The 57,671-nt window shown below is 56.6% G+C and carries 41 protein-coding genes, 1 tRNA gene and 1 pseudogene; 23 read left to right on the top strand and 20 right to left on the bottom strand.

Annotated elements, in window-relative coordinates; translation table 11 throughout:
* Positions 1-35: 35 nt before the first annotated feature.
* Positions 36-863 carry a YihY/virulence factor BrkB family protein gene (locus ACR0CG_RS18770; RefSeq protein WP_170510406.1) on the bottom strand — a complete coding sequence of 276 codons (828 nt, stop codon included), beginning with the start codon at positions 861-863 and terminating at the stop codon, positions 36-38.
* 534 nt (positions 864-1,397) lie between these two features.
* Between ACR0CG_RS18770 and ACR0CG_RS18765 the strand changes: the two genes are divergently transcribed.
* From ACR0CG_RS18765 to ACR0CG_RS18755, 3 genes are read left to right on the top strand one after another with little or no spacing between them, the layout of a single operon-like run.
* Positions 1,398-1,652 (top strand): hypothetical protein, encoded by a 255-nt coding sequence (locus ACR0CG_RS18765; protein WP_170486474.1) that lies wholly within the window; start codon positions 1,398-1,400, stop codon positions 1,650-1,652.
* A gap of 10 nt (positions 1,653-1,662) precedes the next feature.
* Positions 1,663-2,124, top strand: coding sequence for a hypothetical protein (locus tag ACR0CG_RS18760; protein ID WP_170510409.1), 462 nt, complete (start codon positions 1,663-1,665; stop codon positions 2,122-2,124).
* A 15-nt stretch (positions 2,125-2,139) separates the two neighbouring features.
* The gene (locus ACR0CG_RS18755) at positions 2,140-3,036 is read left to right on the top strand and encodes a YegS/Rv2252/BmrU family lipid kinase (protein WP_170510412.1); all 897 of its coding nucleotides are present in this window, start codon (positions 2,140-2,142) and stop codon (positions 3,034-3,036) included.
* Between the two features lie 3 nt (positions 3,037-3,039).
* Here the strand turns inward: ACR0CG_RS18755 and cls are convergent, their stop codons facing one another.
* On the bottom strand, positions 3,040-4,446 hold the full coding sequence (cls, locus tag ACR0CG_RS18750; RefSeq protein WP_170510416.1) for a cardiolipin synthase: 1,407 nt from the start codon (positions 4,444-4,446) through the stop codon (positions 3,040-3,042).
* 302 nt (positions 4,447-4,748) lie between these two features.
* On the opposite strand from cls, the gene ACR0CG_RS18745 reads away from it, so the two are divergent.
* On the top strand, positions 4,749-5,867 hold the full coding sequence (locus ACR0CG_RS18745; protein ID WP_170648514.1) for a mechanosensitive ion channel family protein: 1,119 nt from the start codon (positions 4,749-4,751) through the stop codon (positions 5,865-5,867).
* A 352-nt stretch (positions 5,868-6,219) separates the two neighbouring features.
* Here the strand turns inward: ACR0CG_RS18745 and ACR0CG_RS18740 are convergent, their stop codons facing one another.
* Entirely contained in the window at positions 6,220-6,462 is a 243-nt protein-coding gene (locus ACR0CG_RS18740; protein ID WP_170648516.1) for a hypothetical protein, read from the bottom strand.
* A 10-nt stretch (positions 6,463-6,472) separates the two neighbouring features.
* Here ACR0CG_RS18740 and ACR0CG_RS18735 point away from each other — a divergent pair, with 10 nt between their 5' ends.
* From ACR0CG_RS18735 to ACR0CG_RS18715, 5 genes are all read left to right on the top strand, one after another.
* Positions 6,473-7,465 carry a helix-turn-helix domain-containing protein gene (locus ACR0CG_RS18735; RefSeq protein ID WP_170510425.1) on the top strand — a complete coding sequence of 331 codons (993 nt, stop codon included), beginning with the start codon at positions 6,473-6,475 and terminating at the stop codon, positions 7,463-7,465.
* Positions 7,466-7,634: 169 nt separating this feature from the next.
* Positions 7,635-9,143 (top strand): DUF1254 domain-containing protein, encoded by a 1,509-nt coding sequence (locus ACR0CG_RS18730; protein WP_170352520.1) that lies wholly within the window; start codon positions 7,635-7,637, stop codon positions 9,141-9,143.
* Positions 9,144-9,724: 581 nt separating this feature from the next.
* A complete protein-coding gene (locus ACR0CG_RS18725; protein ID WP_170467180.1) occupies positions 9,725-13,012 on the top strand; it encodes a hypothetical protein in 3,288 nt (1,095 codons plus the stop codon).
* Positions 13,013-13,082: 70 nt separating this feature from the next.
* The gene (locus ACR0CG_RS18720; RefSeq protein ID WP_170467182.1) at positions 13,083-13,454 is read left to right on the top strand and encodes a cupin domain-containing protein; all 372 of its coding nucleotides are present in this window, start codon (positions 13,083-13,085) and stop codon (positions 13,452-13,454) included.
* 137 nt (positions 13,455-13,591) lie between these two features.
* A complete protein-coding gene (locus ACR0CG_RS18715) occupies positions 13,592-13,915 on the top strand; it encodes a hypothetical protein (protein ID WP_170467184.1) in 324 nt (107 codons plus the stop codon).
* Here ACR0CG_RS18715 and ACR0CG_RS18710 read toward each other — a convergent pair.
* Together ACR0CG_RS18710 and ACR0CG_RS18705 are read right to left on the bottom strand one after the other, a co-directional pair.
* Complete coding sequence (locus ACR0CG_RS18710; protein ID WP_170467186.1) at positions 13,894-15,165, bottom strand: DUF6538 domain-containing protein; 1,272 nt, start codon at positions 15,163-15,165, stop codon at positions 13,894-13,896. The two genes, ACR0CG_RS18715 and ACR0CG_RS18710, sit on opposite strands and share 22 nt — an antisense overlap.
* Before the next feature lie 140 nt (positions 15,166-15,305).
* Positions 15,306-15,395, bottom strand: a tRNA-Ser gene (locus ACR0CG_RS18705).
* A 399-nt stretch (positions 15,396-15,794) separates the two neighbouring features.
* On the opposite strand from ACR0CG_RS18705, the gene ACR0CG_RS18700 reads away from it, so the two are divergent.
* From ACR0CG_RS18700 to ACR0CG_RS18675, 6 genes are all read left to right on the top strand, one after another.
* The gene (locus ACR0CG_RS18700) at positions 15,795-16,688 is read left to right on the top strand and encodes a FecR family protein (RefSeq protein WP_480526801.1); all 894 of its coding nucleotides are present in this window, start codon (positions 15,795-15,797) and stop codon (positions 16,686-16,688) included.
* Positions 16,689-16,757: 69 nt separating this feature from the next.
* Entirely contained in the window at positions 16,758-18,977 is a 2,220-nt protein-coding gene (locus ACR0CG_RS18695) for a CHASE2 domain-containing protein (protein ID WP_480526799.1), read from the top strand.
* Between the two features lie 162 nt (positions 18,978-19,139).
* Positions 19,140-20,189 carry a patatin-like phospholipase family protein gene (locus tag ACR0CG_RS18690; RefSeq protein WP_480526797.1) on the top strand — a complete coding sequence of 350 codons (1,050 nt, stop codon included), beginning with the start codon at positions 19,140-19,142 and terminating at the stop codon, positions 20,187-20,189.
* Between the two features lie 137 nt (positions 20,190-20,326).
* A complete protein-coding gene (locus tag ACR0CG_RS18685) occupies positions 20,327-21,355 on the top strand; it encodes a catalase (RefSeq protein ID WP_480526795.1) in 1,029 nt (342 codons plus the stop codon).
* Positions 21,345-22,061, top strand: coding sequence for a hypothetical protein (locus ACR0CG_RS18680; RefSeq protein WP_480526793.1), 717 nt, complete (start codon positions 21,345-21,347; stop codon positions 22,059-22,061). The genes ACR0CG_RS18685 and ACR0CG_RS18680 overlap by 11 nt, the downstream gene beginning before the upstream one ends.
* Positions 22,058-23,455 (top strand): Dyp-type peroxidase, encoded by a 1,398-nt coding sequence (locus tag ACR0CG_RS18675; protein WP_480526791.1) that lies wholly within the window; start codon positions 22,058-22,060, stop codon positions 23,453-23,455. Before ACR0CG_RS18680 ends, ACR0CG_RS18675 begins: the two co-directional genes overlap by 4 nt.
* Before the next feature lie 6 nt (positions 23,456-23,461).
* Here ACR0CG_RS18675 and ACR0CG_RS18670 read toward each other — a convergent pair whose 3' ends face one another.
* Together ACR0CG_RS18670 and ACR0CG_RS18665 are read right to left on the bottom strand one after the other, a co-directional pair.
* Positions 23,462-26,647, bottom strand: a complete 3,186-nt coding sequence (locus ACR0CG_RS18670; RefSeq protein ID WP_480526789.1) for an ATP-binding protein — start codon at positions 26,645-26,647, stop codon at positions 23,462-23,464.
* Between the two features lie 152 nt (positions 26,648-26,799).
* Positions 26,800-27,723, bottom strand: a complete 924-nt coding sequence (locus tag ACR0CG_RS18665; RefSeq protein ID WP_480526788.1) for an SMP-30/gluconolactonase/LRE family protein — start codon at positions 27,721-27,723, stop codon at positions 26,800-26,802.
* 498 nt (positions 27,724-28,221) lie between these two features.
* Between ACR0CG_RS18665 and ACR0CG_RS18660 the strand changes: the two genes are divergently transcribed.
* Both ACR0CG_RS18660 and ACR0CG_RS18655 read left to right on the top strand, forming a co-directional pair.
* The gene (locus ACR0CG_RS18660; protein WP_480526786.1) at positions 28,222-28,707 is read left to right on the top strand and encodes a hypothetical protein; all 486 of its coding nucleotides are present in this window, start codon (positions 28,222-28,224) and stop codon (positions 28,705-28,707) included.
* A 158-nt stretch (positions 28,708-28,865) separates the two neighbouring features.
* The gene (locus ACR0CG_RS18655) at positions 28,866-29,288 is read left to right on the top strand and encodes a hypothetical protein (RefSeq protein WP_480526784.1); all 423 of its coding nucleotides are present in this window, start codon (positions 28,866-28,868) and stop codon (positions 29,286-29,288) included.
* A 120-nt stretch (positions 29,289-29,408) separates the two neighbouring features.
* On the opposite strand, the gene ACR0CG_RS18650 is transcribed toward ACR0CG_RS18655, so the two are convergent.
* On the bottom strand, positions 29,409-30,395 hold the full coding sequence (locus ACR0CG_RS18650; protein WP_480526782.1) for a LysR family transcriptional regulator: 987 nt from the start codon (positions 30,393-30,395) through the stop codon (positions 29,409-29,411).
* Between the two features lie 80 nt (positions 30,396-30,475).
* Here ACR0CG_RS18650 and ACR0CG_RS18645 point away from each other — a divergent pair, with 80 nt between their 5' ends.
* Positions 30,476-32,005, top strand: coding sequence for a trimethylamine methyltransferase family protein (locus ACR0CG_RS18645; protein ID WP_480526780.1), 1,530 nt, complete (start codon positions 30,476-30,478; stop codon positions 32,003-32,005).
* Here ACR0CG_RS18645 and ACR0CG_RS18640 read toward each other — a convergent pair.
* Entirely contained in the window at positions 31,996-32,742 is a 747-nt protein-coding gene (locus ACR0CG_RS18640; protein WP_480526779.1) for a sulfotransferase-like domain-containing protein, read from the bottom strand. The two genes, ACR0CG_RS18645 and ACR0CG_RS18640, sit on opposite strands and share 10 nt — an antisense overlap.
* Positions 32,743-32,789: 47 nt before the next feature.
* Here ACR0CG_RS18640 and ACR0CG_RS18635 point away from each other — a divergent pair, with 47 nt between their 5' ends.
* Genes ACR0CG_RS18635 through ACR0CG_RS18625 form a run of 3 tightly spaced genes read left to right on the top strand, consistent with a single transcriptional unit; the run spans position 32,790 to position 38,853 of the window.
* Positions 32,790-35,156, top strand: coding sequence for a GcvT family protein (locus ACR0CG_RS18635; RefSeq protein ID WP_480526777.1), 2,367 nt, complete (start codon positions 32,790-32,792; stop codon positions 35,154-35,156).
* On the top strand, positions 35,153-37,531 hold the full coding sequence (locus ACR0CG_RS18630) for a GcvT family protein (protein ID WP_480526775.1): 2,379 nt from the start codon (positions 35,153-35,155) through the stop codon (positions 37,529-37,531). The genes ACR0CG_RS18635 and ACR0CG_RS18630 overlap by 4 nt, the downstream gene beginning before the upstream one ends.
* Positions 37,528-38,853, top strand: coding sequence for an aspartate aminotransferase family protein (locus tag ACR0CG_RS18625; protein ID WP_170805897.1), 1,326 nt, complete (start codon positions 37,528-37,530; stop codon positions 38,851-38,853). The genes ACR0CG_RS18630 and ACR0CG_RS18625 overlap by 4 nt, the downstream gene beginning before the upstream one ends.
* Positions 38,854-39,079: 226 nt before the next feature.
* On the opposite strand, the gene ACR0CG_RS18620 is transcribed toward ACR0CG_RS18625, so the two are convergent.
* The 5 genes from ACR0CG_RS18620 to ACR0CG_RS18600 all read right to left on the bottom strand — a co-directional run bounded on the left by ACR0CG_RS18620 (position 39,080) and on the right by ACR0CG_RS18600 (position 46,332).
* Complete coding sequence (locus ACR0CG_RS18620) at positions 39,080-40,759, bottom strand: Na/Pi cotransporter family protein (RefSeq protein ID WP_480526773.1); 1,680 nt, start codon at positions 40,757-40,759, stop codon at positions 39,080-39,082.
* Positions 40,760-40,953: 194 nt separating this feature from the next.
* Positions 40,954-42,306 (bottom strand): (R)-1-hydroxy-2-aminoethylphosphonate ammonia-lyase, encoded by a 1,353-nt coding sequence (gene pbfA, locus ACR0CG_RS18615; RefSeq protein ID WP_480526771.1) that lies wholly within the window; start codon positions 42,304-42,306, stop codon positions 40,954-40,956.
* 106 nt (positions 42,307-42,412) lie between these two features.
* Positions 42,413-43,876, bottom strand: coding sequence for a phosphonoacetaldehyde dehydrogenase (gene phnY, locus ACR0CG_RS18610; RefSeq protein WP_480526770.1), 1,464 nt, complete (start codon positions 43,874-43,876; stop codon positions 42,413-42,415).
* 3 nt (positions 43,877-43,879) lie between these two features.
* Positions 43,880-45,124 carry a phosphonoacetate hydrolase gene (gene phnA, locus ACR0CG_RS18605; RefSeq protein ID WP_480526768.1) on the bottom strand — a complete coding sequence of 415 codons (1,245 nt, stop codon included), beginning with the start codon at positions 45,122-45,124 and terminating at the stop codon, positions 43,880-43,882.
* 20 nt (positions 45,125-45,144) lie between these two features.
* Positions 45,145-46,332, bottom strand: coding sequence for a 2-aminoethylphosphonate--pyruvate transaminase (locus ACR0CG_RS18600; protein WP_480526767.1), 1,188 nt, complete (start codon positions 46,330-46,332; stop codon positions 45,145-45,147).
* A 120-nt stretch (positions 46,333-46,452) separates the two neighbouring features.
* On the opposite strand from ACR0CG_RS18600, the gene ACR0CG_RS18595 reads away from it, so the two are divergent.
* Positions 46,453-47,337, top strand: coding sequence for a LysR substrate-binding domain-containing protein (locus ACR0CG_RS18595; protein ID WP_170612114.1), 885 nt, complete (start codon positions 46,453-46,455; stop codon positions 47,335-47,337).
* Between the two features lie 28 nt (positions 47,338-47,365).
* On the opposite strand, the gene ACR0CG_RS18590 is transcribed toward ACR0CG_RS18595, so the two are convergent.
* The 6 genes from ACR0CG_RS18590 to ACR0CG_RS18565 form a co-directional block, all read right to left on the bottom strand.
* A complete protein-coding gene (locus ACR0CG_RS18590; protein WP_170681671.1) occupies positions 47,366-49,387 on the bottom strand; it encodes a putative 2-aminoethylphosphonate ABC transporter permease subunit in 2,022 nt (673 codons plus the stop codon).
* Complete coding sequence (locus ACR0CG_RS18585) at positions 49,384-50,517, bottom strand: putative 2-aminoethylphosphonate ABC transporter ATP-binding protein (RefSeq protein ID WP_321250806.1); 1,134 nt, start codon at positions 50,515-50,517, stop codon at positions 49,384-49,386. Before ACR0CG_RS18585 ends, ACR0CG_RS18590 begins: the two co-directional genes overlap by 4 nt.
* Before the next feature lie 132 nt (positions 50,518-50,649).
* Positions 50,650-51,669, bottom strand: a complete 1,020-nt coding sequence (locus ACR0CG_RS18580; protein ID WP_170825226.1) for a putative 2-aminoethylphosphonate ABC transporter substrate-binding protein — start codon at positions 51,667-51,669, stop codon at positions 50,650-50,652.
* Positions 51,670-52,068: 399 nt separating this feature from the next.
* Positions 52,069-52,908 (bottom strand): EamA family transporter, encoded by an 840-nt coding sequence (locus tag ACR0CG_RS18575; RefSeq protein WP_480526765.1) that lies wholly within the window; start codon positions 52,906-52,908, stop codon positions 52,069-52,071.
* Between the two features lie 267 nt (positions 52,909-53,175).
* Positions 53,176-55,638, bottom strand: coding sequence for a GcvT family protein (locus ACR0CG_RS18570; RefSeq protein WP_480526763.1), 2,463 nt, complete (start codon positions 55,636-55,638; stop codon positions 53,176-53,178).
* A gap of 86 nt (positions 55,639-55,724) precedes the next feature.
* A complete protein-coding gene (locus tag ACR0CG_RS18565; RefSeq protein WP_480526761.1) occupies positions 55,725-56,480 on the bottom strand; it encodes a DeoR/GlpR family DNA-binding transcription regulator in 756 nt (251 codons plus the stop codon).
* Positions 56,481-57,403: 923 nt separating this feature from the next.
* On the opposite strand from ACR0CG_RS18565, the pseudogene ACR0CG_RS18560 reads away from it, so the two are divergent.
* Positions 57,404-57,671, top strand: a pseudogene (locus ACR0CG_RS18560) (transposase); the annotation flags it as partial.

Genomic DNA, 57,671 nt, shown 5'->3' with positions numbered 1-57,671 from the left:
GTGTTGTCCAGGCGGGACTCGAATAGGTCGAAATGTCAGATGGAGCTTTCCGTTTCGGCATTCTGGGCATTAAATTCAGCGCCCAAAATGAACACGGCCGCCATAAAATACAAAAACACGATAGTCGCCATGATGCCGGAAAGCCCCGCATATGTTGCGCTGTAAGTTGATATATCACGAATGTAGATTGAGAACCCCCAGCCACAAATCCCCCACAATACGAGGGTCACAAAGACCCCAGGGAACACGCGTCTCAAAGGTCTGTGAGTTTGCGGAAGCCAAATGTGGCTAGCCGTGACTAGCAAGGTTAGAAACATAACTGCGATTGTTCCTCTGAGGATTTCGCTCGAAAACAACGCCGAATACAGTTCGGGTGCTGACTCTTCTACAAAGCTGAAAGAAGCCGGTAGTGCGACGGTCAGAAGACCCCCAAGGCTAAGAACGAAAGCTGCAAAAAGTACAAATAGGATGCAGATCAGGCGTGTGTACCACATCGGTCTGGTATCTGTTTCGTAGTATGCGCCTGAGACCGCTTTACGAATGGCGTCAATACCGTTCGAAGCAAAGAAAACGGCGAGGACAGCGCCAAAGGTAATTTTGGTCGTATCGCTTGCTTCCAGAACGGCCAAAATCTCGCGCTCAATTGGTTCCGCCAGGTCGTCAGGCCAAGCTCCAAGTACGAAATCTGCCAATTCCTGCGTGCTGATGTCGGCGTGGAGCTGCCCTGCGAGCGAAAGTGCAAAAATACAGAATGGGAACAAAGCCAGCAGCATTGACAGAGCAATATGACTGCTGTGCGCCCACCCATCGTTGCGGTCAAAGCGAACGGCTGTCGAAACCATCAGATGCAGAATGCGTTTCATGGGATCTATTCGGCTTATCCCTGTGCTGGATCACGCTGTCTCGTCGGGCACCCTTAGGTCCGTATCAACGAAAAGATTTCAGATGCTGTGTCTACGTTGATCGTCTGACCGGACAAAGCAAAGCTTTTTTCTGCGTCTTCAACAAGTTCAGAATAGTCCAGAGCAGCGCGATGGAGGAGCCCCAGACAAGGTGGTTTTTACATCTCCGTGTTGCGCCAATTTTCAGAAATTTCGACTGAACATCCTCAACAGGTTTGTGATTGGCAGACCATGGGTCTGGCTCAGGAGCTTTCCAAAGGACAATATGGACCCAGTGGACAGGATACCAACCAAGTTTTCCATTACACGAACCGAATAGCCATCTCACTTGATCCGGGACACTATTTGGCGTTGCATATTCAGCGTGTCCGCGGGGACAGTTTTTGCGCAAGAAGACTTTTTTGCCTTTCTGGGTGGTTCGAACAATTTGGACCTGGCGGGTTGAGGAATGTGTCCTTAGTCAATCGTTAAGTCAGCGTTGGAGGATAAGTCATAATGGCTACTAAAGCCGAGCTTGAGATGGAACTTGCAGCATTGCGTCAGCAACTGGCTGAGCGACCAGAGTTGGTTGCGGCCCCTGAATCGGAAGCCGTGGCAACCGAAGCCAAGGAAGAAGCGGCCGAACCCCCAAACTTGGAAAAGGACATCGCCGATCTCTTGGCCGAGTTCGACGACGTTCCGCACAAAAAGACGATACTGCTTGCGCTTGGAGTGTTTGCTCTGGGTTATTTGATCGGTCGCTCAAGATAGGAGACGGGATATGAACCGAATTTCAAGAAACATCTCAATCGTCCTGCGCTCCGAGCGCCTTATTGCACAGCGTCATCTTGCGGTGCTCCGACGGCAGACCGGCTTGATGGCAGCGGCGGGCATTGCCGCCGGGGTGGGTTTGATCATGCTCAATGTTGCAGCGTTCTTTGCCTTGTCTGACATGATTTCTCGGCCAGCGGCAGCACTGATAGTCGCACTAGTTAACTTGGCGCTTGCCATTCTTTTGGTAGCGCTTGCCAACAACTCGAAGGTTGCCGAGGAGATCGCCCCTGTGGCCGAGGTGCGCGACATGGCGCTGGAGGACATCGAAGCCGAATTGCGCGTTGCAGCAGAAGAAGCCAAGTCTGCCGCGGATGCGCTCAAGAAGATGGCGCGGGACCCACTCGGGACATTCGCTCCGGGGCTGGCGGGATCGGTTGCCAAAGCTGTGATCAAGAACCTCAAGACCTAAGCGGAGATTGGTAACATGGTTCGTAGCGCGCTGCTCATTCTTAACCGGAAATCCGCCGCCCGCCCTGACGTCAGAGCGGCGGTCCGGCCTCTGGAAAAGGAACTCGGCATCGAGGTCACTATCCCATGGTCAGGCAAACAGTTGCGCAAGTTGATCCGCAAGCGATTGGCTAAAGGGGTGACTCACTTTGTTGCAGGAGGGGGAGACGGGACGCTCAACGCTGTGACCAGTGCCCTGTTGCGGTGTGATGCGGGGCCGGACGTAACGATGGGGCTTATCCCCCTTGGCACCGCCAACGACTTTGCCAGATCTTACGGTGATGATGGATTGGATCTCACTACATCGCTAAAGCGGGCGACAACGGGTGAGGCAAGGCCAATTGATGTCGGGCTGGTCAACGGTCGCCCTTTCGTGAACGTCGCCAGTGGCGGCTTTGGGGCGATGATCACCGCGACGACCCCTAAGGAGGTCAAGAAACATCTGGGCGGTTTGGCCTATACTTTGACTGGTCTGGCCCGGCTTTCGGAACTGAAGCCGACACAGGCCCGGATTTCTCTGGATGGGTCAGAGCCGCATTCGGCGTCCATTTCCGCCCTCGTCATAGGCAACAACCGTTACGCCGGAGGCGGGTTTGAGGTCACGCCTGACGCTGACATGTTCGACGGGTTGCTCGATCTGGGGGTTTTGACAACCGATGGGCTGCTTCCGGAAAACCTGCCTTTCGGACGCTTGCCGGACTTGACCGACCCGATTGCAGGACTTGTTCAGCGCAGTCGTTTCAAGCAGGCGGTTCTGGAAACCGAAAAGCCGTTTCATTTGAATCTTGATGGGGAACCGATGGTGGACACAACGTTCGAAATCTCGGTTCTGCCGCGAAGGCTGAAATTCGCGCTGCCTGGCGCCTCTTCCTGACCGTCACAGCACCGGCGAGAACAGCCTTGCAATCGGGGCTCCGACGCGGATGTGCCGGGGCTGCTGTGTCAGCGTTTTGTTCAGAACAAATGACCTCTCAAAGTCCTTTTCCAACATGGAGGCGGTCGCCTTGGCAGCGCGGCTGTCGAAGAAAACGGCCATTGCCTCGAAATTCAGGCGGAAGGAGCGGTTGTCCATATTCGTGGTGCCAATCGCGGCCAGTGTATCATCCACGACCAAAGCCTTCTGATGCATGAAGCCTGATTGGTATCTCCAGACCTGCACACCAGCGTGCCGAATTTCGTCGAAATAGGCGAAGGCCGCAAGCCAGGGGATTTTGTGGTCGATGACCTCAGGAACCAGAATGCGTACATCAACCCCTTGCAGAGCGGCGTGCTTCAAGACTGTGAGCACATCGGCATCGGGTACAAAATAGGGCGAGGCAATCCAGATCCGTTTTTTGGCATTTGCGATGGCCGTGAAGAAGAACAGTGCGCCGGTTTCCATCTCATCCCCAGGGCCGGTTGGCACGATCAGGCCGGACATGTTTTCAGCCATGTGACCTGCCTCCCAGTTCATGTCCGGAATCAGGATTTCTTCGGTTGCCCAGTGCCAGTCTTCCACAAAAACAAGTTGTAATTGCGAAACGACCGGACCACGAAGTTCCACATGCGTATCGCGCCAGTCACCGAACTTCGGGTCTCGCCCCATGTATTCGTCACCAACATTCAACCCACCAGTAAATCCGACCGTTCCGTCCACGACCACAGTCTTGCGGTGATTGCGGAAATTGAGTTGAAACCGGTTTTTCGGCCCCCGCATCTGACTGGGATCCACCACGCGAACGCCGCCCGCACGAAGCTCGTTGAGATAGGTGTTAGGCAATTTGATGCTGCCGACCGGATCGCACATGAACCGAACCGTGACCGAGCGTTTTGCAGCGGCGATCAGGCGGTCCCGCAAAACCCGCCCTAGTTCGTCATCGTGCACAATGTAGAATTGAACCAGAATGTAGTTCTGCGCAGCATCAATGGCCTCAAAGATCGCATCGAATGTCTCGTTCCCGTCAATCAGAATGCGCATGTTGTTGCCACGCACCACAGGGAGTTCCGAAATTCGTTCCAATGCCTCGGAAGGAAACTCGGTGGGAACCTCAGGTGCATGGGCTTCGCGAAAAGTCTTGATGCCCTCGATCACCTCTTCGCTGTTTCGGCGCCCGGTCAGGTATTTACTGAACTTGTGATGACCCAGAAACAGATACAGCGGAACGCCCAGATATGGGGCGGTAACTAGGAAAACAACCCAACCTACGGCGCCTTGAGACGTTCGGGCCGATGAGATCGCCCGCCAGGCGAACCAGATGGCAGTGGCCTCCAGGAGGATCAGCAACAGGATCAGAATTGTAGACACAATTGGGCCCTCTTCAGCTTGCGCCAACTGACCGCAAGGTTTGAGGGTTGGACGTTCGGCGCGGAAAAATCAATTGAGACTGAGTATGCAACAGTGAGAAAATTCTGCCAATTATCGGAGCTTTTGCGAGGACATTTTTTTGGTCGGTGTACCCATTTCGGTTTTACCGAAAGTGTTAATCAGGTTCTCCAGAAAGAACTGGATTATTCGTAAAGAGTTTTGGATGCTATTTTTGAGAACGAAACAAGCGCTGGTTTGGGCTTACTTACTGCCTAGGTCAATGAAGAAAGGTGGTTTCCCAGGTGGAAGACAGTGATATCCCGTCAATGGACACTTTTGTCGAAGTGCGCGACCGGTTTGATCACTGGCTGGACGGCTTGGACCTGAGCGTTGTCGTTGCCTCGGTGGTCTTCCTTGTGGTTGTCGTCCTCTGTCGGAAGTCTTTGTCCCGCTGGATCATGGCGCTGATTTCGGCCTTACTAAAGCGGTTGTCCATCGATATCTCGGACAGTGTTGTGCAGGAATTGACACGAACGACATCGGTTCTCCTTGTGACCTTTGCCGTCTTTGGGGTTATGGAGGTTTTGAACTTTCCCAGAATGCCCGTCGATCTGTTCAGGCGAATTCTGGCTTCGGTGGCCGTGATTGCTGTGTTTTCCGGTTGGTACAACCTGAGTGGACCTTTTGTATCCCTGCTTCAAAGCGACCGCTTTTCGGACGTCCGAATGGAAACCGGGTGGATGGAGCGCGTTGCCCGTTTTGGCATCCTTCTGTTTGGTATCACCTCCCTTCTGGAAGTCTGGCAGGTCGACATCAGTGCCGCGTTGACCGGGGTTGGTGTGTTGGGGGCCGGGCTGGCCATTGCGACGCAGGACCTAATCCGCAACCTTGTCGCAGGTATGAACAACATGAGCGAGAAGCGCTTTGCAGTCGGGGACGCAATCCAGATCGACGGATCTTTTGTCGGCACGGTCGAGGCCATCGACCTGCGTTCCACCCTTATCCGGGGGTTCGATCAGATTCCCCGCTATGTCCCGAATTCCGAGTTGTCCAATGCGGTTGTTCTCAATTTCTCGCATCGCCACCATCGGCGGGTCTTGCTTTCCATACCTTTGGTATTGAGCAGTGCCGAGGCTCAGGTCTTGCAAGTTCGGAATGCGTTGCGGGAGCACCTGACGACCAGTGGAGATTTTGAGTTGTCAGAGGATGCTCCGCAACATGTCTATGTCGAAGGACTATCGGACAGCGCCGTAACGCTGATTTTCTATGCTTGGACAAACAACCCTGATTATGACAATTTCCTTCAGGTGAATGAGCGTCTGTCGCTCAAGATCCTTGAGGCAGTACAGGCGGCAAATACAGAGCTTGCCTATCCGACGCAGACGATAAACCTGCACAGCCACGACGCTCTGACAGGTTAGTTTGGAGTTTACCGAACGATCAGTTTTCGTTTTCTGAATTCTGTTCAAACTGCCGCTGAACTTCTTTGGTTTCAGTTTCTAGTTCGGATCTGGATATCGTCAGCTTGGCTTTTCGAGCAGCTTCATTGTACGCCTCCGGTTACTACGGTTGCATAAGGTTCGGTAATTGGTTTTTCTTTGTAGCCGAGACAGTCCGCTTTCGTTGTGAGTTGCCTAGTTTGGTTTTGAAATGGACCAGTAAGCCAATTTTATTGTCAGGCTACGCCGCGCACGTTGGGACAAGTATTGCTGTTCGATTTCGCTTTGCACCCGATTGGTAGCGTGATCAGAATAGAATTGGCATGACCTCGTTTCACAGGGACATGGAAATGTCGTTCTTAAGGCCATATGCGTATCTCACATAGCCCGCGCCTTCACTGACCAATAGCACACCAGCAACGATGCCGATCAGAAAGACACTGACTTCGGGGTACAGGGCCAGCAAATACATCGATAGAACGACCGACAAGCCACCAGCGAAAATCATCCTTTCGCATGAGAGCGTGTCTTTGCCGAAGGGCGTCAAAGAATAACCCTTTTGGAGTCGAAGCGACATCGGAGTAGCCTTGCGTCAGTTAGGTATCGTTGTTGGGATTCGATGGATGCAAAGCCACGATGATATAGTTGAGCCGTTCAGCCTTAAAACGCAAAGCTTTGAAGAGCTAAGCGACGCAGTCGTCAACTGGGATCAGGAGTATGACCAGTTGTCGGGCGGTCAATTCGAGGGTGGCCTCAAGCTGGCGCAGGTTAATGAGTCCCAGATCCTCAGAATTCGATGGGGACAAAAAATTCGCTACCGTGGAACAGCCCCAGCTGGGGCTTTTGCCTTTGCTTTGCCGTTCGATCAGCAAGGAGATGCAAACTGGATCGGCCAGAAAGCGGGCGTGGACACAGTTCTCATGCAAGCACCAAACAAGGCCGGCGATCTGATTTCCTCCAATTTCTACGACGCGCTGGTGCTCGGAGTTCCTGAAAACGACGTGTTCCGGATTTCATCGGCGCTATCTGGGAAAGGCGAAATCAGTGGCAACTTGCATGGGGCCTCAACCCTTTCGACGGCAGGTGCAGCTTCTTTACGCCATCAGGGACAATCGCTCATTGACCGGGCTATCTCAGATTTTTCCGACGACAGAGCCGCTCTTAAGCGTCTCTCCGATCAGTTTATCAAGTTGTTCCTTTGGGAGCTGGTGAAGTCAAATGGCGGCGGCCTAAAGGAACACCGGGTTTCCAGACCGGCCAGACTGGTGGGGGACGCAACAGATCTGGTTCTATCCGACGTGACCGGAAACATAGGATTGACCACTCTTTGCGCTCATTATGGTGTCAGCCTTAGGACACTTCACTATGCATTCAAAGATGTCACGGGCCTTTCAGCTGCGACCTGGCTGCGACGCATGATGCTCAATAGAGTGCATCGCGAACTGCAAGGCGCGATCTCGAATGGGGCTACAATAGGCAGCGTGGCCGCGACTTACGGCTTTCACCATCAAGGGCATTTCACGAACCAATACAAGCGGCTGTTCGGCTGCCTGCCATCGGAAACACTGCATCGCAATTAGACGGAAGTTTAGTCTCAAAAACCCAGTCTCAAGAGATGTTTGCAGATTTTGGATAAGAATGATGCGTGATTTTGACAGCCAAAGAGGCCACCATTGTCGAGTAGTCTGATGGTTGCGCAGCGGCGCCTTCAGCCACAAGAATTCCGATCAAATTTTTTAGGAGAGATACATGAAACTTCTTACCAATCATTTATCGGCGGCAATTGCCCTCAGCCTCATTGCGGCGGGCGCCAGCGCCTCCAAGGCCCATGCAAATGAGGACACTGTCTCAACGGAGCTTCCGCCATTGATGCAGCAAATCAACAATGGCAACTGGCTTGAGGAGTCTGAGGCGCAGAAATTGGTAGACGAACTCTACTATCATAGAGCGATTCAGGCCTACTACGACATGTTACCGGCAATGAACACCATTGGCCTGCGCGATGGGTCTGAGGCAGTGTTTGGAGCGGGCTACAACGTCATTCCGATCTGGAAAGAAAGAATGGACTCCCGCGCCTGGGTTCCGACACCTAACGCTGACGTTATTTATTCAATGGGTTACGCAGATCTCAAAGAAACCGGCCCATTGGTTGTTGCGGCTCCACCCAATACAGTGAGCATGCTCACAGATTTCTTCCAAGTAACGTTGACGGACGTAGGCGCCGCTGGTCCAGATGGCGGAAAAGGCGGACTGTATCTCCTTCTTCCACCCAACTACGATGGCCCGGTTCCGAATGGCGGATATTACACGTTCGAGTCTCCGACATACAACGTGTTTATCTTCTTTCGCACAATCATGAAGCAGGGTGATGGTGGTCCAGATCCCTCCGAGGCGGTCGCGACGGCGGAACAAATTCGTATTTACCCACTTTGGGAAGTGGAGAAGGATATTCCGGCAATGGAGTTCCCGAACGCCTCGGGCAAGCGCCTCAACATGATGTATGAAACCGATTTCGACTTTTGGACGAAAATGAAAGAGTTCGTGGACCATGAGCCTTACTCGGCCATTCCGCCGGCTACTCGCGGTGTTTTGGCTTCCCTCGGCATCAAGAAGGGTGAGCCATTTAATCCAACTGCCAAGCAAATGGAATCCTTGAACAAGGCGATGGAAGTTGCACCAAAGATGATCTTTGCCTCCAGGCAGGTCGGTCGACCGGATGGCCGTAACTTCTATTACTATGACAGACAGTATGAACGCGTTTGGTCTGGAGCTACCGCCGAGTTTATGCAGGACGGCTACCTCGACATCGACCAAAGGGCTGCCTTTATGCAATTTGCATACAGCACGTCACCAGCAATGGTTAAACGCGTTATCAATGGTGGTGCAAAATATCCGGTTACTGCCAGAGACGCGGACGGCGAATTCTTGAATGGTAGCCACCACTACAAGCTACATCTGCCGGCGGGTATTCCGGCGAAGCTGTTCTGGGCAGTAACGCTCTACAACGTAACCGATGGGACGATGCCGGAAACTGACCAGTTCATGCCGTCTATCAATCAATTCAACGATTACGAGAAGAATGATGATGGTTCGGTTGATCTCTACTTCGGTCCGACGCTGCCAGACGGCGCTCCTGAGTCCAATTTCATCAAGACCGTTGAGGGAAGAAACTTCCTGACAGCTGTGCGACTGTTTGGAACGGGTATCGAGTTCTTCGACCAAACTTGGAAACCCGACGATGTTGCGAAAATTGACTAATTTTCAAATCGTTGGATAAAAAAGTTCTGAAAGCCCGCAGGGAACTGTGGGCTTCCTGGACAACTGTGATCGCAGCGCACCAAGGAATCTGACCTTTCACAATCGCGAAGTATCTATTGCTCTCGTGGCAACCGGCAGAAAAGCAATTCCTCGTCGAATCCACAACATTTTGTAGCTTTCTGAAGTTGACCACAAAATGACACCCCCAACGAGGCGTCGGGGGCACAACTTAAGTGAACGGCTGGGGACTTACCCCCCCTATTTCTGTTTAACGGAAATAGGGGGGGGTAAGTCAGGGTATGTCCCTCTCCCAAAACCCATTTCTTAATCTTTCGTTAACCTTTGATCCTAGAAATCCAGTTCCTTCGCTCTGAATCCGCCCGAATTTCCGCCGGTCCCAGGAAACCTCCCAGCTTTAATTCTGGCGAAACCCAGATGTCCGAGTGTGCGCGTGCCGGCAATCCCGCCGGCCAACAGCAAGAGCCGCCGGGCCGGAGAATGTGCAGTGACCAACGAAAGACCTATTTCAGCACCAATTCATTTTGATCGCTTTCCGTCCTGCGGATCCAAGAGCAGTCAATTTGAAACAGAAAACACATTCCGAAGAATACCAGCCTGCCAAATTCACAATATTGGAAGCCCGGCCAGGACGTATTCAAACAAAACGATTTCATGAAGGTGGCGTAGACAACTCGAGCCGGGCACGAAACTTCACATTTGAAGAGCGAGAAGTTTCGGATTTTGAAGACCTTCTTGCCCTAATCTCCGAACTCTCTCAATCAGTGCAAAAGGTTGCGGTGTCTGGATCTGTGAAGGAAGAGGTCCGCCATCACAAAAAAATCCGCCGTTTGGCCAAACCACGAAATGGCGCGAATCCAACTCTCGAAGACCTTGGCTGCTCCTGGCTACATTTCGACATCGATGATGTTGAACGCCCAGATCACCTGGACTGGGGAGATCCGCAGGCCCTGGCCGAATGGACCTGGCGCAATATCTGCCATGGATTGCCTGCGCTCAAGGATCTCTCGGTTGTCTGGCAAGCATCCTCGAGTGCTGCGACTGCCGGCAAAGACCATCTGGCCAAATTCCATTTCTACTGCCTTGCAGATCGCCCCCTCCTTGCACATGAGCGGCACCACCTTTTTGAACAGGTTGGCAGCGACGAAAGTCTGGCTCGGATTGCACAGCCAAACTACATCGCAGCCCCGGTATTTGACGGGGTTCCCGATCCATTGGAAGGAACGCCAAGGATTGGGATCATAAGGAAAGAGCAAGAAAGACTGGACACGAGTTCGATAGCGTTTCCAAAAGAAGTGAAGAGAAGCAAACGCCAGACAAGGAATGGAAAGCCTTCCAAATCCTTGCCTTCGAAGGCCAATTCTTCTTCAGCAAAGACAATCACTACCAAGACAGGCGAAGCGCAGCTTTCGAAATCCTGTGCCAAGCTTGCCAGAGGAACGGATCGGAACACATCCATCTATAATGAATCCCAACTCATCGGAGGGTTTGTCAGTGCTGGCGAAATCTGTGAAGCCGAAGCGCTTGAAAGGCTTCTGAAGGCCGCCCACCAAACCGGGCACGACCGATATGAGGAAGCCGTAAGAAACGGGCTTCGGGATGGCCTGGCGCGTCCAATAGGTGGGGCCTCAGATGCGGAGGAACCCGCCCCCTATTATCCGCATAGCGCGATCCCAAAAGACCAAGCCATCGCAATGCATGCCAAGACTATTGAGGTCTGGGGAAACGAAGCTTTGGCATTTCTTCGCAAGCAAAGCCCAGGCAACCCTTCGCAAGGCAAAGATAGTCCACCCCGTGTTTTGCTTTCCGGGGCGCAGGGGGTTGGCAAAACCGCTGCCCTAGTTGGCCGCAATAGGCGGCCTGGCTTTCTACACAGCACTGAAGGCTTGGTGTCATTGATGCTTTTGCCAGATCACGAGAAGGTAGAAGAAGCCTTCAATGACTATAAGAGAAATGCACCCGCATCGGCTCCGCCAGCCATTTCCCTCAAGGGGCGCAATCGACCCGATCCAGAGGCCGACAATGACACCGTCAAAATGTGCCGGATCTATCCAACGGCGAGGAAGTTGTCGGAGCTTGGCTTTTCGATCCGATCCACCCTCTGCAAGAAATGCCCTTTTCAGATGGATTGTGGCTATCTCCGTCAGGAAGCTGACATCAAAGCACAGCTGAAGACCAAAGCTGGCTTGGTGATCTTTGCCCCGCATGAATACGGTCATCTTCCTTTGCCAGCAGAAACTTTGCCAGATCTTACCGTTTTTGATGAGCGGCCGCGCGATTTTGGGAAGGAAGAAGCCCATGTGTCGCTCATTGAGCTGACTGAAACTCTTCTGCCGCCTGCTAAAAACCAAAACCAACGAGGCGTTGAAATCGGGGATGCCATCGTCCTGCAAGATCAGGCGATTTCTCCAGTGAAGTCAGCCCTGCTGGCTGTGGCTGGAACCGGAGCGGGTGTTCAAATGGAGCGACTGCGCGATCTGGGCGTCTCACCTGAGCTGTTGCGAACCGCCATCAGGCATCTGGAGGAGCTAAAAACTGGCAATACGAACCGGGCTCTAAGGCCTCTTTTCGCATGCAAGGATGACACCATCGGTGAGGCCCAGCTTGGTGTCATCGGCAGTCGCCTTAATAGTAGCAAGGCCAGCCACGCAAGGCGTCTTCAGATGCTATGCGAATGCCTGCTGGCCGATATGGAAAGCGGTTTGGCCACCTCAAGTGCCGTGTTTGCTGATGTCGAAAGAGCGCGTCCGGCGCAGCATCAGGCAGGCTATACTGCGGTTCGCCTGCGCAATCTGAAAAATATCACCGGACGCCCGTTTTTGTATCTGGATGGCACAGCAAATGCTGATCTGTCTCGTCTGCTGTTCGGCTCGGATTTGGAAACGCATCACTACCCGGTGGAACGAAACGCAAAGGTCATGCAAATTTTGGGCTGCAATTTTTCCAAGCGCAGGTTGAGCCTGAAAGCACAGGAGAAACAGCGCACTTACGGAAGTATTAGAACGCAAAACGATACACTGCGTGACTTTGTAAATGGCGTGGTTGCGCGATACCCGAGTGCCGCTGTGTTCGGGACAAAAGACGTGATTGCTTCCTTGGATTTTGACCGCCCCGGACGGGCTGGCCACTTCGGCAAGCTCAGGGGTCAGAACAAGTGGGAAGCGTTTAACCAGGCTATCGTCATTGGTCGCGAACAACCTGGGCATTTGGATGTCGAACGCATTGCCAGAGCCTATGCCTCCGCAGCGGGAGAAGAATTCCAGCCGGGTGACTACGTCAAGCAACGCCGCGGCATCAGAGTGAAAAAAGGCAGCCATTCAATAGATGTATTTGCACATCGTGACCCTTGGGGAGACCGCATTCTGCAACAGATACGCGAAGCCGAGATCGAGCAGGCAATGGATCGTGTCAGACTAATCCACAATACCCAGCCAAAGGAGGTCTTCTTGATGTCACCCGTGGTGGCGAACGTAACCGTAGGTAGGATCGTAGAATGGCTGGATTTCAAGAAGGGAGGCAGCAAGGTTGACAAGGCCATTGCGAAATACGGGCTGATTTTCCAGTCACCGGCCGATTGCAACCGGTACATGCCTGAGTTCTGGCGGTCCAGACAAGTTGCCGCCACCGACAAAAACCGCGCGAAGCTTCTGTCAAAAGATCCATGTAGTATAGAACCATATGGGGGATTTGACGGTGAGAGCCTCCCTCTCCGTATCGAGTTCTGGCCAACGGTTGAGGCGGGCAAGAAGCCACCAAGCAAAGAGGCCTTGGTGTTTGCCCCGGAAAGTCAGGTGCGGGAAAAACTGGAGCGGTTCCTGAAGATCTCAGAGTTCCGCGTTCTCAACTTGTAGGACTCCAAAGAAACCGCCATCGTTGCCGAGAGGACCGTTCTCAAACGGTTAGCCTGCGGGAGAAAATAGAATGATCAAATATGTTTTAGGCGACGATGTCGGTCCTCTTGAGCACTGGCCTTTCGACAATCCCGCAAGCGGATATCAGATCAAAGAAGGCTCCCCGCAGGCATCAGGCCGCATGGATGCTGGCGGGCCAGGCCATACGACGCGCACGGGCATCTGGCGCTGCACCAAGGGCGTTTTTGAATGCACCGAGCAAGGCGATGAACTGATGACCATCCTGTCCGGTCGATGCCGGATGACCAACCTGACCAGTGGCGAGGTTCAAGAGTTGGGCCCGGGCGACAGTCTCTTTGTGCGTGATGGCAGCCGGGTGGTCTGGGACATCATCGAAGACGTGACAAAGGTGTTTTTCGGCCATAAAGCGGACGGGTTTTGACGGTGCACCGGCCACATGATTGAGTTTCGCCCGCTTTTCTAGGGCGTCCAGATTTGGAGCCAACGCACAAATTCTTTAACGTCAGATAAATCGAAAGATCTTAAAAATCGGGCAAACAAAAACAGAGGCATAGCCCGATGCATGTAGAATTTCACGAGGCAAATAGTTTCCCTGCCAGCCGCAGTTTTTCGGATCTCAAGGCAATTAATAAATACACCAACAGAGCTCGCGACGGTCAAAAGTTTGGTCCTCAAAAAAGAAAGGCAGAAAGAACGTTAGTTCGCGAAATCGCTCGTGTGACGTCCGCGCTCGAAAAGGCTGCGCTTCTTGTGATCAAGGACCCAACTTATGTTCCTATAATGGAGCGGCTTGAACATGAACTTTGTCAGATGCAGGAACAGCTTGCCAACTGCCCGGTGGAAAGGGCGTTGGCCATTGTTCAAAAGAAGGAAATTTCTTGAAGGATGCGGGCTTTGTGCTCAAGCGAAGCACCATCACCATATCGTTGTTCTTGAAGAGCATGGCCGAAGAGATCGCGTCTAATCCGGTTATCAACTTCAGCCGCGATCATTCGATCCTCAAATGCATGACGGAGTGAGTACATAACATGTCTATCGGACTCCATCAGACCATTGGATCTCAAATACTTGTTAACTGTGTTAGAAAGTGACGCTTTGCCTTTGTAGCTGGGAAAACCGTTCGGACATTCTTGGAACGCTTCAAGGCTAACGCCAACAAGAGGAATAGTTCGCTTGGAGGCATTGTTCTTCAAGTGTCGCCCGACCGGTGCGATTTCAATGTAGGGAACAGAACCCTCAAGATGGATGCGAGCCCTGTCCAGATTTGCGGCTTCGCTAGGTCGATACCCTGTATTGATCATACCCAACAAAATGCACCGCGCCTCGGTGTTTAATCCACTCAAAGCACCTTCAGACAAAATACGATTACGAATCCAATCGTCGGAGAATGATGGTCGAGATCGCCTCTCTGGTTCCTTCAAACTCAGACCAGACAGAGGCAAATCAATCTTAAGTCGCTTTTTTTCGTTAACTGTTTTTAGAATATCACCTAGGTGCGTGAAGTCCTTGTTAGCAGAGTTCTGTGTAACTTCGCCCATTTCAATTCGCTCAATCCACATCTCCCGGAAATCCAACAAATCATCCCGAGTGATCTCGGAAATTGCCACGTCTCCGGCGACCGCGATGAAATTCTTCACCGCTTTCTTCCGTGGGTTCTTCCACCTGCGAATCTGATCAGCGTCTTTACCTAGTGTCCTATCCCTGGCGAGGGACCAATACATTTCCAACGCTTGGGAAACCGAAATCTCCGGTGCAGCAACGGCGCCCAACAGAGCCTTCGCTTCGAACGTGTCTGGGCTGCCTTGCACAACTGGAATCGCCTCAACTCGTTTCAGCAATTCTTCGAGAGGAAGCTCAGCAACCTTCGGCATTTCCAAGTACCGAAACCCCCTCGATCTAGCCAAGTTTTGTGCTGCGCTAAACTGCTTTTCAGCTTCTACGGTGTCGCCGGCAAGGCGAGCTTCCCAGCTATCCAACATCTTCGCCCAAACAGATGGCGCTTTCTCCATTGCCAAACTCAGTGAATCGGTTTTCAGGCTGATCCAGACGGTTTTTCGTTCTTCGACGCTGGCGAAACGGCGTGGAACGCGCCTAACGATACAGTAAATAGAGCCTCTGAGTTTAACATTCACAGTTCAACAGCCTCCAAGCATGAAGAGATTTGTGCAGCAAAATGTGCAGCAAAAAACATCCAGCCTCAAGCGGGGAGTCAGTCAATCCAGCTGAAAATCAACTATTTACAGTGATTTAGAGGCAGGCTCTTGCTGGATAATGGCGGAGACGAAGGGATTCGAACCCTCGAGACGGTTTCCCGCCTACTCCCTTAGCAGGGGAGCGCCTTCGACCACTCGGCCACGTCTCCGCCGACGGGTATATCCGTGCCTGTCACCAAGATACAAGGCGATTTTCCTGCTAAATGGCAAAATTCTGCAAACGGCTGCAAATCGGAATTCCGGGGGGCCGTACGTGTGACAGTCTTCGTCGAATAACAGCTGTTTTCTTGGCAGGGAGTGCCGGACAAAAACGACGGTTCAACACGAGGCGGCCGTCACCTGACCACAGTCGTTTTTTGGGGCGGTGATATTAAACTTGCCAAAAACATAAGCATTACTGCATATTTGCCTATATTTAGTCTGCAGATTTATTCTGTTTGTTGTGAGGCATCAATCGGGCTTGGGGTGGTGTGTACCCGGCAGGAACCTTTGGGGGAAAGGGGCTTGGATTGGCTTGGTTAAAAGTGTGTTTGGCAGTTTGCCTTATTGTGATTCTGCCGTCGCAGGTCGTCGCAAATATCGGAAAAGTCGTCAGCGCCAAGCAAGGCGCTCAGGTAACGCGTGCCGGAGAAACACAAGCGTTGCGGACGGGGATGGAGGTCGACTCGGGTGATGCGATCGCGACTGACGGATCCGGCGTGGTTCAGCTTGTGTTTGTCGATGACACGAAAATAGCCATCGGCCCCAATGCGCGTATGGTCATTGATGTCAAAATGCTGCGGAACAACCGCAAGGCCAAGTCCTTTGCGGTACAGGCACTGGGTGGCAGCTTCCGGTTCATTTCCGGAAAAAGCAGAAAGCGGGCTTACTCCATTTCGACGCCATCAGCGACCATGGCGGTGCGCGGAACGACTTTCGATCTCTGGATTGCCTCCGGCGACCAAAGCGCGATGCTGGTTCTGGAAGGCACTGTTCGAATGTGCAGCCTAAGCGGGTCGTGCCGATCCACCGGGAGACAATGCAGCCTTTTTGCGAACAGTAAGGGTGGCGGCGTCGGAAGGCCGGTGGATCGCGAGCAATACAGGAAGGCGCTGGAAAGCGGTTTCCCGTTCGCGCGGTCGCAGGAAGGGTTGCTTCCGCCGCTTCAGGTCGAATTCGGCGGCTGTTCCGAAAACGCCAGGCCGGTTCGCTTCTTTGCATCACCCGGTCGGTCTGAACCCCGCCCTGCGCCGCCCGGTGAAACGAGTACCAATGAGGCGCGTGCTGTGTCAGACCCCACCCCGCCAGACAACCGTCCTGATCCGCCATCCCAACCAGAACGTGACCCGGAGCCGGAACCGGACCCTGAAACCGAGGGGGAACATGATCCCGAACCCGAAACCGAGCCTGAATCCGAACCGGAAGATGATCCCGAACCCGAGCATGATCCCGAAGTCGACTAGGGTCGTCCAGAAAAATGACGTGGACCGGATTGCTGGCAAAACCTGACCCCCTTGCGCCCGGAGGCAGAGGTGACAGCAAGAACAAGGGATAAAAACAGCCGAAAATGGGCATTCCGTCTATTCGGAATTGTTTTGATCCTGTTCGGCTGCCTGGTTCGTTCGATGGACCCCTATCCGGTTCAGATGTCCCGTCTGATCTACTTCGACATTCTGCAAAGACTGTCTCCACGCGAATACAATCCCGACTTGCCGGTGCGCGTGGTCGATATCGACGAGACTTCCCTGGCCAATTGGGGGCAATGGCCCTGGCCACGCACGTTGCTGGCGCAAATGGTGGAAAACCTGGGTGAATATGGCGCGGCGGTCATCGCCTTCGACATGCTTTTTGTCGAGCCAGATCGATTTTCGCCTTCCCGTCTTCTCAATGACCCGGCGCTTGAAGGGTTGGTTGATATCGAACCAGGTGCAAAAGCACTGGATAACGATGTCTTGTTCGGGTTCGAAATGGCCCATTGGCCAGTCGTGCTGGGCGTCGCGGCGCGCCCGACGGGTGGCGACCGCGAGGTGCCGCCCAAAACGGGTATTGTCGAAATTGGCGACTCGCCGACGACCGGTTTGATCTCGGTTCCACACTGGGCGCCCCCCGCCGAGCCGCTGGATCGCGCCGCGGCTGGCATCGGAGGGGTCAATGTCTCGCCCTTGGGCGGAACCGGCGTGGTCCGGCGCGTTCCGGCACTGTGGCGCGGACCTGATGGAGTGATGCCGGGGCTGGGAATCGAGGCGCTGCGGATCGCACTGGATGAACCCATCATTCTGGCAGAGGGGTCTCAGGACGAACCCGGAATAATGCTGGGCATCGATGTTGGGGGCTACGCGGTGCCTACAACGGAACACGGTGAGATCTGGGTGAAATACCGGCGCGACAATCCAGACCTTTATCTGTCGGCAGACCGCGTCATGCGTTCGGCCGACGATCCGGATCTACAGAAAAAAATCGAAGGCCGCATCATTCTTGTCGGCACCTCGGCAGCTGGTCTGTTCGACATTCACCAGACGTCCCTTGGGGAATCGGTGCCCGGGGTGTCCATTCATGCGCAGATTCTGGAACAGATCCTGACAGGCGATATGTTGAACCGGTCAGATGTTATCGCAGCGCTGGAATTGATCGCCTTTGTCATTCTTGGGCTGGTGGTCACGGCAGTCATGTCGAGCTTTGGAGCCGTTGCGTCTTTTGTTGCCGGCGGCATTGCGGCAGCGGTTGTGATGGCGGTTGGCTGGCTGGTCTTTCAGAACCAGCAGATCCTTTTTGATGTGACGTTCCCGATGATTGGCGGAATGGCCAATTTCGGGTTGTTGGCGGGCTACATGTTCATTTCGACAGAACGCGAAAAACGCGCCATTCGAAAGGTGTTCTCGCACTACGTCGCGCCCGAAATTCTCGATGAGATGGAAGCAACCGGTCATCAGTTGCATCTGGGCGGTGAAATTCAGGAAATAACCGTTATGTTCTCGGATATCCGCGGGTTCACGCCGCTGTCCGAAGGGGTGACCGCCACCGACCTTGTCGCACTTCTGAATGAGCTGTTCTCTGAAATCGGGGACCAGATCCTTCTCGAGCGTGGGACGATCGACAAATTCATCGGCGACGCTGTTATGGCATTCTGGAATGCGCCCCTGCCGGTCAAGGATCACCCGCATCGCGCCGCATTGGCGACATTGAACATGCGCAAGGCACTGGCTGAATTCAACAGATCTGACATCATGAAGGATCGTCCTCCGCTTGCCCTGGCAACCGGATGTGCGACGGGTTGGGCTTGTGTCGGCAATATCGGGTCGCGCAGCCGGTTCAATTACACCGTCATTGGCGATGTGGTGAACGTTGCGGCGCGCATCGAACAGAGCTGTCGCAATGTCGACTATGATATTCTGGTCTCGAACTCGGTACAGGATGCGACTGAAACGACCCTTGCCACTCTGCGGGCCGGGTTTGTCGATCTGAAAGGCAAATCCCACCCGGAACCCGTATTTGCGCTGGTAGGCGATCAGGAGCTGCTAGAAAGCGAACAGTTTCAGAAACTCAGCGCAGAGCATTCGAACCTGCTGGAAGCCATTCGCAACCGGCAGCCCCATCTCAGGATCATGGAAATGTGCGATAAATGCGCGACGCTTGCGAAACCCGTTGAGCCAGGATTGCTGAGATTCTACCGCGCGCTTCCAAGGCGTGCAGCAGACTTCCGGCTTGATTTCCCTAGCGACAAGATACTGTTCTCGCACAAAGACCGCGCCTGATTTCCCGACGCGCCCATTGTCTGCCAGGTGCTTGTACCCCGGTGACAATTTTCTGATGATATGGGAAAGAACGAAAACGAAGCAGTCAGACAGGCTCGCGGAGGGGTGATACTTCGACCCGGTCCGCAACCCTTCTCTGAAAACAATAACGGGGTAAATCGGATGCCATTCAAACTGGTTTCCTGCGACGGTGGCGGAATTCGTGGATATCTGACGTGCCGTATTCTGCAGAGTCTGCACGAGGAAACTCAGCTTCTGGACAAGGCGGACGGTTTTGCGGGCACGTCGACCGGTGGGCTGATCGCGGTGGCATTGGCCGACGGCCGGACCCAGGGCAAGGATATGGCCACGCTGATCGAAAAGCTGGCCGCACACTACCGGGACGACGCCGCCACGATTTTCCGCGAAAACGAACGCAGCCTGCTGGACAAGGTGGCGGACAGGGTTCTGCAGAAATTCAAGCTGGGCGGCGGGCCAGGCATTACGGCAGCGCAATACAATGCCTCGGGTCTGGCGGAAATCGGGCTGTCGCTTGTCGGCGACCGGACCATATCTTCGCTATCACGCGATCTGGTTCTGGCGGTCAACACTGTGTGCCTCCATCGCAGTGACAAGGTAGGCTGGGCGCCGTTCACCATCACAAACCATGACGTCGAGCGCGACGCCTGGCTGGATATGAGTGCGGTCAAACTGCTGGACGTGGCCATGGCCAGTTCAGCGGCGCCGTCCTATTTTCCGCCGCACCTGATCAGGGCAGAGGGGGTTGATTACGGCTACTTTGCCGATGGCGGCGCTTTTGCCAACAACCCGGTGATGAACGGAATCAACGTTGCCATCGCTGCGGGCCGGGCACCGGGGCTGGACCAGATCGAGGCCCTGTCGATCGGCACCGGGCAACAACCCACCGACATCTCGGAACAGATGATCCGGGATCCCGACGACTGGGGTCTGCTCAAGTGGTTTGGCGTCACTTCCAACGCGCCCAAGGGTGCTTTGATCGAATTGCTGCTTACAACATCGGCCGAGAACCTGTACTGGATGGCCCACCTGGTATTGAAAGACCGTCTGGTCCGCATAAACCCGCCTCTGCCGAAAATGGTCGGATTGGCGACGCACAAACCGTCGTCTTACACCCTGATGGACCAGGCATTCGAGGCCAGAAAACAAGGCAGGGATTGGGCCAAGGCCGTCGAGATGGCGCGCCGCTGGTAAGGATTGCATCACGTTCCTTCCGTCAGGGAACCGCGACCCAAGCGCGTGTACATGTGACGTTTTTATTGCCTTTGGGGCCGCAGCCGTTAAGGTTAACACATAGGTATTAGTGATTAATTAACGCTCAGGGGGGAAATATGAGCGCTCCCGGCATTGCCGAGCAGCTGGTTCATGTATTGCATCGACCAGATGGCGATCCCAAGCTGCGACCGGTTCATACAATAGGCATCAGCGCGACAGGTTTCTTCAAGCCCTCTCCGATTGCCCGGAACTTCTGCGCCGCCGACCATTTCCGTTCCGACAAGACGGATGTCATCGTTCGGTTCTCGAACGGCTCGGGATGTGCCGCCGTACATGACGGCTGGTCCGACGTGCGCGGTATGGCTGTCCGGTTTCACCTTTCGGATGGCACTGACACCGACTTGATCGCCATGACGCTGCCCGAGTTCTTTTCGTCGACGCCCCAGAACTTTCTGGATTTCGCCGAGGCGGCGAAACCCAAAATGTACTATGGCGAGTCGCCGTGGCGGAAGATCATCAACCTGCTGCAATTGATCCTGCCAAAACGGGATCCCTACCCGAACGAAACCATCAGCCCGGATGACGGTGCCATCAAGTTCGCGGACGAGAATGCCGAGGCACAATTGGGCGTTCTGCAGGCGGCAGCCATCGGCGCGCCCGTCAGCTATGTTCGCGCGGCTTATCATGCGGTTCATACATTTATTGTCACCGGCGAGGATGACGTAAAGCGTTGGGTCCGTTTTTCATGGCAACCGATCGCCGGTGTTCTCAAAACCGATCCCGCGGAAACCCCGGACGATGACTATTTGCGGCAGGAGCTGAAAGACCGGCTGGCCGTCGAACCCGCACGGTTTTCACTGATGATGGCCATTGGTGAGGTGGGCGACGATTTCGAAAATTCGGCCCGGCCATGGCCGCCGCACCGCAAACGCATCATGATGGGCACACTGACGCTGGACGCGGTGCCTGAGGATCAGATCGAGAATGCGGAAAAGCTCAGCTTCAATCCGGGCCTATTGACGCCCGGGATCGAGGTTTCAGAGGATCCGGTTCTCAAGATCCGCATTGAATCCTACGAATTCTCCAGCCAGCTGCGGGACGCGACTCCCTGCCCATTCCCCAAGAGGCCATCCGATGACACGTAAGGACAGCTGGTTCAATCGCTACGTCAACAGCCTGCCCGAGCGGGGATGGTTCAAGTTCCTGTCGCGCTACGTCGTGGTGCCGTTCTGGATCTGGAAAGAGCCCAAGCCCAAGCTTCCGGGCGGGCCCAGACCTTCGCCACAGCCCAGTGAAAACGTCCAGCGCATGATGAACCTGATCATGCCGCTCAAGGATCCTTCGCCGGCCGGAAGGGCGCATGCGACGCTGGCGATTGCACAGAATGTGGACGAGATCTTTGCCGGGCTGGACAATGTCGGAACCGTTCATTTCGCGCGTTTCCTGCTGATCGAAGACAAGATTTGCATGATCTCGGTCTATGACGGTGATTTCAGCAACTACATCCGCGATTTCATCACCACCATCGGCAGTGTTTTCAACGATGTTATTTCGCTGGTGGACGGTGCCGAACACCTGATCCCGACGGAACACAACGTCGAGGAGTTCATCGACTGGGTGCAGGAACATGACCTGTTCCAGGCCGCCGATTTCCCGACTGATCTGTTCGGGCTGCAGGACGCCGCAAAAGGGCTGCCGCCGAACCAGTCGCCGCACAAACTGGCGACGTTGCCGCGTGAGTTCGTTCTGCAATTGCACGCGAACCGCAATCTTTCGTTGGGAGGAGGCTATCGCGCCTATCCCGGAGTTTCCGCCGCGCAGGTGCGCCAGAAATTTGGACAGGGCTGGTGAACACAAAATTCAACCTCGCAGACATTCAAGGCAATATCCTGCGTGGATATCGCCGCAATCTTGTACGTCATCTGGTTCTTGAGGTCAGCGACCGCGTAGCGGCCCGGCAGTTTCTAGCAGCAGCAGTGGATGACAGCCACGGCGACGTTCCGGCGATTACCCGCGATGTTACCTGGACCGTCAGGCCGCCGTTCTGCTTCAACATCGGAATTACCTTTGAAGGGCTGCGCGCTCTGGGCACGCCGGCTGAGCATCTTAAGACCTTCCCGACGGAATTCGTTCAAGGGATGACCAAACGGGCGATCAAGATCGGGGACTTCGGCAAAAGCGCGCCCGAAAACTGGCCTGCTCCGTTTGACAAGCCCGAGCGGATACACCTGATTGCATCGGTTCATTCCGACACCGAAGACCATCTTGATCAGGTCGAGGCGCAAGTTGCCAAGGCCTTCACCATTCTCGGTGTGCGCAATGGGCGGAATCTGCCCGAAGGGAAAGTGTTCTTCGGGTATGTCGACGGTATCTCGCAGCCGCGCTTCAGGCATGTCACCGATCCAGATCAGGTGGGTGTGGATGAACCCATGGACCCGCTCGGCACGGCGCTGCTGGGATATCCCACCAAACAAGAAGGCGTGCTGTTCCGCGTTCCGTCCCCGCACGAGCTGGGATTCAACGGGTCTTTCAATGCCTTCCGGGTGCTGCAACAAGACGCCGCCGGATTCGAGGCCTATCTGGACAACGCCGCTACGGAACTGATGAGCCATCCCAAAAGGGACCTTTTGGCGGACCCGAAGAAACTGCATCTCATCGTCAAAGACCCGGATATGCATGGCGCCCTTCGCGAAGTGGTCGCGGCGCAGATGTGCGGGCGCTGGCGCAACGGGACCCCATACGAATTGTCGCCAAACGCCCAATTTCCCGAGGAAGAAGTCTCGCTAACCAATTTCGACTATTCGCACGGCTCACGCTGCCCGGCCGGATCGCATTTGCGGCGCGGCAACCCGCGGGGCGGGCCGATCGTTCAGCGCATTGCGAACTACACGCGGCGACTGGTCCGACGCGGCATGTCTTATGGCCCGGACTTTGACCCCCAAAATCCCGATACCGCGGAACGCGGTCTGTTGGGCAGTTTCATTGGTGCCAATATTGGCGCGCAATTCGAGGCCGTCATGTGCGACTGGATCAATCTCGGTCTGCAGGACCCGAACATTACCGGCGCAAACGATCCGCTGCTGGGTGCGAATACGTCCGAAACCAGTTGGTTCGATATGACCCTGCCGGATGGTGACACGATCCGCCTGCGCGGTTTTCCGCGCCTGATTTTTGCACGGGGCGGTGCCTACACGTTCCTGCCAAGCCTCGCGGCGATCAAGTACCTGTCCGAGTTGAACACCTGAACCGTCTTAACCAAGATCCGCCAACGCCGCGTCTATTCGGGCCAGCATTGGCGTCTGCCCGGCCGTTTCAACAATGACGCGGGCTTTGGTCAGGTGTTCGAAGGCCAGTTGACGCTTTTTCCGGGCCTTGTACAGAAGCCCCATGATCATGTCGCAACGGGCGATGTAGTGGCCCTTGTCGTCAAACTGCGGGTTTTTGCGAATTTCCGCGATCATCTGGATCAGCTTCTTCTCGCCAAAAATCATAACCCAGACAACCGAGCGGAAGTTCTTCAAGAACACGCCAAGCGAGCTTTCGCCTTCGCCGGTGAGTATGGCCAGATACAATTCGCATAAGAACAGCCGGGCCCAGTCGGCAGACACCTGCGTTCCTTCATCTGTGCGCTTCCGGATCGCAGTCTCGACCTGTTGCAGCCCGGCAGCTACCTGGCCGTTCAATGCGTAGGCCACGCCCAGCATCGTCGCCGGGCCCATCGTGAACAGGGTCCAACCCTTTTCGGCGCAATTGTCTATGTGTTTCTGAACAATCTCGATGGCCCCGGGCTTTTGCAGCGGCACCATGGCTGCGACCCGGGCCGCCTCGGCAATGGCGAGTTCAAATTCCACCTGTGAAGCCTTGCGCGCCTCTTCGGCCATTCGAAGCGCCAGTTCGTGGTCGTCCGTGACCATCGCAATCAGCGCCTTCATCGCGGTTCCGTAACCCAGCGAACGTGGGTCATTCTTGGATGTCCCGATCGCAATCATCCTGTCCGATGCCGCATGCGCACGCGCAACACGGCCCCGGGTCAGTTCGTTCCAGCCCATCGTTGCCAGAAAGAAGTTCTGGATATACGCGTCATCGATCTTGCTGAGAATCTCCTCCACCTCGCGCGAGCGGGCGTCGAATTCCGTGTTTTCGATGGGGGCAAAATATATGGAAACCGAAAGCTCGTTCACCATGGCATAAGCCTGCGAGGCCGGGTCTCCCAGTCGTTTCGCCATGGCGGTCAGCTCCTGCTGAACCCAATGCGCTTCGCGGTATTTGCCGTTGCAAACCAAACAGGACACATAATGGTGCAGGAACAGCGCGTGATGAGGGTTGTCACCAACCTGCGCAAGAATGGGCCGCACTGTCCCGGCCAATTCGATAATCGTCTTGACCCGCAACGAGATGTTCGAACAAAGCGCGAAACTGGACAGAAAGCGGGCAAAGTGCTCTTTGGAAGCAATATCGGGGTCGCGCTGATACAGTTCCAGCGCGGAATCGAAATACCGGTTGGCTTCGTCCAGTGAATAAACGCCAAGGCTCTTGTCACCCGCCATCACGTTGTAGCGGAAGGCCTGATCTGTCCGATCCGTCTGCCCGTAGTGAAAGGCCAGCGTGTCCGCCGCTTCCTGCAACCTGTTCGCGTTTCGTAACGCCAGATTATCGGCAATCGCAAGATGCAGTTCAGACCGGCGCGAGGAGACAAGGCTCTGGTAAACCGAATCCCGCAACATCACATGTTTGAAAATGTAGTCCGACGAATTAGGTTCGCGATACAGCACATCCTGTGCCTGCAAACGCTTCAGTGCCGCCCCCGTTTCTTCCGAGTTCTCGACGAGCTGCGACAACAGCCCCGGATCAAACCGCCGTCCAATGACGGCTGCGGCCTGCAATACCGGTCGGTCCTCAGCCAACACCCGCTCCATTCTGGCGGTCAAAAGGCTGCGCATTGTGACGGGCAACCCGCTTTTGCTGATGTCGGCATCAAAACTGGCTTTGCGCCCCTCGACACGCAACGAACCCTGATCCAGCAGAAAGCCCAGGATCTCTTCGCCGAACAACGGGTTTCCTCCGGCCCGTTCCACCAGCTGCGCGGCAAAACCGTCCGGCAGAACGTCGACACCCAGCCGATGTCGCGCCAGTTGAGCGAAATCTTCGGTATCCAGAGGTTTCAGGGCAACCGTTGTAACGGACACTTCGTCCAGCCATGGCGGCGTGTATTCCGGTCTTCGGGTCTGGATGAGCAGTAGATTCTTCAGGTCGTCCCGCAGGATCAGAGCACGCAGCAGATCCTCGGTCGCGCTGTCCATCCAATGGGTGTCTTCGATCAGAAGTATCACCTGCTCTTTTTCGCAGCGTGCCTTCAACAACAGTGGAAGCAGTTCTCGCGTGCGCAATCCGATCAGAACGCCGTCCAGTCCATCCAGCGATCCGGCAGGCGGCGTGAGGCCCAACAGGTTCAGAAGAAGTCCCAGGTTTTCATCGCTATACTGATCCCAGATCCTGAGGCCCGCTTCCAACTTGTTGGCAACTTTGACGGGATCATCGCCGTCGCTGATCAGGAAAGCCTTTCGGACAATTTCCAGAATTGGCAGAAATGGAACATGTTGACCGTCGGCAAAGCAATATCCTGTCAGAACCGCAGCACCCTCGCCGCCGATCCGTTGCAGGAATTCGAATACCAGGCGGGTTTTGCCTAGCCCCGGTTCGGCCACAAGATCAATCGCCTGGAGTTTGCCTTCCGTCCGTGTCAGCGCCGCTGACATGACATTCAACTCGTTGGCGCGACCGACATAGCTGCTGAGACCCTTGGCCATTGAGACATCGAACCGGGTGGCATCATCGTGAATGCCCTGCAGTTCCCAGAGCTTTTGCGGAGCCGAGAATCCCTTGACCTCTTGCTCGCCGAAGAAGCTAAGCTCTGTCACCCACTCGACCAGACCCCGCGTTGTGTCACACAACAGGGTGCCGCCGGGCGGGGCGAGGTTCTCCAGCCGTGCTGCCAGATTAACCGTACTGCCCACTGCGGTCGTCGGGCCATCATCGCCCTGAACCGCCGCCATCAGGACGTTGCCGGAACTGATGCCAACGCGCATGTGGGGGCGAACCCCGAACCGGGTCTCGATATTGTCAGCCTCGGCAAGAAACGAAGCATGGATCGTTTTGGCCACCCGACAAGCCCGCAGTGCGGGATCTTCCAGCGCGTCAGGGATTCCGAACAGGGCCATGATGCTGTCACCGGCGAATTCACGCGCTGTGCCGCCATGCTCTTCGACAGCTTTCACCAGCATGTCGTAAACCAGCCGAACGAACTCAAGCGCTTTTTCTTCGCCCAGCTCAGCAACGATTTGGGTATAGCCGACCATATCCGCGAACAGTACGCAGACCTGGCGCCGTTCTCCCGGATCAACCGGTCGACGCGTTCTTATGTTGCTGACATCCCCCATTTTGACAGAATGTTTACAACACCTTGGCATCTCTCGCCAGCAATAGGCGTCACCTTGCCGTTAAGGCAAGCGCGGCTGGCAGCCAAAATGTCACGGGAAATGCTACCGTGGGTTGTGTCCGGCACGCTTAGCTTGGATTCCGTGCGAAACCTTCAGGCTGTGAAGGCCAGTTTCAGCCCGGGGCGCGGCCATCTGGTTTTGTAGATCTTGCCTGTGCTGGACGCCGTGATCCACAGATCACGCATATCCGACCCGCCAAAGCACATATTGGTTGTAAACAGATCCGGCACCGGGACATGCTCGGTTGTCCCGTCAAGGTTGAACACCGTAATGCCACCATTGAAAATCGTGCCGACGCAAACACGCCCGTCTTCTTCCACCCTCAAACTGTCCAGCCACTGATATCCGGGCAAGGTTTGCACGACATTGCCGGGCATGCCGGGAATCGGTCCCGGTTTGACTTGCCCCGTTCCGGTGATTTCCATCGCCCAAAGCCTGCCGAACACGGTGTCCGAGACATAGACCGTCTTGCCGTCCGGCGACAGTCCGACCCCGTTTGGCATTGGGATTGTCGCCGCTTTGATCAGGGTCTTGCCGTCGATTGAGGCATAGTACAATCCGCCATAACGCGTCGACTCTTCGTCTTCGATCCCGGTATCGGTGAACCAAAAGCCGCCAGATTCATCAAAGACAATGTCGTCCGGGGCGATCAGCCGCTTTCCTTCGTAGGAATCGAACAATTGCGTGACGGCACCGGTTTCCAGATCAACGCGGTGAACCGACCCGCCTTGATAGTGCGGACGAATGGGAGCGGGAACCGTGATCTGGTCAGGACCAAATGGAACGAAGCTGTATACACCTCCGTTGTTGCAGACATATGCGGCACCGTCAGGTCCGATCGCAACGCCGTTTGGTCCGCCTGGAATTTCGGCAACCTTGGCAACTTTGCCATCCGTACCCAGCCGAACCAATGTCTGTTCCTTGATGTCGACGAACAGAACCGATCCGTCGTTCATAGCCACGGGACCTTCCGGAAACCCCAGTCCGCTGCTTACTTCTTCCAGTTTCAATGACATTCTCAAACCCCCTGTTCGCGCCAGTTCCGTCGACTGTCATAAATTGTATGACGATGAAATACCGTTACTTTTCAATCTACGAGCCCAGCACGTCAAGACAAACCGTATACAAAGATGGTTCTTCCTGACGGGTCCGTGACGTAAGGCAGCGGTGCCAGATGGGTAAGGCTTTCCAGCAAGACAGGGCTGTACCACTCACAACCGCAGGACGACCTTGTTCGGGGATAGCGCGGATCAGAAGCGATGGGTTGAGGACGAGCTTGCCGCGGCAAGCGGGCAGCGCGTCATGCTGATGTTGCATCACCCGGCCTATCTGTGTTGCTCGCAAGAGCTGGATCATTGTGACAACACCGATCAACCGGGGCGCGGCTGGTTGTTGGGGCTGCTTGAGAAACACGGGGTCGAGGCCACGCCCACAACTTCTGGTATGACCGCTACGGCGACACCGACTATTACCTTGCGCCGGCAACCAGCTTTGTCCGGCAGGACTATTCCGAAATGCTGCGGGCCATCCCGCCCGAAGGCAGCGTGTCAGGTCGCAACGATTCCGCCAAGTTGGGGTATTTCATCGTCAACGTGTACGATAACGGCCACGTCACCAAGTTTGTCTGTACAAACGGCGCCGAACTTGCGCCGGGCGAAAGCCCCTTGGGAGGTATGCTGGACCTGGCGCCCGCGCCAAGGGAAAACGCCAACGCGCTGATCGGCTTCGACCTGCGCCAGAACTGGGCCGAGATCTCTGAAGTGCCCCCCAGCGGAGGGCTGGACGAATTTGACCGCAAAACCGTTCGCAACGACTATCACCTTCTGACACTGCAGGAGATGGGCGTGCGCGACGTCCGCATTCCGCTGCACGATCTGCTGGACCCTGCGCGTCGGACCCGGCTTGCTATGCTCAAGCATCTTGGGTTCCGGACAACGCTGTTCGGTCGGAGCGTCAATGAGGCAATGTTGGAGATCATGACGCCGAAGCGCACAATCTGACGGATTGGGAAATCTCGCTGAACTGGCGTGATGTTGAGGTGTCTGCCGATCTTCTGACCATCCCGCAACCGGCAATCGATCTGCCAATCTATGTTTCGCGAATGCGGACAAAGGGTGATATCAAGTCCGAAGTCACCTAATTTAACGTCATCAACCACGTGTTCAACGCGACTGACTTCGAACAGCTGTCCGCGCTTGCCGCCGTGCCAAAATCCTGCGGGATCGACGGTGCAATGTTCCGGCTAGGCAATGCCGACCCTGTACTCGAGCGTCTGAACGCAGTGGACCAGGCTGTGGCGGCCCACGGATTGAAAGCATCAGTCCACCTGTGGGTGGCGGGCGGCAACCCTGCCACCCCGCACCAAGATGACGCCGCCACGCAAGCACGTGTCACCGAGGCGATGAACACTTGTCCCGGCCTCAGGAACATAGCATTTTTTGCGATACGCTGGCGGATGTCGATCGTGGGTATTTTGTTAGAAACGGTGCCATTGACCGCTGCAACAATCCCCGTCCGCTGCTGGAAGCGATCCGCGCGCGGAATGCACGCACTACCTGAATTTCACAAGCAGTGGCCCTAACCGAACCTTTAGGTGGGGCAGCGTCCCTGGGGTCCGTACGCCAAGAACAGGGGCGTTCAACCAATGAATGGATCGTACAAGCGAATCGTCAATAGTTCGCCGACGGAAGCCCGGCCTCGTTCAGTTATTTACCAAGTTTTCGGCCAAGTCATATTCCACGTTTGTTGTTCCGACATCTCCCATATGCTTGGTAATTTGCTGTGTCAGCTTCTGTTTGGACATCTCAGCAAGCGCTTTTGGAAAACTCTGAAGCTCTTCTTTTCTGGCGACAACTGTCAGGGTGCGCGAGAGGCCGGAGACCGGAAGCTCTTTCAATCGCAAGCTCATGTTCTCCACCAATCCATCAATCAGCAAAGTTGGTGTCAAAAGGCTGAACCCCTGTCCGGCAGAAACACAGGACGTAACCATGCTTGAACGGTCCGCCTGAATGACCTTGTCGGGTTCAAAACGCAAACGGCGCAGGTGTTGTGCAATTTGGCGTCCGGCGTTTGTTGTATCTCCGAACCGAACCAAGGGCAGCCGTGTCTGGATCGCCTCAAGGCTATCTGTCGGGCCATCATATGTTTCGGGCAGAACCAGAAGGTATCTTTCGGTCAGAACATGGTGGCGCTCCAGGCCATCCATGTCCAGAAACGGATTTGAGGTGATCGCCAGATCCGCTTGCTTGGTCCTCAGCAAATGCTCGTGGTTGCCGCTTTGCCCGGCATGCAGGGTGATATCTTCGACGTTAAAGACACGCTGGGCCAGGTCGATCAATGAGGGCGTCAGGGTCGTGGCGATTGAGGCCTGAATGCCGACCCGAAGCAGGGTCAGGGATTTCTGGCCGACGTGGCGCAATTCGGTTTCCATGTCGGAAAACGCATCCAGAATCTTCTGCGCTTTGCTGTGCAGGCGCGCGCCCGCGTAGGTCAGCCGGGCCGGACGTGTGCTACGATCCAGAAGCAAGGTGCCAAAAGCCTTTTCCAACGCGGTGATGTGCTGGGATGCCGCCGGCTGCGAGAGATTGAGCAGTTTCGCACCCGCCCGCATTTGACCTGTTTCCGCAACGGCGACGAAGATTTCGAGTGAGCGCATCAGGCTTGGCGACAGTTTGCGACGATCCAGCATAGCTCAACCTTAGTATAAATAATGATTATACTGTTGGGATTTTCTTGGTTTCCGTCAAGCGCCGGGTCAACAGTTTTGCCATGACACGTTCGCGCCCATCCCGCCGTCGCAGGGCGACGGAACTCCGCACCTCCGCCGAGATGCGTGCGCCGTTTATTCTGCGAAAGCTCTCGACCTTCAATGTGCTCAGCGAGGCGGGGCTGGGGCAGATCGAGGCCAATGCGGACACCATCCTTGCCGAAACCGGAATGGAGTTTCAGGATGACCCAGAGATTCTGAAGATCTTTGCAGATGCAGGCTGTGACGTAAACGGAACGCGCGTGCGGTTCGCACCCGGCTTTTGTCGAAAAATGATCACTGCAACCGCGCCCGCGCAGTTCACGCAACATGCCCGCAATCCGGCCAACAGCGTTCAGCTTGGCGGAGAAGCCAGTGTGCTTTGTCCGGCTTGGGGGCCGCCTTTTGTGCACGATCTGGATCGCGGTCGTCGCTATGCCTCGCATCAGGATTTCATCGATCTGATCAAGCTGCATCATAGCCTGCCGTGGCTTCACCATTCGGGTGGCGTTGTGTGCGAGCCGGTGGACCTGCCTGCCAACAAACGCCACCTCGATATGCTATATAGCCACATTCGCTATTCTGATCGGGCCTTCATGGGGGCCTTTATCGGGGCCGAGCGGGCAGGCCACGCGATCGACATGGCGCGGATCGTTTTCGGTGAGGATTTTGTGGCCGAAAACGCCGTCCTCTATTGCGTGTCAAACACCAACGCGCCCCTTGTGATGGACAGCCATATGTCGGGTGCATTGAAGACCTATGCTCGCGCCGGGCAGCCGGTTGCCTGCACGCCTTGGGTTCTGACCGGGGCCATGTCGCCGTCCACTGTGGCAGGGACGTTGGCTCAGGTGTTGGCTGAAACCATGGCTGCAATGACTTTGACCCAATTGGTAAGCCCTGGGGCACCCTGCATGATGGGCAGTTTCGCCTCGACCATGTCGATGAAGTCCGGCGCACCCACCTTTGGCACACCCGAGGCCGGGTTGATGGTATTGGCGGCCGGACAGCTTGCCCGCAGGCTGAATGTACCCTTGCACACGGTTGGTACGCTCAGCGCATCAAAAGTTCCGGACGCCCAGAGCCAGCAAGAGGCTACCTGGGGTCTGATTATGTCGATGTTCGCGGGCGCTAACCTGATCAACCACGCCACCGGTTGGCTGGAGGGCGGGTTGGTGACCTCGTTCGAAAAAACGATCCTGGATCACGATCTGTGCGGCAAGATCGGGCGTTTCTTCGAAGGCATCGACATGAGCGAGAATGCCCAGGCGATGGAGGCGATCGCGGCGACAGGCCCGGGTCGGCATTTCCTCGGGTCCGAACACACGCAGGCCAATTTCATGTCCGCTCTGTTCCGGCCCTGGACCCCGGATGACAATTCGTTCGAACAATGGCACGCGGCGGGAGCGAAGGATGCCGCAACCCGCGCCAATGCAATCTGGAAAGAGCAGCTTGACGCATATGAAGATCCTGGTCTGGACCCGGACATTGACACGGAATTGCAGGACTATATCGCACGGCGAAAGGCCGAGAAACCCGATCGGGACTATTTCTGATGAGCTTGGGTTTCAGCGATGTCACGCATCTGAGTGTAGTACGGCAGGTGATGCGCCACGTGGTCGGCATATGGCTCGCCAAGCGCATCCAGTTCCGCCCGCACGTCCGTGACCACGGGCGCCTGGATCGCGCCGCTTTGCAGTACTTCGGTATGCCAGCTTTGCACCGATTGCCAGCCGTCCGGTACACTGCTGTCCCAGGAAAACGCATGCGCGAGATAGGGCAGCCCGACATGCGCCCAATAACGGCGCAGCGTCGCTTGCGGATCGCGGCGCAGTTGATCAGCGGTGATGACCAAAGGGTCAAGTCCCAGCTCTTTCAGTGCAGTGTACAGTCGGTACTGGGCTTCATGTCCCAGTTCCAATCGGGTAAATTCGGGATCCCGTTTAGCATAAGACAGCGCCGCTTCGGCCGGGTCGCGCAGCAAAAATGCGTGGCTCATCTGATGAGTAAATTCGGGATCCAGCGGCAAGGATTCGGTGACATAGTAAGCCATATCCTTGAAAAACAAGGGGTTGATTGCAGCCTTTGCGCGGATCATGGCCCGAATATCGTCGTATGTCGCAGGGTGCCCGGGTTCGGGCGTGAAACCCGGAAACAGCCGGTCTTTGGTGGTCAGATAGTGATGGTACATGAACGGCTCGTGCAGCACGGTCAGATCACCGCGCTCGCGCATGACACGTTCAAAAGCGGTCGAAACCGAGCGGGGATGGCACCACAAAGCATGTATCGTCATGCGCCGACCCTAAGTTCGGTGCCTTTGTCGCGTCAATGGAGGGCAGCATGACCCGTATCCTGATCATCGGGGGCGGCGCGATTGGTCTCAGCCTGGCCTACCATCTGGCCAAGCGCGGTGCTGAAGATGTCACCGTCCTGGAGCGAAACCAGCTGACCTCGGGCACGTCGTGGCACGCGGCCGGGATCGTTGGTCCCTTGCGGGCAACTCCAAACATGACGCGGTTGGCGATGGCCGCACTCGAGGTATTTCCAGCCCTTGAGGCCGAAACCGGAATGTCGACCGGCTACCGCCAGACCTCAGGCTACTGGCTGGCACGCGATCCCGCACGTCTGGACGAGTTGCACCGGATTGCGGATCTGGGTCAGACGCTGGGATTGAGCCCGCGCATAGTCTCGGCCTCGGACGTACCCCTGACGCAGCTTGATCTGAGCAGTCACGTCGGCGCCCTGTTTGTTCCTGAAGATGCCAATGTGAACCCGGTCGATTTGTGCATGGCTTATGCCAAAGGTGCGCGCGACAGTGGTGTAAAGATCCATGAGCACACCGGTGTTCAGGCCCTCCGCAAGTCAGGCACTCGCATCATTGGCGTAACCTTGACCGATGGAATCGAACTGGACGCAGATCAGGTGGTCATTGCCACCGGTGCCTGGTCACGCGAGTTGGCGGCCAGCGTGGGCGTGGCGCTGCCGTTACAGGCGGTCGAACACATGTATGTGGTCACTGAACCCATGAACGGACTGCCAAACCCATTTCCGGTGATCAGGGATCTGGACTGGGGCATCTACATCAAGGGCGACGCGAGCAAGCTGGTGATCGGCGGCTTTGAACCCAACGCCAAATGCTGGGACGCCTATGGCCCCGAAGGCGACCGCCCATTCCTTGAGATGACCGAAGATTGGGACCAGTTCACCCCCTTCATGGAGGCCGCGTTGGAGCTGTGCCCCAGCCTTGAAACCGTGGGCATCCAGCATTTCATGAATGGCCCCGAAAGCTTTACGGCGGACACCCGGCCACTTGTAGGTGAGACCTCGGTTGATGGCCTGTTTGTGGCCGCTGGCATGAATTCGGTCGGGGTGATGTCTTCGGCAGGAATTGGACGGGCACTGGCGGATTGGGTGATCGACGGCCACCCCTCCATGGATATGTGGGAGGTCGATGTGGCCCGGGTCGACCCCGCTACGGCGACTGCCGGGCACATGGCACAACGCATGGAAGAAGCTGTCGCGGATCTCTTTACCTTGCACTGGCCGTATAAGCAGCCCCAAGCTGGGCGGGGCTTGCGGACCACCCCCTTGCACGACCGCTGGGCCGGGGCAGGAGCACATTTCGGGCTGACAGCAGGTTGGGAACGCGGGCTGTATTACGGCCCGGCACAGGATTATTCCATAGCCGATCAGGGGTGGTGGCCTCTGGCCGAGGCGGAAGCGGCTGTCATGGGTCATGGCACCGCCCTAATCGAGTTGAGCCCGTTTACCAAACTGGACATCACCGGCCCGGAGGCTCTGGTGGCGCTGAATCGCCTCACCACAGCGCGGATGGAGGTGCCTTTCGGTCGGGCTGTCTACACCCAGATACTCAATGCGCGCGGGGGCATCGAGATGGATGTGACCATCACGCGGCTGCGCGAGGATGCGTTTCACCTGACCTCGAGCGCGGCCACGCGCGCACGCGACCTGACGTTTCTGCGCCGCCACCTGAAGGGCGACGTCATGGTTCAGGACTTGACCGAGGCGCTCTGCACCATCGGTGTGATGGGGGCAGGCAGCCGGTCTGTTCTGCAAAGCCTGGGAGACCTTCCCGAGATACCCTTTGGCCACGCCGCCACCGCCGAATTGGCGGGCACTTCATGCCGTGCGACCCGCGTCAGTTTTGTCGGAGAGCTGGGCTGGGAACTGACAGTGTCCAATGCGTATGCCCCCAAGCTGTTCGATGCGTTGCGAAACGCAGGTGCAACCCCATTGGGTCATTACGCCGTGGATGCATGCCGATTGGAAAAGGGTTTCAAACATTGGGGGCATGAGCTTGGACCCGAGATCACTCCGCTTGAAGCCGGTCTGGGGTTCACCATCGATTGGTCCAAAGAGTTTGTGGGTAAAGCGGTGTTGGAACAGCAAAAACACCAGGGGCTGCATCGACGTCTTGTCCTGCTGCAGGTTCAGGGCGCGGCCCTGCTGCTGCATGACGAACCGGTGTTCGAGGACGGCACCTATGTCGGGTTGACAACTTCGGGTGGACGCGGGCTACGAACGGGGCTGAACCTGTGTTTTGCCATGGTATCGGTCCGGCTGGGCGAGACATTGGACGAGACATGCGGCCGAATTTTCACAATTCGGGTCGCCGGGCAGGACTATCCCGCGCAGCCCCTGCGCCGCCCGCCCTTTGATCCCTCAGGCGAAAGGATGCGCGCATGATCAAGGCGCAGGTAACGATCATCGGCGGTGGGGCCATGGGCGTCTCGCTGATGTATCATCTGGTCAAGGCGGGTTGGTCCGACGTTTTGCTGGTCGAGAAGAACGACCTGACCCATGGGTCGACCTGGCATGCGGCCGGGCTCTGCACCCATTTCGCGCACAATCCCACGATTCAGGAACTGCGTGCAACTTCTGTCCGGCTTTACCGGGATATTTTACCGCAGGAAACCGGGCGCGATTGTGGGTTTCATCGCTCGGGTGCGATGCGGATCACGCGCAACCCCGATCGGATAGACGAGTTCCGCCACGTGGCCGGCCTGTCCGAGTTCACCGGCTACCCGCTGGAGGTGCTGACACCGGAACGGATCGCCGAACTGTTCCCCCTGGCAAAACTGGATGGGTTGATCGGTGGGATTTATGAACCCGATGACGGCCACGTAGACCCAACGCTTGCAACCCACGCGATGGCCGAAGTCGCCCGACGTGGCGGCGCCCGGATCCTACGCAATTGCGCGGTCACCGCGATTGAGCGCCAGCAGGATCATTGGTGGATCGAAACCGAGAAAGAGACGATCGAGACTGTCCACGTGGTCAACGCCGCAGGCACTTGGGGCTGGGAGGTTGGCCGCATGATGGGGCTCAACATCCCCTCGGTTCCTGTGCTGCACCAATATCTGGTGACAGACACGGTCGACGCCGTGTCGTCCCGGATAAAGGAGGGCTTGCCCGAGTTGCCGATCATTCGAGACCCCGAGGAAAGCTGGTACGTCAGACAGGAACGCGACGGGTTGATCCTTGGGCCGTATGAAAAGGACGCCAAGGTTTGGTCAGTCGACGGTGTACCGCCGGATTTCGGCGCGGACCTGATGCCGCCGGATCTGGACAGTGTCGAACACATCATCATGGCCGCGATGGAGCGTATTTCGGCGCTGGAAACGGGTGGCGTGAAATCGGTGATCAACGGACCCATTACATTCACGCCGGACGCCAACCCCCTGATCGGGCCTGCGCATGGCTTGGAGAATGCCTGGCTGCTGACCGGTTCGTCCATGGGCGTGATGGAGGGCGGCGGCGCAGGCTGGTTCCTCGCCCGTTGGATGACCCATGGCGCACCGCCAATGGATGCGCTGGCAGTGGACAGCCGACGCTTTGGCGTCTGGGCGGATCGGGACTACCGCGTGGCCAAGGCCATCGAATGTTTCGGTCTGCAATTCGGTGTGCACTACCCGCACGAGGAACGTCCCGCCGGGCGCGGCTTGCGCCTGTCTCCGCTGCACGACCTGATGGTCCAGCGCGGCGCGGTAATGGGGGCGGCCTATGGGTGGGAGCGTCCGAACTGGTTTTCGGACATGCCCGGGGCTGTGGCCGACGAAACCTTCCGCCGCGCCAATTGGTTCGAACATGTGGCGCGAGAGGTCGACGCCGCGCATAACCGCGTTGCGATGGCAGATTTGTCGGTTTTCTCGAAATTCGACGTCACCGGCCCGGATGTTGTCCCGTTTCTGGAGGCGCTGGGCGCAAACCGCGCACCCGCGCCGGGCCGCATTGGCCTGACCCACGCGTTGACGCCGACAGATGGTGTATTGTCGGAGTTCACCATCACGCGCCTGACCGAAGACCATGCCTACCTTACCAGTGCCGCGGCGGCCGAGCAGATCGATTTTGATCTGCTGACACATGTCGCCGAAGGTTTTGACGTCATGGTTCGAAACGTCTCCGAGGATCTGGCGGTCATCGGTGTCATGGGACCCAAGTCTACTGACGCTCTACCCGAATTGGTCGATATGCCCTGGCTGACCGCGCGCGAGACCCACGTGGCGGGCATCCCCCTGCGCGCCCTGCGTGTGTCCTATCTGGGCGAATGCGGTTGGGAGTTGCATGTCGCCAATAAGCACGCGGCAAGGCTCTTCGTATTGCTTGAGGAAACTGCGAAACCTCTTGGCCTTGGCTTCTACGGGGCCTATGCCGCAAATTCCATGCGTCTCGAAAAGGGTTATCGTGGCTGGGGCAGTGACCTGACGACCGAGCGCAGCCCTCTTGAGGCTGGGCTGACCCCTTTTGTCCGCAACGACCTGCGCACCAAGCTGGCCCGCGACGACGCGTGGGACATGGTGCTGCTGGATGTCGAAGCCGGTCAGGTCGATCCGTTCTACGCGCACACGATATGGAAAGACGGGGTGCCGGTAGGGATCGCCACCTCGGGGGCCTATGGTCATCGCACCGGCAAGGTTCTTGCCTTGGCCTACCTGCGTGACCCGACCGCGCGCGAGGGGCTGACCATCTCGATCCTGGGTCAGCACCGTGCCGCGACCATCCTGCCGGAAGCCCCCTTTGACCCCAATAACCATCGACTGAAAACCGGAGGTTCCAAATGACTGACCACCCCCTTCACACCGACTGGGACTTCTCGAATACCGCCGCGCGACGGGACCGGTACTATGCCGCTTCGCTGACGCGGTTCACGCCCTTCCGCGAGCCCATTGTGTTCAAAAAAGGCCAGGGCCAATACCTGTGGGACACGGACGGGCGGAAATATACGGACTTGTTGGGGATGAATGTCTGTATCTCGGTCGGGCACTCGCACCCACGCGTGGTGGCAGCAGCAAGCGCGCAGGCGCAGGAACTGACCCACTGCACGACAATGTTCTACCACCCGACACCCGCACATCTGGCCGAGGAACTGGCCGCGACCATGCCCAAGGGCTATGAATGGGTGGTGCATCTGACCAACTCCGGGTCCGAGGCGATTGATCTGGCGATGACCATGGCGCGTACCTATACCGGCAATCTGGACCTGCTGGCGTTGCGCACTGCTTATCATGGGCCCACTGCCGCAGCGCAGTCGATCACAGGTATTGCCGGGTGGCGCCACCCGGGTATGCCCGGCAACGTCGCCTTCGTTCCCGAACCCAACCAGTATCGCGGCATCTTCGGGCCAGGTACCCAGCCGTATCTGGAAGAGATCGACCGCACCATCGCCACAGCGACATCCGGTCAGGTGGCGGGCATCTTTGTGGAAAGCGTGCAGGGCTATGGCGGCATCATCGAAATGCCGCCGGGCTATATGTCCGGCGCAGCAGATCGCGTGCGCGCGGCAGGGGGTCTTTACATTGCCGATGAGGTTCAGTCAGGCTTTGGCCGCACCGGCGAAAACTTCTGGGGGTTCGAGGCAGACGGCGTTGTCCCCGACATCATTGTCATGGCCAAGGGCCTTGGAAACGGCTTTCCGATCGGAGCGGTTGTGGCCAAAAAACAAGTTGCGGCGCCGATGGCCGAAAGGTTCATGTTCCACACCTACGGCGCCAACCCGACCTCGGCTGCCGCCGCCCGTGCCGTACTGGCCGTTATGCGAGACGAAGGGCTTCAGGAAAACGCCCGTATTGTGGGCGCAGCGCTGTTGGAACGGCTTAATGACCTGAAAGACAAGTACAAGGCCATCGGTGATGTTCGCGGCAAGGGTCTTATGCTGGCGCTGGAATTCGTGAAAGACCGGGACAGCAAAGCGCCTGACAAGGAGATGACAGCAGAGGTCTTCGAAGCCTGCCGCGCGCAGGGGATCATCCTGTCAAAGTCCGGTCCTTTCCAGCAATGCCTACGGATGGTGCCGCCACTTTGTTTGTCCTTGGAAGATGTGGACCAGGTGGCAAACAGCCTCGACCAGGCGCTCGAAATGGCTGAAGGTACTGCCCATGGATAAAGGATAGCCCTGTGAAACTGCTGAAAGCGGTGGCGCGACAAGGGCCCTTTTGAGGGACCCGCCAATGTCGATTGGCTAGGTGGAGTTCGAGCCTAGGATGTTGATTGGTTCAGGCAAGCTCTGACCGACAAGGGTGCGCATCTGTATCCGGGGTCGGAACCAGCGCAAGGCCACCGTCAGACTTTGCGAACACCGCTATCAAAAAGGCAAACGAGTTGAGACGATCTCACGGACCGCTTGGCTCGTCGGCAATTTCCTTGATCAATCGCGTCTCCAACAATTGCCCATAGCGGTACAGGACCGGGTAGGCGACAGAGGCGATGTGACTGTTGAACTCTCGAAACGCACGCAAAGTCTCCAGATGCATATCGCTGGTTTCGAAGCTTTCCGTTGTCCCATGTTGCAATCGGCGCAGGTGTCGCTTGCGGCTGTCACGTTCCACGCGTTTTATTTCGGTTTTTTCAAGGCTCAGCAGGCGCGCGCTTTCCAGATCGTCCGAAATAAGCACGTTCGAAGCCAGTTTCATATTCGACAGAATGCTCTCGTGCATGTGGACGAGTTCCGACCAGCCCTCTTGTGAGAAACTTGAACCCTTGGCGCGCATTTCGCCCGCCAAAACAGTCAGGCGTTTGGCAACAACATCCCCGGCCGTTTCAAGCCGAATAGCGAACTCCATCAGATCGCGCGCGGTTTTGGCATCCTGTTTTTCGTATAATTCAGCCGGTATCGCTGCAACAAAGGTTCGAATACCCGAGAGGCACCGGTTCACATCCTCGTCAATCGCCTGAACAGACCGGATCTGTTCCTTATCACCGTGTCGGTACAGTTCCAGCACCGGGCGGAACATGGTCTCGAGAAGATCGCTCATCCGGAGAAGTTCCCGCTTCAGGCTCGGCAGCGCTTGGTTTGGGTTCGAAACGCATCTGATGTCCAACGCACTGACCGGTCTTGCGGGTTGCGGCTTCTGTTCTTTTTGGGGGTCTGGCAAAAGCGTTTCGAACAGTGCCTGCAAGCGCCCACAAAACGGAAGCGCCAGAACCAGCAGTGACAGGTTGAATGCAAGATGCACATTGACGAGCATCTGTCCCCCCTGCGGTTCTCCCAAGAGCCCGGTCCGCAGGGCCAGTTTCGCCACAAACAGGGTCACCAAAGCCCAACTGCCCCGCAGCGCCAGGTTTGCGTAGGGGATGCGTCGTGCCGTCACAGGCATTCCCCGGGTCAGCCAGACCGGAATGAAGGCAGAGCCAAAATTCGCGCCAAGAACCAATGACATACCGGCGGCAAAAGGGATTGCGCCGATCTGTACAAGCGTCACGCACATAAGGATGGCCGCGACCGACGAGTGCATGACAAAAGCCAGGGCACCCCCGACAAGGAAGGCCGTGATGTAATCGCGCGCCAGATAATCGGCGACGGCGGGCAGAAATGCACTGTCCCGGATGGGGTCCATCGCCTCGCGCAGGAACCTCAGCGAGATCAGGATAAATGCCACGCCCATCAGAATACGCCCAAGCTGCCGTGCTTTCTTGGCTTCGGTCTTGACGAACAGATAGCCGCCAATTGCCAGAAGCAGCGGTACAAGCCAGTCCAGCCGAAAGGACAGGATCTGAATGATCAACGCCGAGCCCAGATCGCCACCCAGTACAATCGCCAGACCGGCTGGAAAGCTCAGCATCCCACTGGCGGAAAACCCGGACGTCAGCAAAGCCACGGCGGCCGAGCTTTGCAGCACGACCGCCATCATCAGCCCAACCACCGAGGCATGCAGGTAGCTGCGCTGGCGCGTCATCACCCGTTGGAACGACGCGCCGTAGCTGCGTTCGATTCCAGTGCGCACCATGCGTACTGCATAAAGCAGAAGCATGGTTGCCCCGGTCAAACTGATCAGGAAGGTGACAACTGCCATGCTTCACTCCGGCTTCAAAACAGGTATTTGCACCGCAGTTTGTTTGCGATCCGCTGCAGATGGCTTTTGAGCCTTAGGCGACGGCAAACAAGGACAGGAAATCCGGTCTATTTTGCAGCATCTTATTGGGTTGCGCCAAGTGCGCCCGTTACCGAACCAATTGGCGATCTTGCCCGCCGCCATGGCCAGTCGGCTCAGTTTGCCTCTGTGATTGCGGCAACAACGATGTCGATGGCACGATCCAGTTCAGTTTGCGAAATCGTCAGCGGCGGCGACAGGGTCAGAACGCAACCCTGGCTGATCTTATAGCTCAACCCCGCTTCGAGACAGGCATAGTAGATCTGTTCCGCGCGGGCATTTCCGGGCGTCTTGCTGGAACGGTCCTCGACAATCTCGATCCCGAACATAAGGCCGCGGCCCCGGATGTCACCAACGATGGGAACATTCTGAAGGGCGTCGACCAGGCGCCCCATCGCGTATTCGCCCGACTCGGCCGCGCGCTGGACCAAGCCCTCGTCTTCTATGATTTGCATTGTCGTCAAAGCGGCCCGAGAGGTTACGGGGTTCTTTTCGTGCGTGTAATGCCCAATGGCAAAGTCCCCGCAAACATCCAGATTTTTCCGGGCGATGCAGGCGGCAATTGGCAAGATACCCCCGCCCAGCGATTTGCCGATGGTGACAATGTCGGGGACGATTTCATCATGCTGGAACGAGAACATCTGCCCGGTCTTGCCCAGCCCGGTCGGAATTTCATCCAGGATCAGCAATGCGCCGTGCCGGTCGCAAATTTCGCGCACCCGCTTCCAGAAACCTGGCGGCGGCACGATGGGCACGGCACGCATCGCCTCGGCCACGACGGCGCAGATGTCGCCTTCGCGTTCCAGCACATAGTCGATCATGTTGGCGCAGGCTTCGGCGCTGGCTTCAAGCGTTGTGTGCCCATAGGGGCATCGGGTGGGGTGGAAGGGTGCTACATGCTCGGTTCCCGGCAAAAGCGGCCCGGCGATGTGGCTGCGGAAAGTGGCCTCGCCACCAACGCTTGCTGCGCCAAAGCCCGCACCGTGGAAGGCGTCCCAGAAGCTCAGCGTCTTGAAACGGCCCGTCGCGGCGCGGGCGATCTTGAGCGCGACTTCATTGGCGTCCGAACCGCCGGTGGTGAACAGTACCTTGCCCAGATCGCCCGGGGTGATGGCCACCAGCTTTTCGGCCAGTTCCACCGCCGGGTCATTGGTGAAACGGCGTGGGGCAAAGGGCAGGTCGTCCAGCTGATCCTTGATCGCCTGCACCAGACGGGGATGGCCATAGCCAATGTGATGTACCGAATTGCCATGGAAATCCATGTAGCGGCGACCGTCGAAATCCTCGATCCAGATACCTTCGGCCTTGGCAATCGTGCTGACGCAGGGGCTGGACAGGGATTGATGCAGGAACACATCCGAGTCGCGTTTCAGCAGCGGCGATGATTTGGGCCCGATGGACTTCTTCAGCCAGGCTTTGCGGGCTTCCGAGGTATTCGATTCCCCTTCTGTATGGACAATCTGTGGCATATCCGTTTCTCACTGTCGTTTTGGAAAAGGGGCGGGCCCCGAAGGGTCCGCCAGTTCCGGGGAGAAATTTCCTGGACCCCTCCTGTTTGCAGAAGGGGCAGGCACGTTAGCCAGGCCAGGGCAGCGAATAAGTCTTCACGTTGGTAAAGAACTTCATCGCTTCGATAACGCCTTCCTTCACGCCGTTTCCGCTGTCCTTGATTCCGCCGAAGGGCGACATTTCGATCCGGTAACCCGGCTGTTCCCAGATGTTGCATGTGCCCACGTTCAGCCCGTTAATATAGGCTATGGCGCGGTTCAGATCGTTGGTGCATACGCCCGAGGACAGGCCGAACTCGGTCGAGTTCGAGATAGCCATTACTTCTTCATCATTGTCGGGCACACGTACAATGGGGACGATCGGGCCAAAGGTTTCCTCCATCACCAGTTCGCTGTCATGGGGCACCTTGTCGACAACGATCGGCGGCAGAAGCGCGCCCTGACGGCCGGGGTGATAGAGGATTTCCGCGCCCTCTTTTTCGGCTTGATGAACGCGGTTCTCAAAGACTTCCGCCGCTTTGTTGTGGATCACGCAGCCCAATTCGGTTTCAGGATCCTGCGGATCGCCGAATTTGATCTTTTTGGCCTTCTCCAGAACCAGCGGCACGAACTTATCCGCGACGCTCTCTTGTACAAGAATGCGCTTGACCGCCGTACAGCGCTGGCCGGAATTGCCGGTGGCACCTGCAACCGCAATCGTGGCAGCCTTGTCCAGATCAGCATCGCTGAGGTCGTTGAGGACGATCAGAGGATCATTGCCGCCAAGTTCCAGTGCCTGACGTTTGTAAACGCCCTTCTCGGCAATCATCTTGCCCACAGGCACGCCGCCGGTGAAGGTGATGATGTCGATATGCTCGTTGGTGATCATCTCGTCGCCGATGTCAGCGGGCCAGCCGGTGACAACCTGGAACATCTCGGGCGGCAAGCCCGCCTCGTACAGAATATCCGCCAGGGTCAATGCGGTCAGCGGGGTCAATTCCGTCGGTTTGCAGACCATGCAGTTGTTGGTGGCAATCGACGGCGCGATCTTGTGGCTGACCATGTTCAGCGGGTGGTTGAACGGCGTGATCGCGCTGATCGCCTTGACCGGCTCGCGCATGGTGAAGATTTTCCGGGCCTTGCCGTTATGGGTCAGATCGCACGAGAAAATCTCGCCATCATCCTTCAGTGCCTCGGCGGCAGCGAACTGATAGACATCCTGCGCGCGCTTGGTTTCGTAGATCGCGTGCTGGTGGCAGATGCCCAGTTCAAGCGTCAGCCACTTGGCCAGATATTCGCGCTTTTCTCCGATCAGTTCACCCGCGCGCTGCAGGATCTGACTGCGTTCATACCGGGTGAGCTTCGGCTTGTAGTTCGCCGCAATCTCGAAAGCCTTGCGCGCATGCTCGGCGGTTCCGGCCGGAACGTATCCCACAACTTCGTTGGTATAGGGGTAGTGCACTGGAACGGTTTCGTCGGTGAAGACAACTTCACCGCCGATCCGCATTCCTTCGTTTCGTATTTCGATGTTCGACATGGTCTGATCTTTCATGACTTACTGTGCCGCTGCTGTGGTTGCGTAAAAGAAGGCGTCGAAATTACGCAAAACCGGTTGGTTGGGCAGGTCGATGACGCGGTTCACGATGAACGGAACTTCTTGCTCGGTCAAACCGCCATGGCTGCGCAGGGGTTCCTTCAGGGCCGCCAGATCGTGACGGTGCTCGGACGTGCCAATGCAGATGTTCTCGCCCGAGACCATCACAATGTCGCCAATCCGGTCGCCCGGCAACTCGAACTGCTCGATGGCTTCGGCCTTGGTCAGCACGTGGGTTATCCCCTCGGTTGCTCTGAGTTTTGCTATGATGTCATCCTGATCCGCGCCTTCGGGCAGATAGGCGGTCGCGAAAGACCCCAATGCGCCATGATGCACGACATAAGGATCGGTAATCGGCAGGATGACCCGCGCGGCGTCCTTGCCCAGCCATTCGTCCATCAGATCCTGCGCATATACAACGGCAGGCGAGCCATCAGGCAAGTGCTTTGGCTTCATGCCGTGGTCGGCGGTCACCACGATGGCGGCACCCAACGCGTCCAGTTCGCCCAGATAGCGATCGAACATCGCGTAGAAATCCAGCGCGCCTTGCTGTTCGGGCGCGAACTTGTGCTGAATATAGTCCGTGGTCGACAGATACATCACGTCGGGCTTGAACTCTTTCAACAGCTTGACGCCGGCAGCAAAGACAAACTCGGACAGTTCGGCCGAGTAAACCTCGGGGACGTCCATGCCCAACCATTTGCTGGCATTGTCGATGCCGTGCTCAGTCATAGTCGTCTCGCCTGAACGTTCCGAGGAAAAGGCGACTGCACGACCTTCGTCGAACTTCAGCCCCGCACCAAGAAGCGCGCGCAGTTTGTCCTTGGCGGTGACCATGGCAACGCGGAACCCGGCATCGTAGAATTGCGAGAAGATGGTCGGTGCACGCAGGAAACGCACGTCATTCATCATGACTTCTTCGCCGCTCTCCGGGTCAATCAAGTAGTTGCCACAGATGCCATGCACAATGGGCGGGCGTCCGGTGGCGATCGACAGGTTATTGGGGTTGGTGAAGGACGGGATCACGGAATGGGCCAGCCGGTAGGTGCCTTCTTCGCGCATCCGCTTGAGGTTGGGCATCAGGCCCTTGGCAATCGCAACCTCCAGATATTCAGGCTCGCACCCATCCAGGCAGATGGCGACTGCGGGGACCTTGGGCGTCGGATAGACGCGTTCGTTTGCTACAACGGGGTTTTGGATGGTCATCTTGTCATGTTCCTTGATAGTTAGGCAGCCAGTTTGGCGCGTTCTTGCAGTGCCCGGAGGGGAGGTGCCGCGTTGGTCACGCCCATCTCCTCCAATGATTCCTTTGCGGCGGTCACGACCATTCGCATGACGTGTTCGTCCATTTGGCCGATACATCCGACGCGGAAGCTGTCGACCACCGTCAGTTTGCCCGGGTAGATGATGAATCCCTTGGATTTCATCAGGTTATAGAACTGATCAAACACGAATTTTTCGTCCGCGGGACAGAAAAAGGTGACGATAATTGGGCTGAGCCAACGATTGTCCAGCAACGTTTCAAAGCCCAGCTCTCGCATTCCGGCGACCATGACATCGCGATTACGGGTGTAACGCCCGCCACGGCCGGGTACGCCCCCTTCGGCGGCGTGTGCCCTGAGTGCCTCGATAAAAGCGGCAACCACATGTGTTGGCGGTGTGAACCGCCACTGGCCGGTCTTGTTCATGTGCGCCCACTGCGCGTGCACATCCAGAGACAAGGAATGGCTGTTGCCCTTCGCGGCTTCAAGCTCGGATTTGCGGGCGACGATGAAGCCGAAACCGGGCACGCCTTCGATACATTTGTTGGCCGAAGACACCATCGCCTCGTAGCGGATTTCGGTGGGTTTGAGTTCCACCGCGCCAAACGCCGACATCGAGTCGATCAGAAGTTTGCGCCCGGCGGCATAGGTGACATCGGATATCTCCTCGACCGGATTCAGAATTCCCGAGCTGGTTTCGCAGTGAATAGCGACCACATGGGTGATGTCGGGATCTTCGGCAAGAATGCGGGCAACTTCCTCGCCCCTGGGCGGCAGGTAATCCCCCTTGTCCAGAACGACATGGTCGCGCCCCAGATATTCCAAGGTCTGCGCAGATCGTTGCCCGTAGGCGCCATTCGCAAGAACCAGCGCCTTGCCATTGGGGGGGATAAACGACGCAAGCATCGCCTCGACCGAGAACGAACCGCTGCCCTGCATGGGGACGCAATCGTAGTCGTCAGCCCCTTCGCCAAGCAACGCGAGAAGGCTGGACCGCACTTCGCGTGTCATGGCGCGAAAGTCGTCATCCCAACTGCCCCAATCCTTCAACATGGCTTCTTTTACAGCATAGGACGTTGTCAAAGGACCGGGTGTCAGAAGATATGGTTCACCGAGGCGAGGAGGTTCGATTTTTGCGTTGGAAGGCGTCATATCCATGCTCCAGAAAAGCGTTTTCAAGAACACAATTGCAGCAACGGTTGCTATATGTGAAATTGCAATTATCGATCTAATTATAAGCTCAGCCTATGTACTGGGAAACGGGGATACGCGATGCGGCACAGTCAGCTCAAAGCCTTTCATTTCGTGGCTAAACACGGTGGTTTTTCGCGTGCAGCAGAAGCCTTGTATCTGACACAGCCGGCCATTTCCGAGCAGGTGCGAAAGCTGGAACAGGATCACGATTTGTTGTTGTTCCAGCGCGAACGGAAACGTGTGACCCTGACCCATGAAGGAGAGCAGCTTTACAGATACACCAAACAATATTTCGAGATCGAAGATCAGATCGAGGACTACCTTTCCGAGACCAAGGCCGTGGTTGATGGAGAGCTGCGCATCATCGCCGACTCAGCGCACCACCTGACAGCATTTCTGGGGGCTTTTCAGAAGAAGAATCCGAACGTCACAATCACCGTGCGCTCGGGCAATACCGAGGAAATTCTGGAGGAACTCCGGTCCTATAATGCGGAGATCGGCGTTGTCGGCAGCCTGTCTCCGGGCAAGGACATGGAAATTCTTAGCCTTGGATCCACCGAGATCGTCGCCTTTGCGGCCCAGGGTTTGCTTTTGGCGTCCAAACCGACCCTGTCCCTGGAAGAGTTGTCAAAGCTGCCGCTTATCTTTCGCGAGACCGGGTCAAAAACGCGCCAGAAACTGGAAGATGAGGCCAAAAAGCACGGGATCATGCTTAAACCGGCGATCGTTGCCGAAGGGCGTGAAGCAATTCGGGAACTTGTGGCCTCCGGTGCCGGCATCGGTTTTGTTTCGCAGGCGGAATACGGGCATGATGACCGGCTGCGGCAGATCAAGTTGCAGGGGATCAACCTGCAAATGGGCGAAAGCATCATTTCGCTTTCGCAACGCCGCGAGGTGAAGATCATCCGCGCCTTCATGGAGTTCGTGCAGCGGACTTTGAAAGAAAACCCCGCCAATAGCTGATTGGCGGGGCAGGGTGTCAAAATGGCCGCTAGCGACTTCGCCAGGCTTGAGTGCGTTTCAGAATGCCCTTGGACGCTATCTGATGAATGATCCGGGCCGCGGCATTTGTGTAGAAGATCATCATCCCCATTGCCGCCGCCGGTGCGATGTCTCCGGCATCATCCATATTCAGGACAGCGATTGAGGCGAGCGTGGTCTTGGGGGAGTACAGAAACACCACAGCCGACACGGTCGTCATCGCGTTGACGAACAGATAGATGGATATGTCCAGAACCGCTGGCAGGCAGACCGGAACCGTCACCCGTGCAAACAGCTTCATCGTCGGTTGCTTGAGCGACGCCGACACGGACTCGAACTCGCGGTCCATTTGCTTCAGGGCCGTCACCGCCGTCAGGTGCGATACGGTGTAGAAGTGCGTCACCGTACAGATCACCAAAATCGCCATTGTGCCGTAGATGCCATTCAGCGGGTTTGACGGGTTGTTGAAGAAAAAGATGTAGGACAGCCCCAGTACCATGCCCGGAATGGCCATCGGCAACATCGCGAACATCTGAAAGATTGATCGGCCGGTGCGGAACCCTTGTGATTTCTCAACCAGGTAAGCCCCGAAGAACACAACCGCCGTGCCGATGATTGCCGTCAGCAGGGCCAGCCGGATCGAATTGAAATAAGACCCCCAGCCGCCGCCATCCATCTTGTCGAACTGATAGTTCCTAAGGCTCAGGCTCAGATCATAGGGCCAGAACTTGATCAGGGCCGCGAACTGGCACACTGCCAGAAGGCCAACGATGAACAGGCCGACCGCGCTGCAATAGGCCAGAAACAGGCGATCAGCTTTCGGGTTCGGAGTTGGCTGATACGGCACCGACCGGGCCGACAGCAGCGCCACCTGTTTGGACTGAACCATGCGGTCGATCGCAAAAGCCAGGATCGCCGGGATCACCAGAACCACTGACACAACCGCGCCCATCTCAAAGTTCTGCTGGCCGATCACCTGCTTGTAGATGTCCACCGCAAGCACGTTGAACTGCCCGCCAATGACTTTGGGCAGGCCGAAATCGGTGATTACCAGATTGAAAACAACAAAGGCGGCAGAGATCAGGCCGTACCTGGCACCCGGAACGGTCACCGTCCAGAACGTGCGCCATGGGGTTGACCGCAGGCTTGCCGCAGCCTCGTAGAGCCGCGCATCCGAAATCGCCAGCGCCGTTGAGATGATCAGGAAGGCATGCGGAAAGGTGAAGAAGACCGAGCCTATCACAATGCCGATCGGACCATAGATGCTGGCGCCGAACAGAAGTTCTTTGATCATGCCCTGATTACCAAACAGGTATACCAAGGCGATACCCGGCAGCAGCGAGGGAACGAGAATTGGCGCCATTGCGATCAGGCGAAAGACACCTTTGAACCGCATACAGCTACGATTGAGCGCGTAGGCAAACCAGAAGGCCAGCGTCACGGTGACGATCGTGCTGACAACCGAAATCCAAAGCGAATTCTTGATCGAATTGAACAGCGCGGGCGTCGAGAAGTAATTTACAAAGTTATCCAATCCCCTGGACTGGACGGGCCGGAGTTGAACCCGCCGAAAGGTATTGGAATCCAGCTCGACCCAATCGGTTCCTTCCTGCAAAGTCGATCCCACCAGGAACCGACCGGTATCCGTCGTGTTCCGGATCTGATACATCACCGGACTGCGGAAACTGAAATCCGGGAAGAAACCTGTAACAGGCAAGCGCCCGTCCGAACCCGTCACAAGATCGGTGTCGGCAAATGCTCCGGTTTCGCGGTTCAGCGCATCGCCCGACAGGATCGTTCCATCAAAACTTCCTGCGTCATCGCTGACCTGAAACTCGTACTGGGACAGTTCCACCCGGTAGGTGGAAAACGACTTTGAGAGCATCGTGTAAAGCGGCAGCGCCAGCGTCACGATCAGATACAGCACGATGACCATCATGCTTCCGCGCATCAGGATGTCGTCGCGGCTGAGCTTGGGTTTGATGATTGGGCCGGGGGGCAAAGTGTTACTGTTGGTAGAAGCGGTACTCATGCCCCGGTCTCCGGTACGTCAAAGGCCATCAGGCGGTCTTCGGGAAGCTCGATCATCATCGTCCGCCCTTCTGCCAGCTCAAGGCGGCGTACGGCATTGATCGAGAAATCCGCGATCAGCTCCGAAGTGCCGAACCGCTCATTGCTCAGGCGGCACCGCCAGAACGAACCAAGGAACTCCATCTCGGTGATCAGCACTTCGAAGGCGTTTTCCGGGGTGGTAATTGTATCCGGCGCACCCGGAGACCGCGCACCTTCTCCATGTGGAATGACATCATCAGGTCGGACAGCAGCTATGACGCGGCTTCCTTTCTGATGCGAATGCCGCGTGCATTTCAGCACGGACCCGCCCAGTTCTATCGTCTGAGGGTCACCGGCAACTGCCGACAGCTGGTTCATCTCGCCAATGAAATCGGCGACAAACAAGTTCCTTGGATGGCGGTATATCTCGGTGGGCGATCCCACCTGTTCAATCACGCCATGGTTCATGACCACGATCCGGTCCGCCATGGCCAGGGCCTCTTCCTGGTCATGCGTCACCATCACGGTGGTCACGCCCAGCTTGCGTTGCAACTCTTTGATTTCATGCCGCAAATGGACGCGTACTTTTGCATCAAGCGCCGAAAGGGGTTCGTCCAGAAGCAGCAGACCGGGCTTGGTTGCGATGGCGCGGGCCAGGGCAATCCTTTGCTGCTGCCCACCCGACAACTGTGCCGGATATTTTTTGCCCTGATCCGGCAGGCCGACGAGATTAAGCAACTCATTCACGCGGACAGCGATTTCAGATTTGCTGTGGCCCGAGTTTTCCAGACCAAAGGCAATGTTCTTTTCAATCGTGAGGTTCGGAAACAGCGCATAGGACTGAAACACGATCCCGAAATCACGCTCGGACGGGGGCAGGTTGGACACGTCCTTGCCGTCCTGCATGACCGTCCCCTTGGTCTGCAAATCCAGACCGGCGATAGCGCGGAGCAGGGTCGTTTTCCCGCAACCCGACGGGCCCAGAAAACAAACGAATTCGCCATCGTTGATTTCCAGCGAAATATCCTTGAGAGCGAGAAAGCTGCCGAACGCCTTCCACAAGTTCTGGATGCTGAGATACAGTTCACCGGGAGGTGTTTTCTGAAGCACGGGAGAAGTCCTCACATCTGCACCTCGGGCATGGCTGATCCGGGCTGGGCATTGCCAGGTGCGCAGGTCATGTTTTTGGGAAAAAGAGAAGGGCGCGCAGGAGAGGCAAAAGCACCTCTCCTGCTATCGTGTTTATTTCGCTTCCGACTTTCCGTCATAGCGAGACTGCCATTCCTTCAGGATTGCCGCACGGTTATTCGCGGCAAACTCAAAATCATTGTCAATCATGGCATCCAGAAGACCGTCTGGGAAGTGCTCAACCGGTTTTGCGACGCCGGGGTAGGCCACAACCGCATAGCCGGTGTTGTACATTTCGTTGGCTTCCTTGGTGACTGTGAAATCAACCAGTTTCTGAGCCGCTTCCAGATTTGCCGTTCCGGCGACAATTGCGGTGGCTTCCATGTCCCAGCCTACGCCTTCGGACGGGACGATAATCTCAAGAGGCGCGCCATCCGCCTTGGACTTGGCGCCGCGGAAGGCAAACGAGATACCGATCGGGATTTCGCCCGCTGCCGCCAGCTTGCAGGGTTTGGAACCCGAATGCGTATAGCGCGCAATATTTTCGTGCAGCGCGTCCATGTACTCCCATCCGCCTTCTTCGCCGAACATTTGCAGCCAACTTGAAACGTCAAGGAACCCGGTGCCTGACGAGTTCGGGTTCGGCATGATAACCTGATCCTTGTACATCGGGTCAGTGAGGTCTTTCCACGAGGTGGGTGGCTTCAGCCCGGCCTTTTCAGCCTCGACAGTGTTGTAGCAGACGGATGCAACCCAGGCATCCATACCAACCCACGCGGGTGGATTGTCGCCATCGACAAATTTGGGATCCAGATTCTCGACGCCGGCAGGTGCGTAAGGTTCCAGCATGCCCTCCGACTTGAGCAGCAACAGCGATGTAGCCGCCAGCCCCCATACGACGTCTGCCTGGGGGTTGTCCCGCTCAGCCAGCAGTTTGGCGGTGATGATCCCGGTCGAGTCGCGAACCCAGTTGATCTTGATGTCAGGGTTGCTTTGGTTGAACGTCTCGGCATACCGGGCCAGATCTTCCGCCTCGACGGCGGTGTACACTGTCAATTCTGTTTCCGATGCCGCAACCGTCGCGGTCATTGCGCTGACGGCCAGAGCGGCAAGAAATGATGTCGTGTGTTTCATTGTTATCCTCTGTTGGTGATTTCTTGACGTGTTCGCCATTCTTGCGCGGCGTTCTATTCAGATTTGTATCAACAGTTTGACAGATAAAAACTTCAAGAAAAATCGATTATATCTTCAACATCATAAGTGCACCCTATGGAAAAGCAGCTGTGGATTGCCGACAGTTGCGACCAATTCCGGCAACGGAGCGGCAGGGCCTAACCGTTTGAAGCAACTTGTTTTGCATACTTTTGGTGCCGTCCGCTAGTGTCGGCCCCAGTGTGGACCAGAGGCTGAACACAGGCGGGATCGGTATTGTTCCTACGGTGGTCCGGCATCTCGCCGGGATTTGTGATGAAGATAAGTACTTTTTTGTGCGTGTTTCCGAGTTCTGCGTCCGAAATCTGCCCTCAGACTTCGTTATCTCGCCATTGCCAAAACCAAGATGCCGAGCGCCACGATTGTCGCCGCAAGAAGCCTGTTGGACTTGGGCCCTTCGCCAAACCACATGACGCCAATAATCGACGCAAAGATCACGGAACTTTCTCTGAGTGCCGACACCACGCCCAAAGGCGCAATCGTCTTGGCATACAGCACCAGTCCGTAGGCCAGGCCGGAAATGACGCCACCCGCCAGACCTGCCCAGACAAAGCGACTGGGCAGTGCCACAAGGCGCTGCCATCGGGTCGTGAAGATGAACCCAGCAACAATAATTTCGGCGACGAACAAGGACGCGATGTATCCCAATGCGTTCTCGGACAGCCGAATGCCGATACCATCCACAATCGAATAGGACGCAATCATCAGGCCCGTGCCAAGGGCTGCCGCTATGGCGATCCAGTTCGTTTGTCTGCCCACCCCGGCAAGAGACAGGCACCCGATACCTGCCGAGATGCAGAGTATGCCGATCCATGCGACCGTCGAAAGAAGCTCTCCTGCAAACAAAATTGCGCCCAGCGCGACCAGAATAGGCGTGATCCCGCGCGAGATGGGGTAAACCATCGACAGGTCGCCATGTTTATATGCGGTGTTCAGAAACCAGTAGTACCCCCAGTGGATCAGGGTCGAACCAACGATAAAAGGGAAGGCTGCCCAAACTGGTAACCCGAAGAACGGCAACGCAAACAGCGCGGGGATTGCGTGGCCAAGTGATACCAGCCCCAAAACGATTGCTTTGTCGGGCGCCCCTTTGACAACCGCATTCCAGAGCGCATGCAAAAAGGCAGCGGTCAAAACGATAAGAAGCGCCGAGGTCGTCATTGCGAGCCGATGAAATGGTTTGGTTTGTTGGCGTGCATCAGAACTCCGACCTCAATGCGCTGATACGCGCGCGCGTTTGGTTTGCCAGCGCAAGTGCGTGGCACGCGACCGACAGAACCGAACCGGAGGTCTGTTCGTCAAGGACAAGCTGGTCCAATGGCAAACTATCGCAACGCAGAAAGCCGAATTTGGAGGTTTGGTTCGCTTCGGGCCCGATAACCGAACGGTGTTTCATCCGGGTTCATTTCGGCAGGGGGTCATCCAAGACTAGCCGTCCATCTTCGGCCGTTCGCTTTGGGTATCGTACGGGGCTCGCATATAGGCTGTTGCCGACAACCGGGTTCCGGCAAGGTCGATTTCAAAGGTCCCGTCGCGGAAAAAAACGGCCGTTACCGGGCGGGGCGCGTCCAACCGGCAAAGTGCAACGGCCGCGCCCAGCGTATGGCCATAAGCGGCCGAGCGGACCTCGCCGATTTCGACCCCGTCATACAACACGGCCTCACCACCCCACAGTTGTGCCGAGCCATCATCAAGCACCAGTTGCACGATGCGTGTTTTCAGGTGATCGGGGTCCTCTTTTGCCGCCAGCAGCGCGTCTTTCCCGATAAAGCCGCCGGGCTTTTCGAAATCGACCGCAAAACTCAGCCCTGCCTGTAGCGGAGTGATGTCGGGCGTTAACTCTCGGCTCCAGGCGCGGAAACCCTTTTCCAGGCGCAGCCCTTCCAGCGCGTAGTATCCCGCATCGCGGATGCCGAACTCGGCCCCGGCGCGCATCAGATCCTCGTATACGCCAACGGTGAATTCGATCGGCACCACCAGTTCCCAGCCCAGTTCACCCACATAGGTCATGCGGTTGGCCAGAACCGTGGCATAGCCCAGATCGATTTCCTGATGGGTGGCAAACGGGAAGGCCGCGTTGGACAGATCGGCCTTGGTCAGTTTGTTCAGAACCGCGCGGGCATTCGGCCCCATGACCGCCAGAACCGACCATGCGGCCGTGGCATCTGTCAGGAACACGTGGGCATCCGCGTCGAAATTCTTGCGAATCCAATCCGCATCATGCACCGCCTGGGCCGAGCCGGTGATCAGAAGGAACTCCTGCGCTTTCAGGCGCAGCACTGTCAGGTCGGATTCGTACCCGCCGCGGTCGTTTAGCAGACCGGTGTAGACCGTGCCTCCGATCGGGACGTCGACATTTGCCGCGCAAATGCGGTTCAATTGTGCGCAGGCATCCCGGCCCTGAACCAGCAGCTTCGCGAACGAGCTTTGATCGAAGATCGACACGCCCTCGCGGGTGTTCTTGTGCTCGGCCGCAACTGCGTCATGCCAGTTCTGGCGGCCAAAACTGTATTGAATCTCGGGTGCTTCGCCTTCCGACGCAAAGAAATTCACCCGCTCCCAGCCCATCTTTGATCCGAATACAGCATTTTTAGCCGCCAAGCGGTCGTAAAGGGCCGAGCGGCGGAACGGGCGCGCGGTGTCCAGCTCGCGATTGGGCCAGGGCATGGCATAGTGAAGCCCCAGCGTTTCCTTGACCCGATCGTGCAGCCACGTCGGGTTGTTGTTGAAGTTTGCGAACCGCCGGATATCGACAGCAAACAAATCCGAAGTCGGAGCCCCCTCGACAATCCATTCAGCCAAAGCACGCCCAGCCCCACCGGCGCTGGCAATTCCCATCGAGTTGAACCCGGCCCCCACAAAAAAGTTCTTCAGTTCGGGTGCCTCGCCCAGAAGGTAGTTGTTGTCGGGGGTGAAGCTTTCAGGCCCGTTATAGAATTTGCGCACGCCGGCGTCGGCCATCTGCGGAACCCGGATCAGCGCGTTTTCCAGCAGGATTTCAAACTGGTCCCAGTCATCGGGCAGAAGCTGGAAGAAGAACTTGTCGGGGATGCCGTCCATTGCCCATGGCTTGGCTTCGGGTTCGAACCCGCCCATCACCACACCGCCGGTTTCCTCTTTGAAATAGATATAACCGTCCGGGTCGCGCAGCACAGGCAGGCCAGGCTTCACGCCTTCGATCTGTTCGGTCACGATGTACATATGCTCGGCCGAATGCAGCGGTACGTTGACGCCGCACATTTTGCCCAGTTGGCGCGCCCACTGACCGCCGCAGTTCACCACAATCTCGGCTTCGATGGTACCATGGTCGGTCACGACACCACTGACTGCTCCGTCTTTGGTCAGAATATCGGTAACCTTGATACCTTCTATGACTTTGGCGCCGCCCATGCGCGCGCCCTTGGCCAGAGACTGTGTCAGATCGGTCGGGTTGGCCTTGCCGTCGCCGGGCATCCACAACCCACCCTTGACGTCATCCACCTGCATCACAGGCCATTTGTCCTGCGCCTCCTGCGGGGTGATGACCTGTACCTCGACCCCCTGCGCGCGGGCTGCGGCCGCCGTGCGCAGCAGCATTGTCATGCGGTCCTCCGTGCGTGCCACGGTAACGGAACCGCATTCCATCCAACCTGTGGCCAGCCCGGTCTCGGCCTCAAGCTGAGAATACAGTTCGGTCGAATAGCGGATCAGATTGGTCATCGCAGGCTGGCTGCGCAACTGACCAACCAGACCCGCCGCGTGCCAGGTGGTGCCACAGCTCAGCTGGCCCTGTTCCAACAACACCACATCACGATGCCCCATCTTCGTCAGGTGATACGCGACCGAGCAGCCAACAATACCGCCCCCCACAATGACAGTTTGCGCGCTGTGCGGAAGTTGGGTGCTGGCCATTGCCTTGCTCCGTGCAGAAGGAATCGGGTCTGCACTCACCTTATTGGTAGTTTGCAAAAGTTGGCAAATATTTTCTTTTCTTTGCGTTAAGCCCGCACAATATCCATTGGTTGGGTTTCCAGCGCTTCGGAAATGTCCTTGGGCAGTTCACCGTCAACAACAAGGGTCACGTCAAAGGGCAGAGCTTTCACTGCGATCTGCCCAACCACCCCGAACTTGCTGCTGTCCGCCAAAAGGAAAGGGTGCTGTGCCCGTTCCATCATCATATGGCGCAAGTTGGCGCCTTCCAGCGAGAAATAGGTGAGCAAGGCCCGCGCGCTGATCCCGCCAACCCCGACCAGCGCGTATTCCGCGTTATATCTGGAAAGGTGTTCCAGTGTATCCAGACCCATTGTTGCATTCTCGGAAAAATCCAGCCGTCCGCCCAGCAATGTGATCTCTGCCGCTGCCGGTGTCAGAACCGAGGCAATTGTTAAGTCATTCGTGTATATCGTTAATTCACGGCGGGTGGCCGCCAGAGCCTTAGCTGCGGCAAGTGTCGTCGACCCATTGTCAATGATCACGCTGGCCCCGTCCGGGATTGCGCTGGCGACATATGCACCAATACGCTCCTTGCCCGCACGGTTGGTTTGGGTGCGGTCAGCCATAGGAGGTTCATGCCTGCGCACTCTGGTTGCCCCGCCGCGCACCTGGTTGAGCTTGTTTTCCTGGGCCAACTGCTCGATATCCTTGCGCACGGTTTCCCGTGATACGCCAAGACGTTCAGTCAGAGAACGAATAGAAACCGCAGGCTGGCGCGACACTTCTTCGAGAATGATTGCATGACGTTCGGATGGCAGCACGAGAGACCCTCAATGATCGCATGGGGCTACAGAATGCCAAATTTCGCAAAAGAATCCAGCCGAGAGCTGCAAAAGCGACCGCGAGATTTGTCAAAGGGCTCCGGGGCGCGGCGTTCGTGGATCCCGGGTAGCTCTCGGCTGTTCATCGAAACGTCTCGCGATAAGCCAAACGTTCTATCGCTTGTCACAGCATCGCGGCCGCAAGAGCGGACGGTCCCCGCCAATGCGCTTCGTGCGCAATTGGGCGGTCTGACTTTCCTCAATTCAGGGAAGGCGTGCTGTTCAGGTGTTTCAAATACCCGAAATCAATGCGCTCGCTGCTCCAACAAATCCAGCGCCCGCCACGACGCTTGCGAGTACAATACAAAAAACTTCTAATGCGCTGAGTTTCATTTTTCTGCCCTGCCCAAATGCCCCGCTCGACTTAAAGCATCTCATGAGTTTCAAAAAGAGAGCCGTGGTTGACGTGGCGAAATACCGCTACAAGCGCGGCGTGTTTTCGCTCAGCCGTGAGTTTTGGTTGTTCAGATCGGATACCGTTGCGGGGGTCAGAAGCTTGATCTGTAGGCGGATCGCGCATCACCGCTGTGCCCCCGAGTTGACGGATTCTAGCGCAGTTTGTTCCCCCAATCTATCCTCTGGAATTTTGGTCCGGTGCGATGGGCTGGTTAAACCTTAGTGCAAGTGATTGATTTTAGTGGTAGCTGAGGTCCGTCATGAGCGCAAACCCCACACAGTAACCTTCTGTAAAAGAAGGATCCCGCGGCCTTCCACTGGTAAACAGAATGGTTGATATTCCTAGCGGCACACTCGCTGGCGAATTCGATCTAATGAGATTGGGGATTCGTTGCGATGGCTTAGGCTCAAGATGCATTGATGTCGCAGCGCTGCATGTGTCACGGCTTGGAAAACGGAGCGATGACATGAGCGACCTTTATTGGCTGAAAGACGAGCAAATGGCCAAGTTTTAGCCTTTCTTCCCGAAGTCGCATGGCAGGCCACGGATCGATGATAGATGGGTGCTGAGCGGGATTGTCTTGATCAATCGCAGCGGCCTGCGGTGGTCGGATGCTCCAGGTGAGTACGGCCCGCCCAAGACGCTCTATAACCGTTGGAAGCGGTGGAGCGACAAAGGCATCTTCGCCCGGATGATGGCCGGTCCGGCTGCCGAACACGGTGAAGAGAAGACCG

The sequence above is a fragment of the Ruegeria sp. AB8 genome (assembly GCF_056542605.1).
This window is presented reverse-complemented; position numbering and strand designations above follow the sequence as displayed.

What these genes read in the sequence shown, in the direction of transcription:
- ACR0CG_RS18670 (WP_480526789.1), bottom strand. Translation starts at nt 26,647, where the DNA reads ATGGGGGATGTCAGCAACATAAGAACGCGTCGACCGGTTGATCCGGGA.
- ACR0CG_RS18770 (WP_170510406.1), bottom strand. Translation starts at nt 863, where the DNA reads ATGAAACGCATTCTGCATCTGATGGTTTCGACAGCCGTTCGCTTTGAC.
- ACR0CG_RS18715 (WP_170467184.1), top strand. Translation starts at nt 13,592, where the DNA reads ATGCATGTAGAATTTCACGAGGCAAATAGTTTCCCTGCCAGCCGCAGT.
- ACR0CG_RS18685 (WP_480526795.1), top strand. Translation starts at nt 20,327, where the DNA reads ATGAGCGCTCCCGGCATTGCCGAGCAGCTGGTTCATGTATTGCATCGA.
- pbfA (WP_480526771.1), bottom strand. Translation starts at nt 42,306, where the DNA reads ATGCCACAGATTGTCCATACAGAAGGGGAATCGAATACCTCGGAAGCC.
- phnY (WP_480526770.1), bottom strand. Translation starts at nt 43,876, where the DNA reads ATGAAAGATCAGACCATGTCGAACATCGAAATACGAAACGAAGGAATG.
- ACR0CG_RS18575 (WP_480526765.1), bottom strand. Translation starts at nt 52,908, where the DNA reads ATGACGACCTCGGCGCTTCTTATCGTTTTGACCGCTGCCTTTTTGCAT.
- ACR0CG_RS18600 (WP_480526767.1), bottom strand. Translation starts at nt 46,332, where the DNA reads ATGACGCCTTCCAACGCAAAAATCGAACCTCCTCGCCTCGGTGAACCA.
- ACR0CG_RS18755 (WP_170510412.1), top strand. Translation starts at nt 2,140, where the DNA reads ATGGTTCGTAGCGCGCTGCTCATTCTTAACCGGAAATCCGCCGCCCGC.
- ACR0CG_RS18660 (WP_480526786.1), top strand. Translation starts at nt 28,222, where the DNA reads ATGCTGCGGGCCATCCCGCCCGAAGGCAGCGTGTCAGGTCGCAACGAT.
- ACR0CG_RS18640 (WP_480526779.1), bottom strand. Translation starts at nt 32,742, where the DNA reads ATGACGATACATGCTTTGTGGTGCCATCCCCGCTCGGTTTCGACCGCT.
- ACR0CG_RS18720 (WP_170467182.1), top strand. Translation starts at nt 13,083, where the DNA reads ATGATCAAATATGTTTTAGGCGACGATGTCGGTCCTCTTGAGCACTGG.
- ACR0CG_RS18645 (WP_480526780.1), top strand. Translation starts at nt 30,476, where the DNA reads ATGACACGTTCGCGCCCATCCCGCCGTCGCAGGGCGACGGAACTCCGC.
- ACR0CG_RS18730 (WP_170352520.1), top strand. Translation starts at nt 7,635, where the DNA reads ATGAAACTTCTTACCAATCATTTATCGGCGGCAATTGCCCTCAGCCTC.
- ACR0CG_RS18740 (WP_170648516.1), bottom strand. Translation starts at nt 6,462, where the DNA reads ATGTCGCTTCGACTCCAAAAGGGTTATTCTTTGACGCCCTTCGGCAAA.
- ACR0CG_RS18635 (WP_480526777.1), top strand. Translation starts at nt 32,790, where the DNA reads ATGACCCGTATCCTGATCATCGGGGGCGGCGCGATTGGTCTCAGCCTG.
- ACR0CG_RS18620 (WP_480526773.1), bottom strand. Translation starts at nt 40,759, where the DNA reads ATGGCAGTTGTCACCTTCCTGATCAGTTTGACCGGGGCAACCATGCTT.
- ACR0CG_RS18665 (WP_480526788.1), bottom strand. Translation starts at nt 27,723, where the DNA reads ATGTCATTGAAACTGGAAGAAGTAAGCAGCGGACTGGGGTTTCCGGAA.
- ACR0CG_RS18580 (WP_170825226.1), bottom strand. Translation starts at nt 51,669, where the DNA reads ATGAAACACACGACATCATTTCTTGCCGCTCTGGCCGTCAGCGCAATG.
- ACR0CG_RS18630 (WP_480526775.1), top strand. Translation starts at nt 35,153, where the DNA reads ATGATCAAGGCGCAGGTAACGATCATCGGCGGTGGGGCCATGGGCGTC.
- ACR0CG_RS18625 (WP_170805897.1), top strand. Translation starts at nt 37,528, where the DNA reads ATGACTGACCACCCCCTTCACACCGACTGGGACTTCTCGAATACCGCC.
- ACR0CG_RS18650 (WP_480526782.1), bottom strand. Translation starts at nt 30,395, where the DNA reads ATGCTGGATCGTCGCAAACTGTCGCCAAGCCTGATGCGCTCACTCGAA.
- ACR0CG_RS18595 (WP_170612114.1), top strand. Translation starts at nt 46,453, where the DNA reads ATGCGGCACAGTCAGCTCAAAGCCTTTCATTTCGTGGCTAAACACGGT.
- ACR0CG_RS18570 (WP_480526763.1), bottom strand. Translation starts at nt 55,638, where the DNA reads ATGGCCAGCACCCAACTTCCGCACAGCGCGCAAACTGTCATTGTGGGG.
- ACR0CG_RS18590 (WP_170681671.1), bottom strand. Translation starts at nt 49,387, where the DNA reads ATGAGTACCGCTTCTACCAACAGTAACACTTTGCCCCCCGGCCCAATC.
- ACR0CG_RS18760 (WP_170510409.1), top strand. Translation starts at nt 1,663, where the DNA reads ATGAACCGAATTTCAAGAAACATCTCAATCGTCCTGCGCTCCGAGCGC.
- ACR0CG_RS18680 (WP_480526793.1), top strand. Translation starts at nt 21,345, where the DNA reads ATGACACGTAAGGACAGCTGGTTCAATCGCTACGTCAACAGCCTGCCC.
- ACR0CG_RS18765 (WP_170486474.1), top strand. Translation starts at nt 1,398, where the DNA reads ATGGCTACTAAAGCCGAGCTTGAGATGGAACTTGCAGCATTGCGTCAG.
- phnA (WP_480526768.1), bottom strand. Translation starts at nt 45,124, where the DNA reads ATGACCATCCAAAACCCCGTTGTAGCAAACGAACGCGTCTATCCGACG.
- ACR0CG_RS18690 (WP_480526797.1), top strand. Translation starts at nt 19,140, where the DNA reads ATGCCATTCAAACTGGTTTCCTGCGACGGTGGCGGAATTCGTGGATAT.